This is a genomic window from Paracraurococcus ruber, from assembly GCF_004353985.1.
In the GTDB taxonomy this organism is placed as follows: Bacteria; Pseudomonadota; Alphaproteobacteria; order Acetobacterales; family Acetobacteraceae; genus Paracraurococcus; species Paracraurococcus ruber.
In genome coordinates this window covers 1-42,746 of sequence record NZ_SMOA01000030.1, presented here as the reverse complement: position 1 = coordinate 42,746, position 42,746 = coordinate 1, and the positions used below count along the sequence as shown (strand labels likewise).

The following is a 42,746-nucleotide window of genomic DNA, read 5'->3' as shown; positions in this document are numbered from 1 at the left end:
CCGTCGCGGGCGCGGCGGCGCAGCGCCGCCAGCAGGCGCGCCGCCAGCGCCGCATCCGGCGCCGCTCGCTCGGTCGCCAGCAGGGCCACGCGCAGCGGCAGGCGCGCCGCCGCCAGCCGCTCGAACCGCCGCGCCAGCATCGCGAGGTCGAGGCGGAGCGCGGCGAAGCCCGCCTCGTCCCAGGGCGCGCCGGCATGGTGGTTCCAGACCGCGCCGCCATCCGCCCGCAGCGGGATGCGCGCGCCGCCCGGCGCGGCGATGGCGCGGATGCCGTCCTCCGGCGCATAGCCGGCCCAGCCTTCCTCCAGCGCCGCCAGCACCGTGGGCAATTCGTGCGAGGCCAGCGCGAAGGGGTTGAAGGCCTCCATGGCGTTCGGGGCGCTGCGGAAGCCCCAGCGCGCCGGCAGGTTCCAGGGCAGGCAATTGAGCCCGAGCGGCAGCAGCGGCACCCGGGCCAGGCCGGCGGCCGCCACCTCCTCCCGGAAGGCCTGCCGCGCCCAGGCGCGGCCCAGGGCGGTGCCAGGCCCCGGCACCGTGTCGCCGAGGCCCTGCAGCAGGAGGCGCGGCAGGTGCGGCGGCAGGGCGACGGCGCCATGCTGCTCGATCCGCGCCAGAGCCCAGGCGCGGGCCGGCGCCAGCGCCTCCGGCGCCATGCCGTCGGCGAGGATGGCGATCATCTCCACCGCCTCCGCCATGGCCAGCGCGGCCTGGGCGAAGCGGCGCTCCGCCGCCTCCTGCGCATGGCGCAGCATCAGCCGGGCCAGCGGCGCCGGCATGGCGGGCAGCCGCGTCACGTCCTGCGCCGCCAGCAGCGCCGCCTCGGCCGGGCTCACCGCCCGCGGCCTCGCCAGGGGCGGCGGCGCGCGGCAGAGTGCCGGGGCCGCGAGGGGGGATGCCGATGATCCGCAACGTGCTGTTCGTGATGTGCGACCAGCTGCGCTGGGACCATCTCTCCTGCGCCGGTCACCCGCATCTGCGGACGCCGAGCATCGACGCGCTGGCGAGGCGCGGCGTGCGCTTCCCCAATGCCTTCGTGCAGTCCGGCATCTGCGGCCCGTCGCGGATGTCCTTCTACACCGGGCGCTACGTCTCCTCGCATGGCGCGACGCATAACCGCGTGCCGCTCTCGGTCGGCGAGGTCACGCTGGGCTGGCACCTGCGCGAGAGCGGGCGGACCCTGGCGCTGGCCGGCAAGACGCATGTGCTGCCGGATGCGGCGGGGCTGCGGCGATTGCAATTGGATGGCCAGAACGACCTGACCGCGCTGCTGAAGGAGGGCTGGTTTCATCTCGTGGACCGGCATGACGGCCATCATGGCGAGCCGGACAGCGCCTATGCCGACTGGCTGCGCAGCAAGGGCTATGCCGGCCGCGACCCCTGGACGGATTACGTGATCTCGGTCGAGGGGCCGGACGGCCAGCCCCTGTCCGGCTGGAAGATGCGCAACGCATGCCTGCCGGCGCGGGTGCGGGAGGAGCATAGCGAGACCGCCTACACCACCGACCGCGCCATCGAATTCATGGACGCACAGGGCGACGCGCCCTGGGTGCTGCACCTGTCCTACGTGAAGCCGCATTGGCCCTACATCGCCCCGGCTCCTTACCATGCCATGTACGGGCCGGAGCACTGCCTGCCGGTGCGGCGGCACGAGGCCGAGCGCGGGCCGGGCGCCCATCCGGTGTTCCGGGCCTGGCAGGAGGAGGAGGTGGCGCGCAGCTTCCAGCAGGACGATGCCATCGCCACCGTCCGCCCGGCCTACCAGGGGCTGGTCCGGCAGGTGGACGACCACCTTGGCCGGGTGTGGGAGGCGATGGAGCGGCTCGGGCGCTGGCGGGACACGCTGGTGATCTTCACCGCCGACCATGGCGACTACCTGGGCGACCACTGGCTGGGGGAGAAGGAGCTGTTCCACGACTGCATCCAGAAGGTGCCCTTCCTGGTCTACGACCCCTCCCCCGCCGCGGAGGCGACGCGCGGGACGGAGGATGCGCGGCTTGTCGAGGCGGTGGATTGCGTGCCGACCATCCTCGACGCGCTCGGGCTCGACCCGGCGAGCCATGTGGTGGAGGGGCGGTCGCTGATCCCGGCGCTGCGCGGCGGCATCGCCGGCGCGGCGGGGGAAGCGGCCGGTGCGGACGAGACATGGCGCGACTGCGCCATCAGCGAGCTGGACTGGACCTTCCGCGGCGCCCGCCGGCGGCTGGGCCACCCGACCGGGCAGCACATGGCCTGGATGGTGCGGACGGCGCGCTGGAAATACGTGCATTGGACCGGCGGCTACCGGCCGCAGCTCTTCGACCTGCAGCAGGACCCGGACGAGTTCCACGACCTGGGCGCGGACGGCACGCTGGCCGGCGTGCGCGACGCCATGCGCCACCGGCTGCTGACCTGGTTCACCCGGCTGAAGTCGCGCACCACCATCACCTGGGCCGAGGCGGAACTGCGCACCGACAGCCACAAGAAGGCGGGCGTCTTCTACGGCGAGTGGTAGCGACCCGCGGGTCCCAAGGGCCCTTCGGCCCCTGGCGGGAGGGCGCGAGAGGGACAGGGGAACCCCATCGCGCGATGCGCGATGCGGACCCCGCAAAGCCCTCTCGCTAGGCTGCCGGCATCCCGACCGGATGGTAGTCCCGCCCGAAATAGATCAACCCGTGGTCGTTCGGGTCGCCCAGGCGGATCGCCTGCACCTCCCCGAACACGACCAGATGCGTGCCCTTCTCGATGATCTCGGCGATGCGGCAGTCGAAGGATGCGACGGCGCCCTGCAGCACCGGCGCGCCGGTGGCCAGCGTCATCCAGGTGCCGGCGTCGAAGCGTTCCTCCATGCTGCATTTCGTCACGCCGGCGAAGACCATCGCGGCCTCCTTCTGCGCGGCCGCCACCACGTTCACGCAGACCGTGCCGTTCGCCTTCATGGCCGGCGCGGCGGTGGCGCCGCGGTTCATGCAGAGCAGCAGGGTCGGCGGCTCGTCGGTCACGCTGCAGACGGCGCTGGCGGTGAAGCCGCCGCGGCCGGCCGGCCCGCCGGTGGTGATGATGTTCACCGCGGCACCCAGCCGGGCCATGGCGTCGCGGAATTCCTGGCGGGGGATGGTCATGCCTCGGGGCCTCGCTGTTCCTCGCGAGTTAAGCACGCGGCGGCCGGATGGACACCGGGGGCCGGGTCCGCGGCGGGCCGGCCGGGCGGCGGATTGACCAGCCGGCGTGCCCTGCGCGCCCGGCCTGCCCAGCGCGCAGGCAGCGCGCCACCCGGGCCCGGGCCCGGGCCCGGGCGCCACCATTGTCGTTGCGCCGGGCCTGGGCTACCGCTGCCGCCCCATGCAGGACCGCTACGACTGCGCCATCGTCGGCGCCGGCATCGTCGGGCTGGCGCATGCCCTGGCCGCGTCGCGCGCCGGGCTGCGGACCCTGGTGCTGGAGCGGGAGGCGCGCGCCGTCGGCGCCTCCATCCGCAATTTCGGCTTCGTGACGGTGACGGGGCAGGAGGCGGGCGATTGCTGGCGCCGCGCCCGCCGCGCCCGCGACATCTGGGCGGCGCTGGCGCCGCAGGCCGGCATCGAGATCCTTCAACGCGGCCTGGTCTTCGCCGCGCGGCGGCCGGAAGCGCTGGCCTGCCTCGAGGAATTCGCCGCCGGCCCGATGGGCGAGGGCTGCCGGATGCTGAGCGCGCGGGAGGCGGCGGCGGCCGGCGCGCTGCGGCCGGACCTGGCCGGGGCCCTGCACAGCCCGCATGAGCTGCGGGTGGAAAGCCGCGACGCCGTCCCGCGCCTGGCGGCCTGGCTGGAAGCCCAGGGCGTCGCTTTCCGCCGCCTGACGGCGGTGACGGGGGTGGAGCCGGGACGGCTGCACAGCACGGCCGGGACCGTCGCCGCGGACCGCATCATCGTCTGCCCCGGCACCGATCTGCGGACGCTGTTTCCGCAAAGCTTCACGCGCCGGGGCGTCACCCTGTGCAAGCTGCACATGCTGCGCGTCGCCGCCCCCGGCGTCGCGCTGCCGGGGGCGGTGATGAGCGACCTGGGCCTGATGCGCTACCTGGGCTACCGCGACTGCCCCTCCCTCCCCCGCCTCGCGGCGCGGCTGCGGGCGGAGCAGGGCGCGGAGCTGGCGGACGGCATCCACCTGATCGCGGTGCAGGGCGCGGACGGGTCGCTGGTGGTGGGCGACAGCCACCATTATTCCGACAGCCCCGATCCCTTCCAGCCAGGCGCGGTGGACGACCTGATCCTGCGGGAGCTGTCCGCCGTGCTGGACCTGCCCCGGCCGGAGGTGCTGGAGCGCTGGGTGGGCGTCTATCCCTCCGGCCCCGACACCGCCTTCTTCGAAAGCCCGATGCCGGGCGTCATGCTGGTGTCCGTCACCAGCGGCACCGGCGCCAGCACCGCCTTCGGCCTGGCCGAGGATGTCTTCGCCGCCTGGGAGAGCATGGCGTGACCGATTGGCGCAGCCCCTATGCCGGCCCGGTCCGGGCGGTGATCCTCGACTGGGCCGGGACGGTGGTGGACCATGGCAGCCGCGCGCCCATGGGCGCCTTCCAGCGCGCCTTCGCGGAATTCGGCGTCGGGATCTCCATCGCCGATGCGCGCGGCCCGATGGGCATGGCCAAGGCCGACCATATCCGCGCCGTCGGCCGGGCGGTGAACGAGGCCTGGCGCGCGCAGCACGGGCGCGACTTCGACGAGGAGGATGTGCAGCGCATCTTCGCGGTGTTCGAGCCGATGAACATCGCCGCGGTGCGCGACCATGCGGCGCTGATCCCCGGCGCCGCGGCGGCGCTGGCCGCGCTGCGGGCACGCGGCATCCGGATCGGCTCCACCACCGGCTATACGCGGCCGATCATGGCGGCCCTCGCCCCGCTGGCCGAAGCGCAGGGCTTCGCGCCCGAGGTGACGGTCTGCGCCGGCGACCTCGCCGCCGGGCGGCCGGCGCCGCTGCAGATGTGGCAGGCCATGGCCGCCATGGGCGTCTGGCCGGCGGCCAGCGTGGTGAAGGTGGACGACACGGCCCCGGGCATCGGCGAAGGCCGCGCCGCCGGCACCTGGACGGTGGGCGTGGCGCTGACCGGCAACATCGCCGGCCTGTCGGCCGAGGCATTGGCGGCGCTGCCGGCGGCGGAGCGGGCCGCGCTGCGCGCCCGCGCCACGGCGGAGCTGGAGGCGGCCGGGGCGCATCTGGTGGTGGACGGCATCGCCGACCTGCCGGGCGCGGTCGCAGCGGTCGAGGCGCGGCTGGCGGCCGGCGAGACGCCCTGAGGGCATCCCGCGGGCAGGATCGCGCATCCGATCCTTACCCATCCTTGACGGAGTGCGGGTCAGCATGGGCGGCCCTCGAGGGAGCCCGCAGTGACCGCCCCCGTCCTATCGCGCGCCACCATCCGCGCCAAGCTGCTCGGCCTGTTCGCGCTTGCCGCCCTGCTCACCCTGGGCGTCGGCGGATTCGCCGCGCATCAGCTGCGTGCCATCAACGACGCGGCGGCCGAGCTTCGCGGCACCTGGCTGCCCAGCACCTACCACCTCGGCACCCTGCGGGAGGCGACCGCCCGCTACCGGCAGCTGCAGGCGAACTCGATCTTCGTGAAGGACCCCGCCACCCTGGCCTTCGAGTTCGAGCGGCTGGGCGTGCAGGCGCGCCGGCTGGACGAGGCCTGGAGGGAATTCGAGGCGCTGGCGCACGACCCGGAGGAACGGCGCCTGGTCGACCAGGCGGTGGCGGCGCGCAACGCCTTCCAGCGCCATGCGCCGCGGCTGGAACAGCTGGTGCGGTCGGGCGACGAGGCGGGCGCGTCCGCGCTGTTCACCGGTGCCATGCGCACCGACTATGCCCGCTTCCTCGACTCCCTGCAGGCGCTGTCCGAGTTCAACCTGCGCGCCGGCCAGGCGGCGGGGGATCGCGGCGAAAGGCTGTACCAGCGCGCGCTCTGGCTGCTGGGTGGCGTCTGCCTGTTCGCCGCGCTGCTGGCCGGCGGCGCCGCGCTGTGGTCGGACCGCGGCGTGCTGCGCCGGGTCACCGGCCTGACCGGCGCGATGCAGCGGCTGGCGCAGCGCGACTACGGCTTCGACCTGCCGGGCACGCAGCGGGCGGATGAGCTGGGCGGCCTGGCCCGGGCGATCGAGGCCTGCCGCGCCGGGCTGCGGGAGGCCGATGCCCTCGCGGCGCGGGAACAGGCCGAGCAGGCCGCCCGCAACCGCCGCCAGGCGGCGATGGACCGCCACACCACGGATTTCGCCGCCGGCATCTCCGGCGTCATGGCCACCCTGTCCGGCGCCGCCGGCGGCATGCGCCAGGCGGCGGAGGAGATGGCGCAGGTCGCCGAAAGCACCCGGGACCGCAGCGCCAGCACCACCGCGGGCGCCGAGCAGAATGCCCGCGACCTCGCCACCGTCGCCGCCGCGGTCGAGCAGCTGAATGCCAGCGTCGCCGAGATCTCCCGCCAGGTGGCCCAGGCGGCGGCGTCGGTGCAGGACGCGGTGGGCCGCGCCCGAGCCACCGACACCACGGTGCGGGGCCTGTCCGAGGCGGCCGGGCAAATCGGCGAGGTGGTGCGGCTGATCAGCGACATCGCCGGCCAGACCAACCTGCTGGCGCTCAACGCGACGATCGAGGCGGCCCGCGCCGGCGAGGCCGGCAAGGGCTTCGCGGTGGTGGCAAGCGAGGTGAAGGCGCTGGCCAGCCAGACTGGCCGGGCGACCGAGCAGATCGCCGGCCAGGTCGCCGCCATCCAGGCCGCGACGGCCGAGGCGGTGGCGGCGGTGCAGGCGGTGGGCATGGCGATCGGCCAGGTGGACGAGGTCGCCTCGGCCATCGCCGCGGCGGTGGAGGAGCAGGGCGCCGCGACGCGGGAGATCGCCAGCAGCGTGCAGACCGTGACGCGGCAGAACGATGCCGCGACCGAAGCGATGCGTGGCGTCTCGGGCATCGCCGAGACGGCCGGCGGCAGCAGCCGCACGGTGCTGGCGGCGGCGGCCGAGGTGTCCTCGGTCGCCGGCGCGCTGCGGGAGGAGGTGGACCAGTTCCTCGCCGCCATGCGCAGCGACGAGGGCGAGCGGCGGCGGTTCGAGCGCATCGCCGGCGGCGGGGAGACGGTGACGCTGCGGCCGCGCCGGGGCGGGGCGGCGATCGCGGCCCGGCTGCGCGACATCTCCCGCGGCGGCATGGCCGTGGCGGCCGATGTCCCGCTGCCGCCGGGCACCGAGGTGGAGGCCGACCTGCCCGGCGCCGGCGGCACGGTGCCGGCGCGGGTCGCGCGGCAGGCGGACGGGCTGCTGGCGCTGACCTTCCCGCAGGACGCGCAATCCCTGGGCCGCGTCGACCGCGTGCTGGAACGGCTCGGTACCCTGGCCCGGGCCGCCTGAACCGGCCCCGGGGCGCCGCCCGATCGCGGCACTCTGGATTAACTTCTTGACATCTTCTGGCTCGCCAACCATCTCGCGGCATGCGCACGACGCAGGCCAGCCCTGCATCGGTGGAAGAACAGCCAGGCCACGCCCGGAGCGTGGCCACCGAGGAGATGGACAGGATGACCAGCACCCGCCTCCGGCGCGGGGCCCTGCTAGGCGGCGCCGCCGCCCTGGCCGCCGCGCCGATCCTGCCGCGCGCCGGCCGTGCCCAGGCCGGCTGGCCGGATCGGCCGGTACGCCTCATCGTCGGCTTTTCCGCCGGCGGGCCGACGGACACGGTGGCCCGCCTCGCCGCCCAGGGCTTCGCCGACATCCTCGGCCAGCCCTGCCCGGTGGAGAACCGCACGGGCGCTGCCGGCAACATCGCGACCGAAGCGGTGGCCCGGGCGACGCCGGACGGCCACACCCTGCTGGTCGCCAATGTCGGGCAGATCGTCATCAACCCGCATACCTATGACCGCTTGCCGGTGGACCCGATGCGGGACTTGGTCCCGGTCGCGCTGATGACCATGACCGGCCTGCTGATCGCCGTGCATCCGTCCTTCGGCGTCGCCACCCATGCCGAGCTGGTGGCGAAGCTGAAGCGGGAGCCGGACCAGCACAAATACGCCACCTCCGGCGCCGGCGGGATCAGCCACGTGGTGCAGGAGCTGTGGCGCCGCCGCATCGGCGCCGAGATCACGCCGGTGCACTATCGCGGCGCCGCGGCGATGACGCCCGAGATGCTGCGCGGCATGCCGCCCATGGGCCTGGACACGATCATCCAGTTCGAGCAGCACATCCGCGCCGGCACCCTGCGCGGCATGGTCTACATCGCCGAGAAGCGCACGCCGATGCTGCCCAACGTCCCGACCTCGGCCGAGGTCGGGCTGGACGGCTTCATTTACGACAACTGGTTCGGCCTGTTCGCGCCACGCGGCACGCCGCAGCCGGTGATCGACCGGCTGGTGGATGCGAACCGCCGCGCGCTGGCGGTGCCGAACGTCATCGAGCGGCTGGCCGCCGGCGGCATGGAATGCGTCCCCGGCACGCCGGACCAGCTGCGCATCCGCTGCGAGCGCGAGTTCAAGGCCTATGGCGACGCGATCCGCGCCGGCGGCATCCGGGCCGATGGCTGAGCGGAGGGAATGACCATGCGCCTCACCCGCCGCCGCCTGCTCGCCGCCGCGCCGCTCGCCGCCGTGCCCCTCGCCGCCGCTCCGCTCGCCCTGCCCGCGCGGGCCCAGGGCCAGTGGCCGGATCGCCCGGTGCGCTTCATCGTCGGCTTCGCCCCGGGCGGGCCGACCGATGTGCTCGCCCGCCGCGCCGCCCAGGGCTTCCAGGAGATCCTGGGCCAGCCGGTGGTCGTGGAGAATCGGCCCGGCGCCGCCGGCAACCTGGGCTCGGAACTCGTCGCCCGCGCGCCGGCCGACGGCCATACCGTGCTGGTCGCCAATTCCGGCCAGGTGGTGATCAACCCGCACACCTATGAGCGGATGAGCTTCGACCCGATGCGGGACCTGGTCCCGGTGTCGGCGATGATCACCAACCCCTTCCTGTTCTGCGTCAACAGCCAGCTCGGCGTGACGACGCATGCCCAGCTGATGGAATGGCTGCAGCGCCAGCCCGACAGCGTGAAATACGCCAGCACCGGCGCCGGCGGCATCACCCATGTGGTGACCGAGATGTGGCGGGCGCGGACGCGGGCGAATGTCGAGCCGGTGCATTTCCGCGGCACCGCCGCCGCCATCCCCGACGTGCTGGCCAACCGGACGCCGCTGTTCTTCGACGGGGTGCAGATGCTGGGCCAGCATGTGCGGTCCGGCGCGCTGCGGGCGATGATGCTGACCAACGCCACCCGCTCCGCCGTCATGCCGGAAGTGCCGACCAGCGCCGAGGCCGGCATCCCTGACTACAACGTGCAGAGCTGGTTCGCGATGTATGCGCCGCGCGGCACGCCGCGCCCCGTCGTCGACAGGCTGGCGGCGGTGAACCGGCAGGTGATGGGCGCGGCGAAGATGCGGGAGACCTTCGCCGCCGAGAACATCGAGTGCATCCCCGGCAGCCCGGAGGAGCTGGGCACCCTGACGCAGCGCTACTTCGCCATGTTCGGCGAGGCGGTGCGGGCGGGGAACATCCGCGCGGACGCATGACGCCGGCCGCGGGGGGTGCCGGCCCCTCGCCGGCGTCCTCCCCGGGGCTCGCCGTCGGGGCGTTGAGCGCCGGGGCGGGGACCCGCGGGTTCCCGCGGCCGGCCGGATGCCGTCCGCCCGACACCGGCGCGGGGCGACCGAGAAGGGCAGCGCCCCCCCAAGGCCCGCGCTGGGGCCGTTGCCGTTCGCCATGGCTCGCGGCGACCGGTCCAGCCATGTGACTCCACGAGCAGCGTCAGCCGCGCAGGTGCGTCCACCTGAGCGGGATCGGCTCTAGCCGGCCAGGATCTCGGTCGCCCGGTACCCCTGCGCGAACAGCACGCCGCGCAGGTCGGCATGGTCCAGCCTGGCGCGGGCCGCCGCGGCGACCACCGGCTTGGCGTGGAAGGCGACGCCGAGGCCGGCCGCCTGGATCATCGCCAGGTCGTTGGCGCCGTCGCCCACCGTCGCCGCGGCGTCGAGGGACAGGCCGTGCTCCGCCGCCAGGCGCTTCAGCGTCGCCAGCTTGGCGTTGCGGTCGAGGATCGGCTCCCCCACCTTGCCGGTGAGCCTGCCATCCGTGATCTCCAGCGTGTTGGAGTGATGCGCATGGAACCCGACCAGTTCGGCGACGCGGCCGGTGAAGAAGGTGAAGCCGCCGGAGACCAGGGCGCAATGGGCGCCGTTCGCCCGCATGGTGCGCACCAGCTCCATCGCGCCGGGGGTGAGCGCGGTGGTCTCCCAGGTGCGGTCCAGGGCGGAGACCGGCAGCCCGGCCAGCATGCCCACGCGCTCCACCAGCGCCTCGCGGAAATCCAGCTCGCCATTCATCGACCGGCGGGTGATCTCGGCGATCTTCTCCTTCAGCCCGGCGAAGGCGGCGATCTCGTCCAGCGTCTCGGTGGTGACGATGGTGCTGTCCATGTCGGCCAGCAGCAGCCGCTTGCGGCGGCCCTCGGCCGGGGTGGCGATGGCGTCGACCGGCGCGCCCTGCAGCGCGGCCATGGCCGCCGCCCTGGCCTGCTCGGCGGCCAGGTTGTCGAAGGGCAGGTCGGCGGCCTCGGCGTCCGAGAGCCAGTCGGCCGTGCCGGCCTCGGCGCCCAGCGCCCGCAGCGCATCGCGCACGCGGGCGACGAGGGCGGGGCCGAGGCCGCCCGGCGGCGCGATCAGGGTCAGGATCTGGGACATGCAACGGCCTGCGCTGGACGCCGCGCTATCGCCCGGGCGGCGGCATGACGCAACCCGCGCCGGCCGCCATCCTCGTCGCCGGGCCCACCGCCAGCGGCAAGTCGGCGCTGGCGCTGGGCCTGGCGCGGCGCCTGGGCGGCACCGTCATCAACGCGGACTCCATGCAGGTGTACCGGGACCTGCGGGTGCTGACCGCGCGCCCGACCCCGGCGGAGGAAGCGCTGGTCCCGCATGTCCTGTACGGCATCCGGCCGGCGGCGGCGGCGGCGAGCGTCGCCTGGTGGCGGGAGGAAGCGCTGGCGGCCATGGCGGCGGCGCGGGCAGCGGGCCGCCTGCCGATCCTCTGCGGCGGGACGGGGCTGTACTTCGCCGCGCTCACGCAGGGGCTCTCGGCCATCCCGCCGGTGCCGGCGGCGGCGCGGGCGGAAGCACGGGCGCTGCTGGCCGAGATCGGCGCCCCGGCGCTGCATGCCCGGCTGGCGGCGGCGGACCCGGAGACGGCGGCGACGCTCCGCCCGGCCGACAGCCAGCGCGTCGCCCGCGCCTGGGAGGTCTGGCGCGGCACCGGCCGCGGGCTGCTGGCCTGGCAGCGGGAGGCCGGACGCACCGGACCCGCCCCCGCGCGCTTCGCCGCCGTGCTGCTGGACCCGCCGCGGGACGCGCTGCGCACCGCCATCGCCCGCCGCTTCGACGCCATGCTGGCGGCCGGCGCGCTGGAGGAGGTGCGGGCGCTGGCCGCGCAGGGCCTGGACCCCGCCTTGCCGGCCATGCGGGCGCATGGCGTGCCGGAGTTGCTGGCGCATCTGCAGGGGACGATGACGCTGGCCGCGGCCCGCGAGCGGGCGGTGCTGAACACCGGGCAGTACACCAAGCGGCAGGCGACCTGGTTCCGCCACCACGCGCTCGCGGCCCCGACGCACACGCATATCATCCATGCGCGAATGGAGGGCGTAGCGCAATTTCAGGAATGCATAGACCCGAAAATCTTGGCGTTTGTTGATCAGGGGCGTTGACGCGGCGCAGCAGGGGGCGTAGGGGTGCGGCCCTCGCCGATCCGGTCCCGGGGGCTTGCCCCGACCGGCCGGCGACGCATTGCCCCGAGGATGACCCATGTCCGCCACCCTTCAGACCCCGCCCCAGGGACACGAGACGGCCCGCACCATGACCGGTGCGGAGATCGTCCTCCAGGCGCTGAAGGACCAGGGCGTAGAGGTCATCTTCGGCTATCCCGGCGGCGCGGTCCTTCCATTGTACGACGCGCTGTTCCAGCAGAACGCCATCCGCCACATCCTGGTCCGGCACGAGCAGGCGGCGGTGCATGCCGCGGAGGGCTATGCGCGGTCCACCGGCAAGGTGGGCGTGGTGCTGGTCACCTCCGGCCCCGGCGCGACCAATGCCGTGACCGGCCTGGTGGATGCGCTGATGGACAGCATCCCGGTGATCTGCCTGACCGGCCAGGTGCCGACCCACCTGATCGGCAACGACGCCTTCCAGGAGGCCGACACCACCGGCATCACCCGGCCTGCGACCAAGCACAACTACCTGGTCAAGGACATCCGCAAGCTGGCCTCCACGGTGCACGAGGCCTTCTACGTGTCGAAGAACGGTCGCCCCGGCCCGGTGGTGATCGACCTGCCGAAGGACATCCTGATCGGCAAGGGCCCCTACACCGAGGCGCCGCAGACCCCGCATCGCAGCTACCGCCCGCAGACCGAGCCTGACGCGCGGGCGATCCGCGACGCGGTGGCGCTGCTGAAGGGCGCGAAGCGGCCGATCGTCTACGCCGGCGGCGGCGTCATCAATGCCGGGCCGGAGGCATCGCGCCTGCTGGGCGAGTTCGTCCGCATGACCGGCATGCCCTGCACCAACACGCTGATGGGCCTGGGCGCCTATCCCTCCACGGACCCGCAATTCCTGGGCATGCTCGGGATGCACGGGACCTATGAGGCGAACCTCGCCATGCATGGCTGCGACGTCATGCTGAACATCGGCGCCCGCTTCGACGACCGGGTGACCGGGCGGCTGAACGCCTTCTCCCCGGGGTCGAAGAAGATCCACGCCGATATCGACCCTTCCTCCATCAACAAGAACGTCAAGGTGGATGTCGCCGTGGTCGGCGATGCCGGCCGGGTGCTGGCGGCGATGATCGAGGCCTGGAAGCAGGATGGCCAGCAGCAGGACCGCGGCGCGCTGGCCGGCTGGTGGCGCCAGATCGACGAGTGGCGCGGCAAGTCCTGCCTGCACTACGTCCAGGAAGGCAGCATCATCAAGCCGCAGCATGCGGTGAAGCGGCTGTACGAGATCACGCGGGAGATGGGGCGCGACACCTTCATCACCACCGAGGTCGGCCAGCACCAGATGTGGGCGGCGCAGTATTTCGGCTTCGAGCAGCCGAACCGCTGGATGACCTCGGGCGGCCTCGGCACCATGGGCTACGGCCTGCCGGCCGCGATGGGCGTGCAGATCGCGCATCCCGACGCGCTGGTCATCGACATCGCCGGCGAGGCCAGCATCCTGATGAACATCCAGGAGATGGGGACCCTCGCCCAATACCGGCTGCCCGTGAAGGTGTTCATCCTGAACAACGAGTACATGGGCATGGTGCGGCAGTGGCAGGAGCTGCTGCATGGCTCCCGCTACTCCGAGAGCTACTCGGCCGCCCTGCCCGACTTCGTGAAGCTGGCGGAAAGCTTCCATGCGCGGGGGATCCGCGTGACCCGGGCGGAGGACCTCGATGCCGGCATCCGCGAGATGCTGGCGCATCCCGGCCCGGTCATCGCCGACATCGCGGTCGCCAAGGACGAGAACTGCTTCCCGATGATCCCCTCGGGCGCCGCGCATAACGAGATGATCCTGGCGCCCGGCCAGACCGGCGGCGTCGCCGGCGTGACGGATGAGGGCAAGGTGCTGGTCTGACCCCGCACCACGCGTGACACCGAGGCGGGGCGGCGACGCCGCCCCGCGACCCGCAGCCTTGCCCCTGGTTGATCCATGCCCGACCCGACCGATACCAGCTACCGCAACGCGACCATCGCCGTGCTCGTCGAGAACGAGGCCGGCATCCTGGCGCGCGTCGTCGGCCTCTTCTCCGGCCGCGGCTACAACATCGAGAGCCTGACCGTGGCGCCGGTGGATGAGAACCGCCGCCTGTCGCGCATCACCATCGTCACCTCCGGCACGGACATGGTGATCGAGCAGATCAAGGCGCAGCTCGACCGCTTGGTGCCCGTGCACAAGGTGAGCGACCTGACGCTGGAAGGCCCGCATCTCGCGCGCGAGATGATGCTCATCAAGGTGGTGGGCAAGGGCGAGAACCGGATGGAGGCGCTGCGCCTGGCCGACGCCTTCCGTGCCCGGGTGGTGGACGCGACGACCGAGAGCCTGGTCTTCGAGATGACCGGCGCCGGCGACAAGCTGGACGCCTTCATCGACCTGATGCGGCCGATCGGGCTGAAGGAAGTGTCCCGGACCGGCGTGGTGGCGATCGCGCGCGGCGCGGGCGGGCTGCTGGCCTGACCGGCCCGGGCGGCCGCCGCCCCTCACCCACTTGCGAGGCGATCCCGACCGGAGCATGACGGGCGCGACGCCAGGACCACCTGAACACCGCGAAGAAAGGACCGAACAATGCGCGTGTACTACGACCGCGATGCAGACGTGAACCTGATCAAGGCGAAGAAGGTCGCCGTCATCGGCTTCGGCAGCCAGGGGCACGCGCATGCGATGAACCTGCGCGACAGCGGCTGCGTCGATGTCGCCATCGGCCTGCGCCCCGGCGGGTCCTGGAAGAAGGCGGAGGCCGCCGGCTTCAAGGTGATGACCCCGGCCGAGGCCGCCAAATGGGCCGACGTCACCATGGTCCTGACGCCCGATGAGCTGCAGGGCGACCTGTACCGCGACCACCTGCACGCCAACCTGAAGGAAGGCGCCGCCATCGCCTTCGCCCATGGCCTGAACGTGCATTTCAACCTGCTCGACCCGCGCCCCGACCTCGACGTCTTCATGATCGCGCCGAAGGGCCCGGGCCACACCGTGCGCAGCGAATACCAGAAGGGCGGCGGCGTCCCCTGCCTGGTGGCGGTCGCGCAGAACCCGTCGGGCAATGCGCTGGAGATCGCGCTCTCCTACGCCTCGGCCATCGGCGGCGGCCGGTCCGGCGTGATCGAGACGACCTTCAAGGAGGAATGCGAGACCGACCTGTTCGGCGAGCAGACCGTGCTCTGCGGCGGCCTCGTCGAGCTGATCAAGGCGGGCTTCGAGACGCTGTGCGAGGCCGGCTACGCCCCCGAGATGGCGTATTTCGAGTGCCTGCACGAGGTGAAGCTGATCGTCGACCTCATCTACGAGGGCGGCATCGCAAACATGAACTACTCGATCTCCAACACCGCCGAGTACGGCGAATACGTGACGGGGCCGCGCATCATCACGCCGGAGACCAAGGCGGAGATGAAGCGGGTGCTGGAGGACATCCAGTCCGGCAAATTCGCCCGCGACTGGATGCTGGAGAACAAGGTGAACCAGGCCAGCTTCAAGGCGACCCGCCGCCGCCTGGCCGAGCACCCGATCGAGGAAGTGGGCGAGAAGCTGCGCGGCATGATGCCGTGGATCAAGCAGAACGCCCTGGTCGACAAGGCGAAGAACTGAGCCGGCGGGGGGCGGACATGGACATCCGGGTCCGCCCCTTCGCACCGGCCGACCGGGCGGCGCTGCTGGAGCATACGGCGGCGCTGAACCTGTACGAGCAGCCCATTGCCGGCGACCGCAACCTCGGACCCGGCGCGGCCGAGGCCAGCCTCGACCACATCCTCGGCCGCGTGGCGGCGATGGGCGGGGCGACCTGGGTGGCCGAGGCGGATGGCGCCGTGGTCGGGCATCTCTGCCTCGTCCTCGACGAGATGCCGGCCTATGTCGCGCCGGACCGCCGCCGCATCGCCTATGTCACCGACGCCTTCGTGCGGGAGGAGGCGCGCGGCCAAGGCGCCTTCCGCGCGCTGCTGGCCACAGCGGAAGCCTTCGCCGCGGCCGCCGGCGTCACGCGCATCATGATCGGCCTGCTCGCCGGCAATGCGGCGGCGGAGGCCGCCTACCGCGCCGCCGGCTTCCGCCCCTATGCGCACGAGATGGCGAAGGACCTGCCGCCGCCGGCTTGACCCGGGATGCCGGGCCGGATGACCCTTCCGGCATGACCGACGCGCCGCAGATCCTCGCCGCCGAGACCGAGCACCCCCGCGACTTCCTCGGCTACGGCCCCACCCCGCCCGACCCGCGCTGGCCCGGCGGCGCCCGCCTCGCCCTCTCCTTCGTGCTGAACTACGAGGAAGGCGGGGAGCACACGGTCCTCAACGGCGACCCGCACAGCGAGATCTATCTGCACGAGGTCCCCGGCGGCACGCCCCGCCAGGGCGAGCGCGACCTGTCGACCGAGACGCAGTTCGACTACGGCGCCCGGTCCGGCGTCTGGCGCATCCTCCGCCTCTTCGCCGAGCGCAACCTGCCGCTGACCATCTATGCCGTCGGCCGCGCGCTGGAACTGAACCCCACCGTCGCCCGCGCCTTCACCGACCAGGGGCATGAGGTCGCCTCGCATGGCTGGCGCTGGATCGACTACCGCAATGTCCCCGAAGACATGGAGCGCGCCGAGATCGCCCGCTGTCACGAGACCATCGCGCGGCTCTGCGGCCAGGCGCCACTCGGCTGGTACACCGGCCGCATCAGCGCCCGCACCCGCCGCCTGGTCGCCGAGCATGGCGGCTTCCTCTACGACTGCGACAGCTATGCCGACGACCTGCCCTACTACGTGAAGGCGGGCGGCAAGCCGCTGCTGGTGCTGCCCTATACGCTCGACAACAACGACATGAAATTCGCGGTGCCGCCGGGCTTCTCCTCGAATGACGGCTTCACCCAGCACCTGACCGATGCCTTCGACACGCTGCACCGGGAAGGCGGGCGGATGATGTCGGTCGGGCTGCACTGCCGCCTCGCCGGAAGGCCGGCGCGGGCGGCGGCGCTGGCCCGCTTCCTCGACCATGTCTGCCGCCACCGCGATGTGTGGGTGGCGCGGCGGGCGGAGATCGCGCGACACTGGCTGCAGGTCCACCCGCCGCAGGAGTGACGCGCATGGCCAAGGCCGGAACCTATCCGCTGGAGAAACGCGAGCTGGTCGCCGAGGCGCCGGGGCTGCGCATGCAGATCCTCACCCTCGCCGCCGGGCAGGAAGTGCCCTGGCACTGGCACTCGGAGGTCACCGACACCTTCTGGTGCATGGACGGCCCGATGGTGATCGAGACGCGCGCCCCCGCCGGCACCACCATCCTCCAGCCCGGGCAGATGCACGCGGTGCCCGCCCGCACCGCGCATCGGGTCACCGGCCAGGATGGCGGGCCCTGCCGCTTCGCCATCCTGCAGGGCGTCGGCACCTACGACTTCATGCCGGTCGGCTGATCCCGGCGGCGCGCCGTTTGCGCTTTCGCGGTACGGCGATCGCGCTTCGGCAGCACGCCGATTGCGCTCTGGCGGCACGCCACTTGCCTACGAGCATCCCCGTCTGCAGCGGTTCGCGTCCAGGGCTGAACGCGGCGCCGCTGCCCATCGTTGATCATCGGGTGGGTTCACGCCGGGCGGCCTCCGGGCCGCACGGCGACCCGCCCCAGCGGACGGAGGCAGGCGGATGGATATCGGCGTCTTCATCCCGATCGGGAACAATGGCTGGCTCATCTCCAGCACCTCGCCCCAGTACATGCCCAGCTTCGCGCTGAACCGGCAGGTGGTGCAGCGGGCGGAGCATTACGGCTTCGACTTCGCCCTCTCGATGATCAAGCTGCGCGGCTTCGGCGGCCCGACCGAGTTCTGGGACCACAACCTGGAAAGCTTCACCCTGATGTCGGGGCTGGCGGCGGTGACGGAGCGCATCCGGCTCTATGCCTCGGTCGCCGTGCTCACCATGCCGCCCGCCATCGTGGCGCGCATGGCGGCGACCATCGACGACATCTCGGGCGGCCGCTTCGGCGTGAACATCGTCTCCGGCTGGCAGCAGGCCGAGTATGACCAGATGGGCCTCTGGCCCGGCGAGCAGCATTTCGCCAACCGCTACGACTACTGCGCGGAATACGTGCAGGTGATGCGGGAGCTGTGGGCCACCGGCCGGTCCGACTTCCAGGGCCGGTACTTCCAGATGAAGGATTGCCGGGTCAGCCCGCAACCCGCCGCCGGCCGCGTCCCGGTGGTCTGCGCCGGGCAGAGCCCCGCCGGCATCCGTTTCGCGGCACAGTACGGCGACTACAATTTCTGCGCCGGCGCCGGCCAGAACGACCCCGGCGCCACCGCACCCAACATCGCCCGCCTGGTGCAGGCGACCAGCGAGACCGGCCGGACCTGCGGCGCCTATGTCCTCTACATGGTCATCGCCGAGGAGACGGACGCGGCCGCGCTCGCCAAGTGGGAGCGCTACCGCGACGGCGTGGACACCGAAGCGGTGGCCTGGCTGACGCAGCAGGCCGGCGCCGACACGGCGGCGGACGCCACCTCCACCGCCCGCTGGATGGCGCGGGCGAAGTCGGCGGTGAATTTCAACATGGGGCTGCTCGTCGGATCCTACGCGACGGTGGCAGGGCTGCTGGACGAGGCGGCGGCGGTGCCCGGCACCGCCGGCCTCATGCTGGTCTTCGACGACTTCATCGCGGGCATGGAGGATTTCGGCCAGCGCATCCAGCCGCTGATGCGCTGCCGGCAGGACCGCGCGCTGCGGGCGGCGTGAGGCGCGGCGGTCGAGGAGGGCGCTGCCCTCCTCGAACTCCACCCGCCAAGGGCCGAAGGGCCCTTGGATCCCTCGGGCGATAAACCCCTACGGGGGCCCGGGGTCGGTGCGATCCCCGGCGGGGGGTCGAGGGTGGCGGCGCCCCCCTGGGGCCACCCGCGCTCAGCCCCGCTCGGCCGGCACCACCCGCAGCCGCCGCAGGTCGCCGCGGCGCAGCAGCAGCGCCTCGGCGTCCTCGCCCACGCGTTCCCCGGTCAGCCAGCGCAGCAGCGCGTCCACGCCGGTCACCGCCTGGCCGCCGAAGGCCAGCAGCAGGTCGCCGGCCTCGATCCCCGCCTTCGCCGCCGGCCCGCCCGGCTGCACCGCGGCGACCAGCACGCCACTTTCCTGCGCCAGCCCATGCGCCCGGGCGAAGCGGCGCGGCACCGCCTCCCGCTGCCCGGTCAGGCCCAGGGCCGCCCGCCGCACCCGGCCGAAGCGGACAAGCTGCCCCAGGACGAGCTGCGCCGTGTTGCTCGCCACCGCGAAGCACAGGCCCTGCGCGCCGGCGATGATCGCGGTGTTGATGCCGATGACGCGGCCGGCGCTGTCCACCAGCGCGCCGCCGGAATTCCCCGGGTTCAGCGCCGCATCCGTCTGCACCAGATCCTCGATCGGCCTTCCGCCCCGGGGTCCCGGTCCCCTGGGCAGGCTGCGCCCCAGCGCGCTGATGACGCCGGCCGTGACGGTGGAAGAGAAGCCGAGCGGGTTGCCGATGGCGACCGCCAGCTGCCCGGGGCGCAGCGCGGCGGAATCGCCCAGGCTCGCCACGGGCAGCGCGCCGGCGCTCTCGGCCCGCAGCAGGGCCAGGTCGGTGTCGGGATCCTCGCCCAGCAGGCGCGCGGCGAAGGGCCGGCCCTCGGCGGCGGTCACCTGCACCGCCTGGGCGCCGGCGACGACATGGGCATTGGTCAGCACCAGCCCGTCGGGCGAGACGATGACGCCGGAGCCGGTCCCCGCCCCGCGCGCCCCGCGCACCGCCACATGCACCACCGCCGGCCCCGCCCGCTCCACCGCCGCGGTGACGGCGCGGGAATAGGCGTCCAGCAAAAGGGAGTCGTCGGGCGGCAGGGGAATGTCCAGCATGGTCGCCGAGAGGTGGTCGCCCGGCCCGGCCGCCGGCAACCCGGCCGTTCGGGCAGGACGGGGGGCGGGCGTCGCCGCCGCGACCGGGGCCCGGATCGCGACCAAGACCGCGACCGGGACCGCGAGGAAAGTTCATGCGGCCCCGCGCCGCCCGCGCTGGACGGGCGGGTGCCAATCCGGGCGATCGGGCCTAGGAAGTCCGGCGCCGCCGTGCCGGGGCGCAGCAGGGGGCATGGCGGATGGATCAGGTCGAAGCCCTCCTTGCGCTCGTCGCGGCTTGCATCGGCTTCGCCCTGCTCGCCCGCCGGCTGGCGGTGCCCTATGCGGTCATCCTGGTGCTGGGCGGCATGCTGCTGGCGGTCGCGCCCGGCGTGCCGGAATACCGGCTGGACCCGGAATTGGCGCTGGCCCTGTTCCTGCCGCCGCTGCTGCAGGCCAGCGCCTGGCGGACGGACTGGCGCGCCTTCCGCAGCGCCCTGGTGCCGATCCTGGCGCTCGCCCTCGGCGCCGTGCTGTTCACCGCCTTCTGCGTCGCCTGGGTGGCGAAGCTGTTGCTGCCGGATCTGCCCTGGTCGGTCGCCATCGCCCTCGGCGCCATCGTCGCGCCGCCGGACGCGGTGGCGGCGGAAGCGGTGCTGCAGCGGCTGAACCTGCCGCGCCGCATCGTCACCGTGCTGCAGGGCGAAAGCCTGGTGAACGATGCCTCCTCGCTCGTGCTCTACCGCCTCGCGGTCGCCGCGGCGCTGGCGGGGGCGGACCTGGCGCCGGCCGAGGGCGCGGCGAGCTTCCTCGCCCTCGGCCTCGGCGGCATCGCCGTCGGCTGGGCGGTCGGCCGCGGCGCCATCGAGGCCTTCCGCCGGCTGGATGACCCGCAGCTCGAGGTCACCACCAGCTTCCTTGCCGCCTATGCCGCCTACCTGGCAGGGGAGGCGCTGGGCGTCTCCGGCGTGCTGGCCGTGGTCACGGCCGGCATGCTGATGGGGCGCGCGCAGCACACCCTGCTCACCTCCCGCAGCCGGATGGGAGCGCAGGCGGTCTGGCGCTTCGTGGAATTCCTGCTGAACAGCCTGGTCTTCATCCTGATCGGGCTGCAGCTCAACCATGTGCTGGAACGCATCGCCGACCGCGGCACCGGGCAGCTCCTGGCGATCGGCGGCGCCATCGCCGCCACGGTCATCCTCTCCCGCTTCCTCTGGGTCTTCCCCGCCGCCTGGCTGATGCCGCAGCGGATGCGGCAGGCGGCGGGCGAGCCGCCGCGGAACTGGCGGCACACCGCCGTCATCGGCTGGGCCGGCATGCGCGGCGTGGTCAGCCTGGCGGCGGCGCTGGCGCTGCCGGACGAGATCCCGGAGCGAGACCTGCTGGTCTTCCTCGCCTTCGTCGCCATCCTGGCGACGCTGGTGCTGCAGGGCACGACGCTGGAATGGGTCATCCGGACCCTCGGCGTGGAGGCGCCGGCGCATGACGGCGGCATCGCCCCGGACGAGGCGGAGGGCCGGCGGATCATCGCCGCCGCCGCGCTCTCCGCCATCGAGCAATTCCTCGACGACCCGCTGGAGGGGGCGATCGCCCGCGACATCCTGCCGGAATACCAGGACCGCGCCGGCCACCTGCACCGCACCGCCAGCAACCGCGGCGCCGCGGCGGCCGAGCGCAGCGCCCGCCGCCGCCTGCGGCTGGCGGCGCTGGAGGCGGGACGGGAGGCGCTGATCGCGCATGCGATGGCCGGCGACCTGCACGCCGAGGGGCTGCAGAAGCTGGAGCAGGAGCTGGACCTGGAGGAGCTGCGGGTCCGCGCCGTGCTGGGCGACGAGCGGAGCGAGGCGGAGAAGGCCGCCGCCCGCGCCCGCCGCCACCGCGCCCGCCCCGCCTGAGCGGCGGTTCCTGGCGGCCGCCGGCTGGCCCGGCGGGCCCGCGATGCGTGGCCCGGGGAGCGGCATCGCCGGTCACGGCCCGCAGGCGCCTTCGGGCATCGCGGCCCGGGCCCCGGGCGCGCCTGCGAACGGAGGCGCGATGGATCGGCGAGGGGAGAGACCGGCCTGGCCGGGACGCCGCCACGGCTGCGATGGCAGCGGCGGGGCCGGGCCACACGCCAGGACGGAACCGCCGCGCCGATGCGCCCCGGCCCCCACGACGGCCGCCAGTCCGGCCCTGGCGCCCGGGCACGAACCACGCCTGCTGGCCGGCCTCGTCGCCGCCCGTCGCGCCACGAACCCCGGCCCGGCTTGACCGCGCGCAAGGCGCCCGGCGCCGCGCCCTGCCACCATCCCCGGCACGCATCCCGCGCCAGGAAAGGCCCGTGCCATGAAGGTCCGCGACGTCATGACCCGCAAGGTGGTCTCGGTGCCCGCCGATACGCCGGTGTTGGCCATCGCCCGCCTGCTCGCCGACCGCGGCATCTCCGCCGTGCCGGTCACCGATGGCTGGGGCCTGCTGCTCGGGCTGGTCTCGGAGGCCGACCTGATCCGCCGCCTCTCGTCCGGCGATGCGCCGGAACCGGGCTTCCTCCGCGCCCTGCTCTACGACCGCGACCGGGCGGCGGAGCGCTATGCCGCGGTGCATGGCGCGACCGCCGGCGACATCATGACGCGGGAGGTGATCACCGTGACCGAGGAGGTGACGGTCGAGCACGCCGCCGCCCTGATCGAGGCGCATCGCGTCCGCCGCCTGCCGGTGGTGCAGGATGGCGTGCTGGTCGGCATCCTCTCCCGCGCCGACCTGCTGCGGGCGCTGCTGGCGCCGCCCGCCGCCACCTCGGACGACGCGATCCGCGCCGCCGTCGCGGCGGAGATGCAGCGCCTGCCCTGGGCCGATGCGCCCTATGTCTTCTTCGAGGTCGCGGGCGGCGCCGTCACGCTGCACGGCTTCTGCCATTCGGCGGCGGTGCGGCGCGGCCTGGCGGCGATCGCCGCCGGCGTGCCGGGCGTGACCGCGGTGGTGGACCGCATCAGCGACCTGCAGGCGACCCGCTGGGCGTAGTCCTCCGGGGCGTACTCGTCCTCAGCGTACTTCCCCTGGGCGCCACCGGCCGGGCGGGCCAGACTGGCGGCATGCAGCCGCCGCCCCCGCCCGCCCAGCAGATCACCTTCCTCTATGCCGAGGACCTGGCGGCCAGCCGCCGCTTCTACGAGGCGGTGCTGCGCCTGTCCGTGGTGCAGGACCAGGGGCGCTGCGCCATCTATGCCGCCGCGCCGGGCGGCCGCGCCTTCCTCGGCGTCTGCCAGGCCCGCGGCCCGCGGCAGGCCGGTGATCCGCGCCGGGAAGGCGGCGTGGTGCTGACCCTGGTGAGCGAGGCGGTGGAGGCGTGGCATGCCTGGCTGGCGGCGCAGGGCATCGCCTGCGACGGCCCGCCGCGGCGCAACGAGGCCACCGGCATCACCCACATCTTCTTCCGCGACCCGGCCGGCTACCTGCTGGAGATCCAGCGCTTCGAGCGGCCGGACTGGCCCGCGCCCGCCCCGCCCGCACCCGGCGGTTGACGTCGCGCCCCGGCGGCCGGCGCGGCAGCACCCGGCGGTTGACCGGAAGGCAACCGGCACGCCGCAGGCACGTTCCGGTGCCGCGGGCGGTGCTGCGGCCAGGGGCGATCCCCGGGCCGCTGGCGCCCGCCACGGCAGAAGGAGTCATGGCATGACAGGCAGACTGCTCGGTGCCGCGCTGCTGGGGGCGATGCTCGCCGCCTGCGGCACCAACAGCAACGACCGCACCACCGGCGGCGCCGCGGCCGGCGCGGCCACCGGCGCGGGCGTCGGCGCCCTGGGCGGCCCAGTGGGCGCGCTGGCCGGCGCGGCGATCGGCGCCGGCGCCGGTGCGGTGACCGGCGCCACCACCTCGGCCCAGGACGTGAACCTGGGCCGGCCGCCCTGGAGCAACCCGGAGACCCGCATTCCCGGCGTGGAGGAGGGCAAGGGCCGCAGCGCCAGCACCCGCCGCGCCCGCGCGCAGGAAGCCGCGGCGCGGCGCGAGCAGCAGCGGGAGAGCGACCGCGCCTACATGGGCGGCGGCATGGTCAGCGACGGCACCGGCCGGACCGTGGCGCCCGCGCCGGCGAGCGGGACCGGCCCGGCGACCACCGCGCCGGCGACCGGCACCATGGCGCCCACCGACCCCATCCGCTGAGGCGGCGCCGGGGGAGGCCCTGCCTCCCCCGGGCATCGGCGCAGCGCAGGGCCATGATCCCCGCGCGGCGACGCGCGGGTCATGGCCCGGACCCATCCCGGGCCGCCTGGCGGCGGCCACGGCGATCTCCGGCTCGGAGCCTGCGGCTCAGAACAGGAAGACGCCCTTGCCGCTGGTCTGGGTGTCGAACAGGCGATAGGCCTCCTCGGCCTGGTCCAGCGACCAGGTCTCGGTGAACAGCGCATCCACCTTGATGCCGCGGTCGAGGATGAACTGCGCGCATTCCTCCTGCCCGACGGCGGAAAAGGTCCAGGACGCGACGATGCTCGCCTGCCGCCTCAGCATGTCGGGCGAGACGTCGATGGTGACATCCCCGCCCTCCCCCACGAAGCAGCAGGTGCCCCACACCTTCAGCGCCCGCACCGCCTGGATGCGTGCCTGCGGGGAGGAGGAGGTGTCGAGCGTCTTCTCCGCGCCCAGCCCATGGGTCAGGTCGCGGATCGCCTGCACGGGGTCCATGTTCGAGGGGTTGATCACCTCCGCCGCGCCGAATTCCTTGGCCCGTTCCAGCCGCTGCGGCGAGATGTCGAGGGCGATGACGCGCGCGCCCATGGCGACGGCAAGCTGGGTGGCGGACAGCCCGACCGGCCCCTGGCCGAAGATGGCGATCGTGTCGTTGCCCGAGACGTCGAGGCGGCGCAGCGCGCCCCAGGCGGTGCCGGTGCCACAGGCGATGGCGGCGCCGGCCTGGAAGCTCAGCCCCTCATGCAGCGGCACCAGGGTATTGGCCGGCACGCAGAGATAGGGCGCGTGGCCGCCATGGCTGTTGTTGCCATAGACCTTCACCGGCACCCGCTGGCACAGCTGCTGCCAGCCGGTGCGGCAATGGCCGCAGGTGGTGCAGCCCTGGTAGTGGTGCACCATCACCCGCTGGCCGACCTTGGCCTGCCGCGGATCGACGCCCGGGCCGACCGCCGCGACCACCCCGCACGGCTCGTGCCCGACGATCACCGGGCCATCCGCCGCGGCGAGGCCCATGCCCTGCCGCACGCCCTTGGGGCGGCGGTACTGCTTCAGGTCGCTACCGCACATGCCGGAGGCCTTCATCTCCAGCACCACCTCGCCGAAGCCCGGCGTGGGGTCGGGGAAGGACATGATCTCCAGCTCCCGGTCCCCGTGGAACACCACCCCGCGCATGCGCATCCTCCCGCTTGCTGTGCTTGCGCGAAGGCTAGTCCAGGCGCGGCACGCTGCAAACAGGCGTGACTCGGACTGGTCCAGGCCGGGTGCCGGCCCGGCGGGTGGCGTTTGAGGAGGGCGGCGCCCTCCTCAATGCCCCGGTTCCCAGCCGCCGCCCAGCGCCTTGTAGACGGCGACGAGGTCGGTCGCGACCGCCGCGCTGCTCTCCGCCACCGAAAGCTCCGCCGAGAGCCGCGTGCGGTCGGCATCCAGCACTTCCAGGAAGGTGCCGAGCCCGGCGGCAAAGCGGGTGCGCGCCAGGTTCGCCGCCTGCCGCGCCGCCGCCGCCTGCCGCCGCAGCGCGTCGCGCCGCCCCTGGTCGCCGTAATAGGCGGCCAGCGCATTCTCCACCTCGTGCAGCGCGTCCAGCACGGTGCGGCGCCAGGCGATGGCGGCGGTGCGCTGCCGCGCCTCCTCCAGCCGCACCTGGGCGCGCAGCTGCCCGCCTTGGAAGATCGGGATGATCAGGGAGGGGCCGATGGAGAAGAAGCGGCTCGCCGTCTCGAACAGGTTCACCGTGTTGCCGGATTGCAGGCCGAGCGAGCCGTTGATCCGCAGCGAGGGATAGAGCTGCGCGGTGGCGACGCCGATGCGCGCGGTCTGCGCCGCCAGCGCCGCCTCGGCCGCCGCCACGTCCGGCCGGCGGCGGATGGTCTCGATCGGCAGGCCGATCGCCACGGCGGGCGGCGCCGGCGGGATCGGCGACGGCGCGGCAAGGCGGTCGGCCAGCGCCCCCGGTTCCTGCCCCAGCAGCCGGGCCAGGCGGTTCATCGCCTGCGTCACCTGCGCATCCAGCAGCGGCAGCGTCGCCTCGGTGCCCGCCACCAGGGCATTGGCATTGGCGACATCCACCTCGGTGGCGAAGCCGGAGGCGAAGCGGGACCGCGTCAGGCCCGCATTGTCGCGCTGCAGCCGGAGGCTCTGCCGCGCGATCGCCTGCCGCGCCTGCAGCCCGCGCAGTTCCAGGTAGGTCCGCGCCGCCTCCGCCCGCAGCGAGAGGCGGGCATTGTCCAGCAGCCGCTCGGCGCCGAGGATCTCGGCCTCCGCCGCCTCGATGCTGCGGCGGGTGCGGCCGAAGATGTCGAGCTCCCAGGCGGCGTCGAAGCCGGCCTGGTAGATGGCGAAGCCGGGCCGCGGCCCGGTCGGTATCGCCGCCCCCTGCCCGGCATTCGGCGCCCCGCCGCCGGCCGAGACGCGGCCGCCGGCGATGGAGGCGAAGGGGCTGTTCTCCGACAGCCGGAGCCGCGTGTCGGAGGCATTGGCGTTCAGCGTCGGGAAGAAGCCGGCGAAGGCGATCGCCCGGCTCTCCCGCGTCTCGGCGATGCGGGCGGCGGCTTCCTCGAGGTCGGGATTCCCCTGTTCCACCTGCGCGACGAGGAGGGTGAGCGTCGGGTCGTGGAAGCCCTCCCACCAGGCGGCGTCGATGGCGCGGGCCTCGGCGCGGCTGCGGGCATAGGCGGGCGCGTCGAGGCTGGCGCGGCTCCATTGCGCCGGCGCGCGCGGCGCGGGCCGCAGGAAGCTGGGCCCGACCGTGCAGCCGGCCAGCAGCAGGGCGAGCGGCGCAAGGCGAAGGAGGCCCCCGCCCGGGCCTGGCCGGGCGCGGTGCTGTCGGGCTGCGTCAATGGCCACTCGGCTTCGCCCCTTTCGGCAGGTCGCGCATCAGGAAGACCAGCGGCCAAAGCGCCAGCACGGCGACACCGAGGAGCCAGAAGGCGTCCATGTAGGACAGCACCTGGGCTTGCGCCGCGAACTGCCCGGCAAGCTGCGACAGCGCGGCCTGCGACGCCTCCCAGGCGCCGAGGCCAGCATGGCGCAGCGCCTGCTCGGTCTGCCGCAGCTGCTCGGCCCAGAGCGGGTTGGCGGCGTTCGCGCTCTCCACCAGCCGGCTCTGGTGGAATTGCGCGCCATGCACCACCGCGCCGTTCATGACCGAGATGCCGACCGAGGCGCCGAGGTTGCGCATCAGGTTGATCAGCGCGCTGGCGTCGTTGGTCTTGTCCGGCGGCAGGCCGACATAGGCGGCGGTGGTGATGGGGACGAAGAGGAAGGGCAGCGCCACCACCTGCAGGATCCGCAGGGTGGAGACATGCCAGAACCCCATCTCGAGGGTGATCTGCGTGGCATGGAGCAGCGCGACGCCGGACCAGAGCAGCGCGCAGAGGATCACCCAGCGCGGCTGCACCAGGCCGGTGATGCGCCCGGCGATGGGCATGACGAAGATCGTCCCGATCCCGCCGACAGCGAGGGTCAGCCCGGCCGTGGTCGCGTCATAGCCCATCAGGTCCTGCGTCAGCTGCGGCAGGAGCTGGGTGGTGCTGAACAGGGTGAAGGCGACCAGGAACATGATGAGGCTGGACGCGAGGAAGCTGCGGTGCCCGAACAGCCGCACATCCACCGCCGGCCGGGCCTGCCGCCTCTCCCACGGGATCAGCAGGGCGAAGCCGGCGACGCAGGCGACGGTCAGCCAGGTGACCATGGGCGACCAGAAGCCATCGTCGATCACCGCCCGGTCCAGCACCACCTGCAGACTGCCGAGCGCAAGGGCGGCGAGGCCGAAGCCGACCCAGTCGATCCCCTTGCCTTCCGCCCGCGCCTTCCGCCGGTCCTCCCGCACCGCCTTCGGCTCCTGCACGAAGACCGAGACGAGGAAGAGCGAGAGCGCGCCGAAGGGCAGGTTGATCAGGAAGATCCAGTGCCAGGAATAGTTGTCGGTGATCCAGCCGCCGAGCGCCGGGCCCATCGCCGGCGCGGTGACGACCGTGAGGCCATAGAGCGCGAAGGCACCGGCCCGCTTCTCCGGCGGGAAGGTGTCGGCCAGGATGGACTGCTCGACGGGCGCCAGGCCGCCGCCGCCCAGCCCCTGGATCGCCCGGAAGACCAGCAGTATCGGCAGGCTGTCCGACAGCGCGCAGCCGAGCGAGGCGAGGGTGAACACCGCGACGCAGCCCATGTAGAAGCGCTTGCGGCCGATCAGCGTCGCCAGGTAGCCGGAGACCGGGAGGATGATGGCGTTGGTCACCAGGTAGGTGGTGAGGATCCAGGTGCTCTCGTCCTGGCTGGCGCCGACGCCGCCGGCCATGTGGCGCAGCGCGACATTGGCGATGGTGGTGTCCAGCACCTCCATGAAGGTGGCGATGGAGACGACCGTGGCGATCAGCCAGGGGGACCGGTCGCCGGCGGCCGAGCGCGGGAGCGCCGCCACTATTCCCGCACCCTGACGCTCGGCACCACCGACAGCCCGGGGGAGAGCGGCAGGTCCTTCGCGCGGTCGTCGGCCAGCACGATCTTCACCGGCACGCGCTGCGTCACCTTCACGTAGTTGCCGGTGGCATTCTGCGGCGGCAGCAGGGCGAAGCGGGCGCCGGTGCCGCGCTGGATGCTGTCCACCCGCCCGTTCAGCACCGGGTCGGGATAGGCATCCACCTTCACCTGCACCGCCTGTCCCGGCCGGATCTCCCGCAGCTGGGTTTCCTTGAAATTCGCGGTCACCCAGACGCTGGGCTCCACCACCGACAGCAGGACCTGGCCGGGCGTGACGTAATTGCCCGCCTCGACCCCGCGATTGGCGATGCGGCCGGCGACCGGCGCGACGATCTTCGTGTAGGAAAGCTGCAGCTCGGCATTGCCGATGGCGGCATCGGCCTCGCGCAGCGTCGCCTCGGCGGCGCGGCGCTGCGCCTCGGCCGCCGCCGCCTGGGCTTCCGCCGCCGCCACGGCCTGCCGCGCCGCATCGACCCGGGCGCGGGCGCTGCGCGACGCCGCCTCGGCATCGTCGTTCTGCTGCCGCGTCACGGCGCGCGGGTCGACCGCGCGGAAGCGGCGGAGCGTCGCCTCGGCATTCTCCTGGTCGGCCTCGGCCACCACCTGGTTGGCGCGGGCCTGGGCGATGGCGGCCTGCCGCACCGCCACCTGCGCCCCGGCCTCGGCCACCTGCGCGGCGGCGCTGCCGCGGCGGGCGCGGGCATTCTCCAGCGCCACCTCCTGGTCGCGCGGGTCGATCTGCACCAGGAGCTGCCCGGCCTCGACGCGCTGGTTGTCCTCCACCAGCAACTCCGCGACCCGCCCGGCGACCTGCGGCGCCAGCCGCGTGACATGCGATTCGAGGAAGGCGTCGTCGGTGGATTCCCAGAGTCGCGCCTGCTGCCACCACCACCCGCCGCCGGCCAGGACCAGCACCGCCGCCAGGGCGCCGCCGCCGATCACCAGGCGCCGGCGCCAGGGCGAGGCAGGCCTGGCGTCCGGCTGGGACGCGGCCCGGTCCGCCTCGGCGGGCCTGGCCTCGTTCCCTCCCGCGGGCCGCGGTGGCGCGTCGCTCCGGCGCCCTGCGGGATCGGCCCTCTCCCTGGTCTGCGGCGCGTCATCCATCGGCTGCGACGATCCGGTCTGCGCCGCAGCAGCGCGCCGCTGCCGGTTTGGTTGCGCGGCCGGGCGTTCTCAAAGCCGCGCGAGCGGGGACCCGCGCGGCCCTTGTGCTTTCTCAGTCCAGCCGCATGCCGCGATAGCCGTCCCGCGCCACCGCCTCGCAGGCTTCCCGGTACTGCGGCGCGCCGCCCTGGTACTGCAGGATGCGGCGCACCTCCCGCCCCTCCACGTTGCGGTTGATGCCGGTCATCCAGGAATCGACCAGCGTGTAGAGCAGCCCGCCGGCCAGCTCCTCCACATGCTTGGACCAGTCGGCCTCGGCCTCCGGCGTCGCCTCGAACCGCGTGACGCCCGCCGCCTGCACATGCCGCATCAGGTCGGTGATCCACTCGACGTTCTGCTCGATGCAGCGCGGGATGTTGCAGCGCGTGGAGGCGTTGTGCGGCCCGACGATGGTCAGCATGTTCGGGAAGCCCTGCGACATCAGGCCGAGATAGGTGCGCGTCCCCGCTTCCCACTTCGCCTTCAGCGTCTGGCCGCCCACCCCGCGGAACTCGACGCGGTCGAAGCTGCCGGTCACCGCGTCGAAGCCCGTGGCGTAGATGACGATGTCGAAGGCGAAGTCCTCGGCACTGGTGCGGATGCCCTGCTCCGTCACCCGCTCGATCGGCGTCGCGTTGATGTCCACCAGCCGGACATGCGGCAGGTTGTAGGCCTCGTAGTACTGCGTCTCCTGCGGGACGCGGCGGGTGCCGAAGCCGTGGTTCTTCGGGATCAGCATCTCCGCCACCTGCGGATCCCTCACCCGCTGGCGGATCTTCTTCGCCACGAATTCGCTGAACAGCGCATTGGCCTTCGGGTCGGTCAGGATGTCCCGGAAATTGGCCATCCAGATGCCGAAGCCCGGTTCGGAATACAGCTTCTCCCAGAAGGCCTCGCGCTCCGCCTCGCTCACCTCGAAGGTGCTGCGCGGGTCGGCCTGGTGGATGTAGCAGCCGGGCGTGGTGCGCAGCAGCGCGAACATGTCGGGATAGCCGGCCTTGATGCGCGCCTGCTCCTCGGCGCTGATGGGCCGGTTGTGCAGCGGCGTGCACCAGTTGGGCGTGCGCTGGAACACCGTCAGCTGCCCGACGATGGGCGCGATGGTCTGGATCACCTGCACGCCGGTCGCGCCGGTGCCGATGACGGCGACGCGCTTGCCGGCGAGGTTCACCGGCTCCCGCGGCCAGTCATGGGTGTGGAAGGACTGGCCCCGGAAATCGGCCAGGCCGGGGATGCGCGGCAGGGTCTGGGCCGAGAGCGGCCCGAGCGCCGTCACCAGGAAGCGGCAGTCGTAGCGCCGGCCATCCGCCAGCGTCACCTGCCAGCGCCGCCCCGCCTCCTCCCACGCCGCCGAGGCCACCCGGCTCTCGAACTGGATGTCGCGCCGCAGGTCGAAGCGGTCGGCCACATGGTTCAGGTAGCGCAGCGTCTCCGGCTGGGCGGCGAAGTGCTCCGACCAGTCCCAGTCCTTCAGCAGCCCCTCGTCGAAGGCATAGCCATAGGTGTAGCTCTCGGAATCGAAGCGCGCGCCGGGGTAGCGGTTCCAGTACCAGGTGCCGCCGACATCCGTCCCGGTCTCGAAGGCCCGGACCGAGAGGCCGAGCTGCCGCAGCCGGTAGAGCTGGTACATCCCGGCGATGCCGGCGCCGATGACGATGGCGTCGAAGGAGGTCCGCGCATCCGCGCGCGGCGCGGCCTCCGGCAGGGCGTGGTCGGGCATCCGTCTCTCTCCCGCGATGATTGCCCCGATTGTGCCGCCACCCGGGCGGGATGGCCAAGCCCGCCCGCGCGGGCGAGGATGCGCCATGGCGGGAGGCACCCACGCGAGATTGGCGCTGGTCGCCCTCGGCACCGTCGCGGTGGCGCTGGACACGGCGCTGAACATCGCCTTCCCCGCCATGACGGCGCATTTCGGCCTGGCCCTGCCGGCCATCCAATGGGTGCCGGTTTGCTACATGCTGGCCTTCGGCAGCCTGATGCTGGGCGCCGGGCGGCTGGGCGACATCCTGGGCCATGGCCCGGTCTTCCGCATCGGCCTGGGCGTGACGGCGCTGGGGCAGGCGCTCTGCGCCGCCGCGCCCAGCTACCCGCTGCTGCTGGGCGGGCGCGCGGTGCAGGGGGTGGGCGCCGCCCTGGTCATCGGCTGCGGGCCGGCCCTGGTGACCGGCCTGTATCCGGAGGCGCTGCGGCCGCGCCTGCTCGGCGTCTATGCCCTGGTCTTCGCGGTGGGGGCGGTGCTCGGCCCCTCGCTCGGCGCCCTCGCCCTGCAGGCATGGGGCTGGCCGGCGGTGTTCTGGACCCGCGCGCCGCTGGCGCTGCTGCCCATGCTGCTGCTGCGCGGCCTGCCGGCCCCGCCGCGTGACGGCGGGCGGGAGCCCTTCGACCTGCCGGGCGCGCTGCTGCTGGTGCTGGCCATCATCGCCCTGCTGCTGGCGGTGAACCAGGCGCGCTACCTGGCCCAGGGCGCCGCCCTGCCGCTGGCCGCCCTGGCCGCCGCGTCCTTCTGGGGGTTCCTGCGCCGCAGCCGCCGCGTGCCGCACCCGATCATGGACCTGTCGCATTTCCGCCGGCCCGGCTTCGCCCGGCTGAACGCCGCCAATGCCCTGGTGAACCTCGCCGGCTTCGCCGTGCTGCTGCTGGTCCCCTACCACCTCACCGGCCCGGCGGGCCTGCCGACCCTGGCGGCCGGCCTGGTCCTCGCCGCGGCGCCCGGCGGCACCGCCCTGGCCGCCGCGCCGGCCGGCTGGCTGCTGGCCCGGCTGCCGCCCTGGCGCATGGTGCAGGCCGGCGCCGCGTGCACCGCGCTCGGCCTCGGCCTGGTGGCGCTGTGGGATGCCGCCACGCCCGTCGCCGCCATGGTCGCCTGCCTGCTGCTGGCCGGCATAGGCCAGGGCCTCGTGCAGGTGGCCTATGCCGAGATCATCCTGACCACCCTGCCCCGCCACCAGCGCGGCGTCGCCGGCAGCCTGACCATGATGACCCGCACGCTGGGCATCGTCGCAGGCGCGATGCTGCTGGCGCTGTGGTTCGAATCCTGGGCGCCGCCGTTCGAGAGGGGGTTCGCCGCCACTTTCGTCTTCGCGGCGGCGACGTCCGGGGCAGCACTCCTCATGCTCCGCCGTCCGTGAGAGGGGATCTGCCCCTCTCACACTCTCCCCGCCAAAGGCCGAAAGGCCTCTGGAAACCTCGGGTTCAGCGCCGGTCCGCCGATTCCGCGCCCCAGCCGCGGCCGTAGCGGCGCTCCAGGCGGCGCTGCACCACCTCCCACAGCGTCGTCAGCACCAGGTAGTACAGCGCGGCCACGGCGAACAATTCCAGCACCAGGAACCGCTCCTGGATCAGGATCTGCGTCCGCCGCAGCAACTCGTCCACGCTGATGACGCTGGCGACCGAGGTCGTCTTCAGCAAACCATTCACGCTGTTGCCCAGCGGCGGGATCACCACGCGCAGCGCCTGCGGCCAGGTCACCAGCCGGAAGATCTGCGCCTTGTGCAGGCCGAGCGCCGCCGCCGCCTCCCGCTGGCCCTTCGGCACGGACAGGATGCCGGCCCGCACGATCTCCGACAGATAGGCGCCCTCGTTCAGGGAGATGCCGATCAGCGCCGCCTCCCAGACCGAGAAGCGCACCCCCAGCAGCGGCAGGCCGGTATAGATGATGAGAAGCTGCACCAGCAGCGGCGTGCCGCGGAAGATCCAGCAGTAGAACTGCGCGAAGCCCGACAGCACCCGCCGGCCGGACAGCCGCAGCAGCGCGATCGCCACCCCCAGGATCAGGCCGAAGAACAGCGACCCGGCGGTGAGCGCCACCGAGATGGCGGCGCCTTCCAGCAGATAGGCGTTGAACAGGTAGTCGAGGAAGCCGTCCCAGCGCCAGGCCTGCACCGCGCGGCGCTCAGTTCGGGCCGACCACCTCGAAGGGCCCGTCGAAGGCCTTCACGCCATGGCGGTCCAGCAGCGTCTGGAAGCTGCCGTCGTTGCGCATCTCGGTCAGCACCTGCGCCACCGCGGTCGCCAGCACCTTGCTGCGGAAGCCGAAGTTGATGGGCGTGCCGAACAGGCCGCTGATGGCGCGGGTGAACTCGCCGCGCTCGTCATACTCCTTGCCCGTGCTGTCGATGGAGATGGCGGCATCCAGCTGCCCCGCCCGCAGCGCCTGGAAGGAGATGGCGAAATTGTCGAAGGGCCGGATGGTGATGGGGCGCAGCCCCTTGTCCTGCAGCTCCTTCGCCAGGTCCTGGGTGCGGCGGAACTCGAAGCCGCCCTGCTCCACCCCCACCGTCAGCCCGGCCAGATCCTCGATCCGGCGGATGCTGCGCGGATTGCCGCGCGGCACGCTGATGCTGATCGCCTGCTCCTCGTAGCGGACCAGCTGCATCAGCTTGGCCCGTTCCTCGGTATAGAACATGCCGGTGTTGATCATGTCCCAGCGCCGCGCCGCCAGGCCGGGGATCATCGCCGCGAACTCGATCCGCACATGCTCCGGCGTCAGGCAGAGCCGGCGGGCGATCTCCGTCCCCAGCTCCACCCGCATGCCGCGCAGCACGCCCTGGCTGTCCACGAACTGCATCGGCGGCAGGGTCGGGTTGGTGGACAGCACCAGGGTGCGCGGCTTCACCAGCTCGCTGTCGGCGACGCGCGGCGCGCAGGCCGGCTGCGCCTTCACAGCCACCGGGTCCGCCAGCGGGGTGGCCAGCAGCGCGGCGGCCAGGATGCAACGACGAAGCATGGAAAACCCCCTCACTCTGCCGCCCGCGCCCCCGCCGGCAGCACGCCCATGCCCTGCAAGACCTGCGCCAGTTGCGCCCGCTGCTCGGCCGGCAGCGGCAGGCGCGGCGGCCGCGGGTCGCCCATCTCCATCCCCATCAGCCGGAAGCCCGCCTTGGTGCCGCTGACATAGCGCGGCCCGCCGACGAAGGGCAGCAGCGGCGCCAGCCGCCGGTACAGCGCCAGCGCGCGCGGCTGGTCCTGCGCGAAGGCGGCGGCGGCGAACATCTCCCGCGACAGGCGCGGCACCAGGTTGCTGCACACCGCCACCCAGCCGATGGCGCCCAGCCATGCGCTCTCATAGCCCAGCACGCCGGCGAAGACCTCCATCCGGTCGCCGCAGAGCGCGATGATGTCGCGCACCCGCGTCACCTCCAGCGTGCTCTCCTTCACGTAGCGGCAGTTCGGGATGGTGGAGAGCCGCGCGAGGATCGGCGGCGTCAGGTCCACATTCGCCGTCGCCGGGTTGTTGTAGACCATGATCGGGATGCCGATCGCATCCGCCACCCGCTTGTAGTGGTGGTAGAGCTCATCCTCGGTCGGCACGGCGTAGAAGGGCGGGATGATCATCACGCCATCGGCGCCGAGCGATTCCGCCTCCCGGCTCGCCCGCACCACCTCCCGCGTGTCCTCGGCGCCGGTGCCGACCAGCACGGGGACGCGGCCGGCCGCCACGCGGATCACGGTCTCGGCCACCGCCGTCCGCTCCTCCCGGCTGCAGGACAGGAACTCGCCGGTCGAGCCCAGCGGGATCAGCCCGTCGATGCCATCGGCGATCTGGAATTCCACCAGCTGCTCCAGCGCCGCCAGGTCCACCGCCGCGCCATCGGCGGTGAAGGGGGTGACCAGCACGGTGTAGGTCCCACGGAAGGGCTTGTTCATGCGCTGGACGCCTCCCCGTGCTCTGCGATGATGGCATTTCGTCCCGGATGGAGGCCCAAGGCAAGGGCATGCGCCTGACCCACCCCGACATCGCGCCCGCCGCCGCGCCGATGCGCTTCACCTTCGAGGGCCGGGAGGTCGCGGCCCTGCCCGGCGAGACCATTGCCGCCGCCCTTTCCGCCGCCGGCATCCTGGAACTGCGCCGCACCGCCGGCGGCGCGCCGCGCGGGCTGTGGTGCGGCATGGGCGCCTGCTTCGACTGCGTGGTGACGGTGGATGGCAGGCAGGGCCAGCGCGCCTGCCTGGTGAAGGCGCGGGACGGCATGGCGGTGACCGCGGCCCTGCCGGCGGTGCCGGCGCCGGCCGGCGCGAAGCCCGCCGCCATCGCGGACCGCGCCTGCGACCTGCTGGTGGTCGGCGCCGGGCCGGCCGGGCTTGCCGCGGCGCTGGCCGCGGCGCAGGCCGGGCTGCCGCGCGTGCTGGTGCTGGACGAACGGGCGGAGGCCGGCGGGCAATACCTGAAGCCGCTCGCCCCCAGCCATCGCCACCGCGCGCCGGACCGGCAGTTCCAGGCCGGCGATGCGCTGCGCGCGGCGGTCGCCGCGGCCGGCGTCGAGGTGATCCCGAACGCCACCGCCTGGGGCGCCTTCGCGCCGGACGAGATCGCGGCGCTGGTCGGCACGGCGGCGGTCACCATCCGCCCGCGCCGCCTGCTGCTGGCCGCCGGCGCGCATGAGCGCCCCGTGCCCATCCCCGGCTGGACCCTGCCCGGCGTGATGACCACCGGCGCGCTGCAGACCCTGGCGCGGGCGCAGCGCGTCTCGCCCGGCGCCAGCGTGGTCGTCGCCGGCAACGGCCCGCTGAACCTGCAGCTGGCCTGCGAACTGCTGGCCGGCGGCGTGCGCGTCGTCGCGGTGGCGGAGGCGGCGCCGAAGCCCTCGGCGGCGCGCTGGCGCGACGCGCTGGCCCTGTGGCGCGCCGCGCCGGACCTGGCGCGCGACGGGCTCGGCTACCTGCTGCACCTCCGCCGCGCCGGCGTGCCGGTGCTGTGGGGCGCGACGCCCCTGGCCTGCGAGGGCGAGGGCCGCTTCGCCGCCCTGCGGCTGGCGACGCCGCGGGGCGAGCGGCGCATCGAGGCCGAGGCCTGCGCCCTCAATCTCGGCTTCCAGCCAGAGACCGGCCTGGCCCGCGCGCTCGGCTGCGCCCATCGCTTTGTGGATGAGGGGCTGGGGCGGCTGGAGACGGTGACGGACGAGGAGGGCCGCACCTCCCTCCCCGCCGTCTTCGCCGTGGGCGACGGCGCCGGCCTGGGCGGCGCGCGGGTGGCGCTGGCGCGCGGGCGGCTGGCGGGGCTGGCGGCGGCGCGCGACCTGGGCTGCGCGGCACCCGACGACGCCGCGACCCGCGCGGAATTGCGCCGGGCGCGGGATTTCCAGGCGGCGCTCTGGCGGGTCTTCGCCCCGCCCGCCTTCGATGTCGGCGCCATCGCCGATGCCACGGTGGTCTGCCGCTGCGAGGAGGTGACGGCCGGCGCGCTGCGGGCCGCGCAGGCGGAGGGCTGCGGATCGCTGGCCGCGCTGAAGAAGGCGACGCGCGCCGGCATGGGCCGCTGCCAGGGCCGGATGTGCGGCGCCACCGTGGCGCGGCTGGCCGGCGCGACGGAGGAAGCCGGCTTCGCCCTGCCGCGCGCCCCGGTGAAGCCGGTGCCGGCGGCGCCGCTGATGCTGGAACTGCCGGAGCAGGAAGCGCCGTGGTTCAACCACGCCGCGCCCGGCTTCGATGCCTGGCGCGCGAAGCCCGCCGCGCCGCCGCCCGCCGCCTGCGACGTGCTGGTCATCGGCGGCGGCCTGGTCGGGCTCTCCACCGCGCTGCACCTGGCGCGGGAGGGCGCCGATGTGCTGGTGGTGGAGCGCGGCGAGGCCGGCATGGCCGCCAGCACCGCCAATGCCGGCAGCCTGCATGTCCAGCTCCTCACCTACGACTTCGACGGGGAGAGCGAGACGGGCCCGGCGCTGGACCGCCTGCCGCTCGGCCCGGAGAGCATCGGGCTCTGGGGCGAGATCGCCCGGGAGGCCGGCGAGGGCCTCGGCATCCGCACCGAGGGCGGGCTGATGCTCGCCGAGACCGAGGCGGAGTTGGCCTGGCTGCGCGCCAAGGTGGCGGCGGAGCGGAAGCACGGCATCGGCGCGCATCTGCTCGGCGCGAACGAGTTGCGCAGCCTCGCCCCCTGGCTGGGGCCCGAGTTCATCGGCGCCGAGCTTTGCGAGGGCGAGGGCCAGATCGACCCGCTGCGCGGCACCCTCGCGGTGAAGCGCCTGGCGCTGCGGGCCGGCGCGCGGCTGGCCGAGGGGGTGGAGGTGCAGGCCATCGCCCGCGACGGCGCGGGCTTCGCGGTGACCACCGCCGGCGGGCCGATCCGGGCCGGCCGCATCGTCTGCGCCGCCGGCCCCTTCACCGCCCGCGTCGCCGCCATGCTGGGCGTCGAGGGCCTGCCGGTGACCGGCGCGGTGCAGCAGGTGATCGCGACGGAGGGCTCGGCGCCGGCCATGCGGCACCTGGTGGCGCATGCCTCCCGCCATCTCTCCCTGAAGCAGGGCGATGGCGGCCACATGCTGATCGGCGGCGGCTGGCCGGGCGTGCTGGACGCCCGGGGCGCGCCGCGCAACCTCCGCCGGTCCATCGAGGGCAATCTCTGGGTGGCCGGCCGGGTCATGCCGGCGATCGAGGGCATGCAGGTCATCCGCGCCTGGAACGGGCTGGCGCCGGAGGTGGACCGGGCGCCGCTGCTGGGCGGGCTGCCGGGCGTGCCGGGCGCCTGGGTCGCCGTCACCAGCAACGGCTACACGCTGGGCCCGCTGGCCGGGCGGCTGACGGCGGAGGCGGTGCTGGGGCGCGGCCGCATCCCAGCGGCCTTCACCGCCGCCCGCTTCGGCTGAAGCCGCGCCGGGCCTGCCGGCGCCGCCTAATCGCCCCCCCACTGCCCGCCACGGCCCGCGGCCGGTGCGGCACCGCCGGATGGCGCAGCATCCGCGGCCGACCGCCCGGGTGGGGGCCGCGCGCCCGGCGCACCGATCCTGTCGGCCGGCCCGGGGCGGGGATGGCCGCGACGCATCGGCGCCCCGCCGCGCCGGACGGCCTACTGGGCGGCGATGGCGATGCTCGCCTGGTCCCGCAGGCTGGCCAGCATGGCGGGCACCTCCGCCGCCGGCCGGGGCCGGCTGAACAGGAAGCCCTGCGCCTCCCGGCAGCCGCTGCGGCACAGGGCTTCCATCTGCGCCTCGGTCTCCACCCCCTCGGCGGTGGTGACCATGGCCAGGCCCTCGCACAGGCTGGTCACCGCGTCGATGATGACCTGGCTCTCGCGCGAGGCGCCGAGGCCGCTGGTGAAGCTGCGGTCGATCTTGACCTTGTCGAAGCGGAATTTCTGCAGGTAGCTGAGCGAGGAATAGCCGGTGCCGAAGTCGTCCATGGCGATCCGCACGCCGAGCGCGCGCAGCCGCTCCAGCGTCGCCAGCGTCGCCTGGTTGTCCTGCAGCATGACGGTTTCGGTGATCTCGAGCTCGAGCCGCCCGGCCTCGAGGCCGCTGGCCTCCAGCGCGCCGGCGACCGCCTGCACCAGGCCGCGGCTGGCGAATTGCGCGGGCGAGAGGTTCACCGCCACCTTCAGCGGGGCCGGCCAGGTCATCGCATCGGCGCAGGCGCGCCGCAGCACCCATTCGCCGAGCGGGATGAGCAGCCCGATCTCCTCGGCCAGCGGCACGAACCCGTCCGGCGGGACGATGCCCTTCTCGGGGTGGCGCCAGCGCAGCAGCGCTTCCATCCCGCCGACGCGGCGGTCCGGCAGCGCGATCACCGGCTGGTAGAAGAGCTCGAACTCGCCGGCCGCCAGCGCCCGCCGCAGGTCCAGCTCCGCCGTGCGGCGCTGCCGCAGGCGCGCATCCATCGCCGCTTCGAAGAAGCGCCAGCAGCCGCGGCCATCCGCCTTGGCGCGGTAGAGCGCGAGGTCGCCGGCCTTCATCAGCGTCTCCGGATCGTCGCCATCGTCCGGCGCGAAGGCGATGCCGATGCTGGCGCCGATGATCACCTGGTGGCCGTGCAGGTCGAAGGGCTGGCCGAGCTGGTCCACCAGCCGCTGCGCCAGCGCCGTCGCCGCCTCCGGCCCCGGCGCGTCGGTCTGGATGATGGCGAACTCGTCGCCGCCCAGCCGCGCCAGCATGTCGGTCCCGCGCAGCGCGGCGCCGACCCGGGCGGTGACCGCCTGCAGCAGCGCATCGCCGACCGAATGCCCGAGCGTGTCGTTCACCTCCTTGAACCGGTCGAGGTCGAGGCAGAGCAGCGCGGCGGCATGGCCGCGGCGGGCGCGCTGCAGCGCCTCCTCCAGCCGCTGGCGGAACAGGACGCGGTTGGGCAGGTCGGTCAGCGCATCGTGCAGGGCCAGGTGGGCGATGCGCGCCTCCGCCTCCCGCCGGGCGGAGATGTCCTCGAAGACCAGCACCCAGCCGCCGGCCGGCATGGCCTGGTGGGTGATTGCGATGGTCGCGCCATCCGCCAGGCGCTCGACGAAGCTGCCGGTCGCGGCGGCCGCCAGCCGGGCCCGGAACTCGGCCCCGGCGGCCTCGGCCGGCCGGCCCTGCAGCGCGCCGCGGGCCGCCCAGGGGCCGAGGATGCGGTCGAGCCCGAGGCCGGGCCGCACCAGGCCGGCCGGCAGGCCGAGCATCGCCGCGAACCGGGCATTGGCGACCACCAGCCGCGCCTCGGCATCCAGCATGCACAGCCCATGCGCCATGTTCGCCAGCGCCAGGTCGAAGCGGTGGTTGATCTCGGTCAGCTCCGCCTCGCGCCGCAGCAGCGTGGCGGCATCCTGCCGGGCGGCGGCGACGGCGCGGGCGAGCGTGCCGATCTCGTCCCGCCGCGCGGTGCCCGGCACCGCATCCTCGGCCGCGGCGGGCCGGCGGACCGCGTCCGCCAGGCGCAGCAGCGGCCGGCCGATGGTCCGGGCGGGGATCAGCACGCCGCCGGCCAGCGTCACCAGGGTGGAGAGCAGGGCGAGGCCGGCGACCGCCTGCAGGGCGGTGCTGCCGGCGGACGCGGCTGCCTCGGCCAGGGTGCGGCGCCGGTCGGCCAGCTGGCCGACCAGGTCCTCCATGGCGGTGCGCCATTCCGCGAAATGCAGGTCCGCCTGCAGCATCAGGATGGTGGCGAAGGCGGCGTCGGTGGCGGCCATCGCCACCGTCGCCTCGACATCGTCGCGATAGGCCGCGAAGGCGCGCTCGACCCGGCGCAGCGCGCCGCCCGCGCCCAGTTCGCCCAATCCGGCCCGCAGCCGGTCGAGGCTGGACGCATGCGCCTCCAGCTCCGGCCGGATCCGCGCCGCCTGGCCTTCCCAGCCGCGGCTCTCCGCCTCGATCACCCGCTTGAGGATGAGGGCGGACAGCCCGGCATGGGTCAGGCTGATCCCGTCCTCCAGCCGATGTGCCTCCAGCACCGGTTCGAACACGTCGCGGTCCAGCGCCTGCAGCGCGCCCGTGCCCGATCGCGCCCAGTGCACCGCGACCGCCAGCATGACGGCCGAGAGGACGGCGGTGAGCGCCGGCAGGAACAGCAGCTTCCAGGCCAGCGGCAGGTCGTCGAACCGGCGCCGGAGCCTGCGGGCGCCCGGGCCCATCTCAGTGCCGGAAATACCCGGCGCCGCAGACCAGGTCGTCCTCCACTTTCATGACGAAGGCGACCCGGTCGACGATGCGGCGCGTCACGGGATTGGGCCAGCGGAACTCGTACCAGCCGGCGCCTTCGGTGAAGCCGATGCGGTTCAGGGTCTCGGTCGGGCGGCGGCCATCGGGGTCGCGCGCATTCATCATGTTGCGGCCGACCAGCGCCGGGTTGCCGCCATGGGCGAGCACCGTGCCGTCCGCGGCATGGCAGAAGACGTAGTCGTCGCCGCGGACGAAGCCGCCATCCGGGCGGCTGAAATCGGCCAGCGCCCGCGGCCGGCCCACCGCCTGGACATGCGCCGCCGCGCGCCGCGCCAGGTCCATGGCGGCCATCCGCAGCGCCGCCTCGGCCTCAGCCGCCCGGGCCGGGCCGGCCGCGGCGAGCAGGGGCATGGCAAGGATCGCGGCTGGCAGCAGGGGGGCGATGCGCGGCACCGACCGTCTCCGGGTCTTGGCACCCCGGTCCTAGCGCGCGCGGATTACCGCGCGGTGAAAACGGCGGGTCGGCGCGCCGGCGGGTCGGTGCCATCGCCCCGCCTGGCGGCTGCCGGCCGCCCTGCCCGCTGCGTCGGCGGTGGCAGGCGGGCCATCGCCGGCCCGCCCGCACCAGCGCCGACGCAGCGGGCCGCGGCTCAGACCTCGACCTTGCCGGTGTGCAGCCGCATCCGCATGTGGTCCGGCACTTCCATGCCGGCATCGGTGAAGGCCTTGCGCAGCGCCGGGATATGCGGGCCGAAGATGCCCTCGCGGTTCTCGCTGCACCATTCGCGGCTCTGCGCCGGCATCGCCAGGCTGCCCTGGAAGCGCGGCATGACCCAGCGGGCGAACAGCTCGTAGCTGCGCAGCGTGTCCTCCCGGTTCGCCCATTCATGCGCGCGGAACAGCACGCCGCCGCAGCCGCCCTCGGTGTATTCCAGCAGCCGCTCGATCCCCTTCGCCACCGTCTCCGGGCTGCCGACCAGCGTGGTGCCGGCGCGCAGGCCGTCGCCCAGCGGATCCTCGGACCGCATGGGCGGGCGGCCCAGCGTCTCGGAGAAGTAGCTCAGCGTCTCCATCCGCTCGCCGGCCTTCACGTCGCGGAAGGCGCGCTCGTCGTCCTCGGCGACATGCACGTTCACCACCAGCCGCCAGCCCGACCGCGGCATGGTCGTGCCGTGCTTCTCGGCCTCCTTCTCGCCCAGGCGCCAGTGCTCGGCCAGCTTGGCGTTGCCGCCGGGCAGGCCGGCGCCGAGGCTGAGCAGCCCGACGCCATACTTGCCCGCGGTCAGCACGCCGGACGGCGTGGTGGCGGAGGCGACGGCGATGTCGAAGCGCGGATAGGTGTAGGGCGCGAGGTGGAGGCGCGCCTCCTTCAGCTCGAACCAGTCGGTCTTCATCGTCACCGGCTCCTCGCAGGCGAGGAGCCGCATGATGGCGCCCAGGCTCTCATCCATCATGCGGCGCTGGTTTTCCGCCTGGATGCCCATCATGTAGGCGTCGGAGACGAGCGCGCCCGGGCCGCAGCCCAGCATGGCGCGGCCGCGCGACATGTGGTCGAGCTGTACGAAGCGCTGCGCCACCAGGAAGGGGTGGTGGTACGGCAGGGAGGTGACGCCGGAGCCGAGCTTGATGTGCTTGGTGCGCTCGAAGGCCGCGGCCATGAAGATCTCGGGCGACGCGATGATCTCCCAGCCGGCCGAATGGTGCTCGCCGATCCAGGCCTCGTCATAGCCGAGCTGGTCGAGCCACTGGACCAGTTCCAGGTCGCGGGCCAGCGCCAGCGTCGGGTTGTCCCCCACGCGGTGGAAGGGCGCGAGGAAGATGCCGAAGCGCAAGCCGCGATGGGCCATCGGGTGGTGCCTTTCCTGGAGCGGGCCCTGGGATGGCCCGGTATTTCCCGCCGAAGGCTAGGGACGGGATGCGGGATCGGTCAACCGGACGGGCGACCGACCGCCTGACCCTTGCCGGCCATGCGCGCGAAGGGCCGAAGGCGGCCCGGCCCGGCGGACGGCCCCGGCATCGGGGCATGGCGCCGCTGCGGTCTGGGGGTCCGCGGCGCGCCTTCGCCGCGGCCGGC

35 protein-coding genes are annotated in these 42,746 nt (G+C 73.7%); 20 read left to right on the top strand and 15 right to left on the bottom strand.

Going from position 1 to position 42,746, the window contains the following annotated elements; all coding sequences use genetic code 11:
- Window positions 1-833, bottom strand: an 833-nt coding sequence (locus tag E2C05_RS08580) for a hypothetical protein (protein ID WP_133219201.1), incomplete at its 3' end; no start/stop codon positions are given.
- Window positions 834-898: 65 nt separating this feature from the next.
- Here E2C05_RS08580 and E2C05_RS08575 point away from each other — a divergent pair.
- Window positions 899-2,491 (top strand): sulfatase-like hydrolase/transferase, encoded by a 1,593-nt coding sequence (locus E2C05_RS08575; RefSeq protein WP_200305836.1) that lies wholly within the window; start codon window positions 899-901, stop codon window positions 2,489-2,491.
- Between the two features lie 106 nt (window positions 2,492-2,597).
- Here E2C05_RS08575 and E2C05_RS08570 read toward each other — a convergent pair whose 3' ends face one another.
- Window positions 2,598-3,098: a flavin reductase gene (locus E2C05_RS08570; protein ID WP_133219199.1), complete on the bottom strand. Its 501-nt coding sequence runs from the start codon at window positions 3,096-3,098 to the stop codon at window positions 2,598-2,600.
- Between the two features lie 220 nt (window positions 3,099-3,318).
- Here E2C05_RS08570 and E2C05_RS08565 point away from each other — a divergent pair, with 220 nt between their 5' ends.
- The 5 genes from E2C05_RS08565 (at window position 3,319) to E2C05_RS08545 (ending at window position 9,529) form a co-directional block, all read left to right on the top strand.
- Window positions 3,319-4,434: a TIGR03364 family FAD-dependent oxidoreductase gene (locus tag E2C05_RS08565; RefSeq protein ID WP_133219198.1), complete on the top strand. Its 1,116-nt coding sequence runs from the start codon at window positions 3,319-3,321 to the stop codon at window positions 4,432-4,434.
- Window positions 4,431-5,252, top strand: coding sequence for a phosphonoacetaldehyde hydrolase (gene phnX / locus E2C05_RS08560; RefSeq protein ID WP_133219197.1), 822 nt, complete (start codon window positions 4,431-4,433; stop codon window positions 5,250-5,252). Before E2C05_RS08565 ends, phnX begins: the two co-directional genes overlap by 4 nt.
- Window positions 5,253-5,342: 90 nt before the next feature.
- Window positions 5,343-7,352 (top strand): methyl-accepting chemotaxis protein, encoded by a 2,010-nt coding sequence (locus tag E2C05_RS08555; RefSeq protein ID WP_133219196.1) that lies wholly within the window; start codon window positions 5,343-5,345, stop codon window positions 7,350-7,352.
- A 164-nt stretch (window positions 7,353-7,516) separates the two neighbouring features.
- Window positions 7,517-8,515 (top strand): Bug family tripartite tricarboxylate transporter substrate binding protein, encoded by a 999-nt coding sequence (locus E2C05_RS08550; protein ID WP_158292018.1) that lies wholly within the window; start codon window positions 7,517-7,519, stop codon window positions 8,513-8,515.
- A gap of 15 nt (window positions 8,516-8,530) precedes the next feature.
- Window positions 8,531-9,529, top strand: a complete 999-nt coding sequence (locus tag E2C05_RS08545; RefSeq protein WP_158292017.1) for a Bug family tripartite tricarboxylate transporter substrate binding protein — start codon at window positions 8,531-8,533, stop codon at window positions 9,527-9,529.
- A 273-nt stretch (window positions 9,530-9,802) separates the two neighbouring features.
- Here E2C05_RS08545 and serB read toward each other — a convergent pair whose 3' ends face one another.
- On the bottom strand, window positions 9,803-10,696 hold the full coding sequence (gene serB / locus E2C05_RS08540; RefSeq protein WP_133219193.1) for a phosphoserine phosphatase SerB: 894 nt from the start codon (window positions 10,694-10,696) through the stop codon (window positions 9,803-9,805).
- A gap of 44 nt (window positions 10,697-10,740) precedes the next feature.
- Between serB and miaA the strand changes: the two genes are divergently transcribed.
- The 8 genes from miaA to rutA all read left to right on the top strand — a co-directional run bounded on the left by miaA (window position 10,741) and on the right by rutA (window position 18,446).
- On the top strand, window positions 10,741-11,709 hold the full coding sequence (gene miaA / locus E2C05_RS08535) for a tRNA (adenosine(37)-N6)-dimethylallyltransferase MiaA (protein WP_133219192.1): 969 nt from the start codon (window positions 10,741-10,743) through the stop codon (window positions 11,707-11,709).
- A 97-nt stretch (window positions 11,710-11,806) separates the two neighbouring features.
- A complete protein-coding gene (locus tag E2C05_RS08530) occupies window positions 11,807-13,612 on the top strand; it encodes an acetolactate synthase 3 large subunit (RefSeq protein ID WP_133219191.1) in 1,806 nt (601 codons plus the stop codon).
- Between the two features lie 75 nt (window positions 13,613-13,687).
- Window positions 13,688-14,212 carry an acetolactate synthase small subunit gene (gene ilvN, locus E2C05_RS08525; RefSeq protein WP_133219190.1) on the top strand — a complete coding sequence of 175 codons (525 nt, stop codon included), beginning with the start codon at window positions 13,688-13,690 and terminating at the stop codon, window positions 14,210-14,212.
- Between the two features lie 108 nt (window positions 14,213-14,320).
- A complete protein-coding gene (gene ilvC, locus E2C05_RS08520) occupies window positions 14,321-15,337 on the top strand; it encodes a ketol-acid reductoisomerase (RefSeq protein ID WP_133219189.1) in 1,017 nt (338 codons plus the stop codon).
- Between the two features lie 17 nt (window positions 15,338-15,354).
- Window positions 15,355-15,843, top strand: coding sequence for a GNAT family N-acetyltransferase (locus E2C05_RS08515; protein ID WP_133219188.1), 489 nt, complete (start codon window positions 15,355-15,357; stop codon window positions 15,841-15,843).
- 32 nt (window positions 15,844-15,875) lie between these two features.
- Window positions 15,876-16,805, top strand: a complete 930-nt coding sequence (gene puuE, locus E2C05_RS08510) for an allantoinase PuuE (protein ID WP_133219187.1) — start codon at window positions 15,876-15,878, stop codon at window positions 16,803-16,805.
- Window positions 16,806-16,810: 5 nt separating this feature from the next.
- The gene (locus E2C05_RS08505; protein ID WP_133219186.1) at window positions 16,811-17,134 is read left to right on the top strand and encodes a cupin domain-containing protein; all 324 of its coding nucleotides are present in this window, start codon (window positions 16,811-16,813) and stop codon (window positions 17,132-17,134) included.
- A gap of 226 nt (window positions 17,135-17,360) precedes the next feature.
- A complete protein-coding gene (gene rutA, locus E2C05_RS08500) occupies window positions 17,361-18,446 on the top strand; it encodes a pyrimidine utilization protein A (protein ID WP_133219185.1) in 1,086 nt (361 codons plus the stop codon).
- Between the two features lie 162 nt (window positions 18,447-18,608).
- Here the strand turns inward: rutA and E2C05_RS08495 are convergent, their stop codons facing one another.
- Window positions 18,609-19,571 (bottom strand): S1C family serine protease, encoded by a 963-nt coding sequence (locus E2C05_RS08495; RefSeq protein ID WP_133219184.1) that lies wholly within the window; start codon window positions 19,569-19,571, stop codon window positions 18,609-18,611.
- Window positions 19,572-19,810: 239 nt separating this feature from the next.
- Between E2C05_RS08495 and E2C05_RS08490 the strand changes: the two genes are divergently transcribed.
- From E2C05_RS08490 to E2C05_RS34000, 4 genes are all read left to right on the top strand, one after another.
- On the top strand, window positions 19,811-21,445 hold the full coding sequence (locus E2C05_RS08490) for a Na+/H+ antiporter (RefSeq protein WP_133219183.1): 1,635 nt from the start codon (window positions 19,811-19,813) through the stop codon (window positions 21,443-21,445).
- A gap of 430 nt (window positions 21,446-21,875) precedes the next feature.
- A complete protein-coding gene (locus E2C05_RS08485; RefSeq protein WP_133219182.1) occupies window positions 21,876-22,550 on the top strand; it encodes a CBS domain-containing protein in 675 nt (224 codons plus the stop codon).
- 71 nt (window positions 22,551-22,621) lie between these two features.
- Entirely contained in the window at window positions 22,622-23,050 is a 429-nt protein-coding gene (locus tag E2C05_RS08480) for a VOC family protein (protein ID WP_133219181.1), read from the top strand.
- A gap of 151 nt (window positions 23,051-23,201) precedes the next feature.
- Window positions 23,202-23,690, top strand: a complete 489-nt coding sequence (locus E2C05_RS34000) for a hypothetical protein (protein WP_192912436.1) — start codon at window positions 23,202-23,204, stop codon at window positions 23,688-23,690.
- Between the two features lie 147 nt (window positions 23,691-23,837).
- Here the strand turns inward: E2C05_RS34000 and E2C05_RS08470 are convergent, their stop codons facing one another.
- The 5 genes from E2C05_RS08470 to E2C05_RS08450 all read right to left on the bottom strand — a co-directional run bounded on the left by E2C05_RS08470 (window position 23,838) and on the right by E2C05_RS08450 (window position 31,053).
- Window positions 23,838-24,887, bottom strand: coding sequence for a zinc-dependent alcohol dehydrogenase family protein (locus E2C05_RS08470; RefSeq protein WP_133219180.1), 1,050 nt, complete (start codon window positions 24,885-24,887; stop codon window positions 23,838-23,840).
- A 132-nt stretch (window positions 24,888-25,019) separates the two neighbouring features.
- Entirely contained in the window at window positions 25,020-26,558 is a 1,539-nt protein-coding gene (locus tag E2C05_RS08465; protein WP_133219179.1) for an efflux transporter outer membrane subunit, read from the bottom strand.
- Entirely contained in the window at window positions 26,548-28,131 is a 1,584-nt protein-coding gene (locus E2C05_RS08460) for a DHA2 family efflux MFS transporter permease subunit (RefSeq protein WP_133219178.1), read from the bottom strand. Before E2C05_RS08460 ends, E2C05_RS08465 begins: the two co-directional genes overlap by 11 nt.
- On the bottom strand, window positions 28,131-29,132 hold the full coding sequence (locus tag E2C05_RS08455; protein WP_158292016.1) for an HlyD family secretion protein: 1,002 nt from the start codon (window positions 29,130-29,132) through the stop codon (window positions 28,131-28,133). Before E2C05_RS08455 ends, E2C05_RS08460 begins: the two co-directional genes overlap by 1 nt.
- Window positions 29,133-29,406: 274 nt before the next feature.
- A complete protein-coding gene (locus tag E2C05_RS08450; RefSeq protein WP_133219176.1) occupies window positions 29,407-31,053 on the bottom strand; it encodes a flavin-containing monooxygenase in 1,647 nt (548 codons plus the stop codon).
- Between the two features lie 85 nt (window positions 31,054-31,138).
- Here E2C05_RS08450 and E2C05_RS08445 point away from each other — a divergent pair, with 85 nt between their 5' ends.
- Window positions 31,139-32,461 (top strand): MFS transporter, encoded by a 1,323-nt coding sequence (locus E2C05_RS08445; RefSeq protein ID WP_158292015.1) that lies wholly within the window; start codon window positions 31,139-31,141, stop codon window positions 32,459-32,461.
- 64 nt (window positions 32,462-32,525) lie between these two features.
- Here the strand turns inward: E2C05_RS08445 and E2C05_RS08440 are convergent, their stop codons facing one another.
- Genes E2C05_RS08440 through E2C05_RS08430 form a run of 3 tightly spaced genes read right to left on the bottom strand, consistent with a single transcriptional unit; the run spans window position 32,526 to window position 34,979 of the window.
- Window positions 32,526-33,215 carry an amino acid ABC transporter permease gene (locus tag E2C05_RS08440; protein ID WP_133219174.1) on the bottom strand — a complete coding sequence of 230 codons (690 nt, stop codon included), beginning with the start codon at window positions 33,213-33,215 and terminating at the stop codon, window positions 32,526-32,528.
- 10 nt (window positions 33,216-33,225) lie between these two features.
- Window positions 33,226-34,059: an ABC transporter substrate-binding protein gene (locus E2C05_RS08435; protein WP_133219173.1), complete on the bottom strand. Its 834-nt coding sequence runs from the start codon at window positions 34,057-34,059 to the stop codon at window positions 33,226-33,228.
- A gap of 11 nt (window positions 34,060-34,070) precedes the next feature.
- Window positions 34,071-34,979, bottom strand: coding sequence for a dihydrodipicolinate synthase family protein (locus E2C05_RS08430; RefSeq protein ID WP_133219172.1), 909 nt, complete (start codon window positions 34,977-34,979; stop codon window positions 34,071-34,073).
- A 68-nt stretch (window positions 34,980-35,047) separates the two neighbouring features.
- Here E2C05_RS08430 and E2C05_RS08425 point away from each other — a divergent pair, with 68 nt between their 5' ends.
- Window positions 35,048-37,915 carry an FAD-dependent oxidoreductase gene (locus E2C05_RS08425; RefSeq protein WP_133219171.1) on the top strand — a complete coding sequence of 956 codons (2,868 nt, stop codon included), beginning with the start codon at window positions 35,048-35,050 and terminating at the stop codon, window positions 37,913-37,915.
- A 200-nt stretch (window positions 37,916-38,115) separates the two neighbouring features.
- On the opposite strand, the gene E2C05_RS08420 is transcribed toward E2C05_RS08425, so the two are convergent.
- The 3 genes from E2C05_RS08420 to E2C05_RS08410 form a co-directional block, all read right to left on the bottom strand.
- Entirely contained in the window at window positions 38,116-40,644 is a 2,529-nt protein-coding gene (locus E2C05_RS08420) for a putative bifunctional diguanylate cyclase/phosphodiesterase (RefSeq protein ID WP_133219170.1), read from the bottom strand.
- Between the two features lies 1 nt (window position 40,645).
- Entirely contained in the window at window positions 40,646-41,125 is a 480-nt protein-coding gene (locus E2C05_RS08415) for a cache domain-containing protein (protein WP_158292014.1), read from the bottom strand.
- Window positions 41,126-41,322: 197 nt separating this feature from the next.
- Complete coding sequence (locus E2C05_RS08410) at window positions 41,323-42,519, bottom strand: LLM class flavin-dependent oxidoreductase (protein WP_133219168.1); 1,197 nt, start codon at window positions 42,517-42,519, stop codon at window positions 41,323-41,325.
- Between the last annotated feature and the right edge of the window lie 227 nt (window positions 42,520-42,746).

Bases quoted from the DNA above. Each gene is read 5' to 3' on its own strand.
- E2C05_RS08515 (WP_133219188.1), top strand. From the start codon at position 15,355: ATGGACATCCGGGTCCGCCCCTTCGCACCGGCCGACCGGGCGGCGCTG.
- E2C05_RS08445 (WP_158292015.1), top strand. From the start codon at position 31,139: ATGGCGGGAGGCACCCACGCGAGATTGGCGCTGGTCGCCCTCGGCACC.
- E2C05_RS08530 (WP_133219191.1), top strand. From the start codon at position 11,807: ATGTCCGCCACCCTTCAGACCCCGCCCCAGGGACACGAGACGGCCCGC.
- E2C05_RS08435 (WP_133219173.1), bottom strand. From the start codon at position 34,059: ATGCTTCGTCGTTGCATCCTGGCCGCCGCGCTGCTGGCCACCCCGCTG.
- E2C05_RS08480 (WP_133219181.1), top strand. From the start codon at position 22,622: ATGCAGCCGCCGCCCCCGCCCGCCCAGCAGATCACCTTCCTCTATGCC.
- E2C05_RS08485 (WP_133219182.1), top strand. From the start codon at position 21,876: ATGAAGGTCCGCGACGTCATGACCCGCAAGGTGGTCTCGGTGCCCGCC.
- ilvN (WP_133219190.1), top strand. From the start codon at position 13,688: ATGCCCGACCCGACCGATACCAGCTACCGCAACGCGACCATCGCCGTG.
- E2C05_RS08570 (WP_133219199.1), bottom strand. From the start codon at position 3,098: ATGACCATCCCCCGCCAGGAATTCCGCGACGCCATGGCCCGGCTGGGT.
- serB (WP_133219193.1), bottom strand. From the start codon at position 10,696: ATGTCCCAGATCCTGACCCTGATCGCGCCGCCGGGCGGCCTCGGCCCC.
- E2C05_RS08545 (WP_158292017.1), top strand. From the start codon at position 8,531: ATGCGCCTCACCCGCCGCCGCCTGCTCGCCGCCGCGCCGCTCGCCGCC.
- E2C05_RS08410 (WP_133219168.1), bottom strand. From the start codon at position 42,519: ATGGCCCATCGCGGCTTGCGCTTCGGCATCTTCCTCGCGCCCTTCCAC.
- miaA (WP_133219192.1), top strand. From the start codon at position 10,741: ATGACGCAACCCGCGCCGGCCGCCATCCTCGTCGCCGGGCCCACCGCC.
- E2C05_RS08505 (WP_133219186.1), top strand. From the start codon at position 16,811: ATGGCCAAGGCCGGAACCTATCCGCTGGAGAAACGCGAGCTGGTCGCC.
- E2C05_RS08425 (WP_133219171.1), top strand. From the start codon at position 35,048: ATGCGCCTGACCCACCCCGACATCGCGCCCGCCGCCGCGCCGATGCGC.
- E2C05_RS08430 (WP_133219172.1), bottom strand. From the start codon at position 34,979: ATGAACAAGCCCTTCCGTGGGACCTACACCGTGCTGGTCACCCCCTTC.
- ilvC (WP_133219189.1), top strand. From the start codon at position 14,321: ATGCGCGTGTACTACGACCGCGATGCAGACGTGAACCTGATCAAGGCG.
- rutA (WP_133219185.1), top strand. From the start codon at position 17,361: ATGGATATCGGCGTCTTCATCCCGATCGGGAACAATGGCTGGCTCATC.
- E2C05_RS34000 (WP_192912436.1), top strand. From the start codon at position 23,202: ATGACAGGCAGACTGCTCGGTGCCGCGCTGCTGGGGGCGATGCTCGCC.
- E2C05_RS08575 (WP_200305836.1), top strand. From the start codon at position 899: ATGATCCGCAACGTGCTGTTCGTGATGTGCGACCAGCTGCGCTGGGAC.
- E2C05_RS08420 (WP_133219170.1), bottom strand. From the start codon at position 40,644: ATGGGCCCGGGCGCCCGCAGGCTCCGGCGCCGGTTCGACGACCTGCCG.
- E2C05_RS08495 (WP_133219184.1), bottom strand. From the start codon at position 19,571: ATGCTGGACATTCCCCTGCCGCCCGACGACTCCCTTTTGCTGGACGCC.
- E2C05_RS08470 (WP_133219180.1), bottom strand. From the start codon at position 24,887: ATGCGCGGGGTGGTGTTCCACGGGGACCGGGAGCTGGAGATCATGTCC.
- E2C05_RS08490 (WP_133219183.1), top strand. From the start codon at position 19,811: ATGGATCAGGTCGAAGCCCTCCTTGCGCTCGTCGCGGCTTGCATCGGC.
- puuE (WP_133219187.1), top strand. From the start codon at position 15,876: ATGACCGACGCGCCGCAGATCCTCGCCGCCGAGACCGAGCACCCCCGC.
- E2C05_RS08565 (WP_133219198.1), top strand. From the start codon at position 3,319: ATGCAGGACCGCTACGACTGCGCCATCGTCGGCGCCGGCATCGTCGGG.
- E2C05_RS08550 (WP_158292018.1), top strand. From the start codon at position 7,517: ATGACCAGCACCCGCCTCCGGCGCGGGGCCCTGCTAGGCGGCGCCGCC.
- E2C05_RS08450 (WP_133219176.1), bottom strand. From the start codon at position 31,053: ATGCCCGACCACGCCCTGCCGGAGGCCGCGCCGCGCGCGGATGCGCGG.